Below are 56907 nucleotides of genomic sequence, written 5' to 3'. Positions count from 1 at the left end.
GAGAATGTGAAATTGGACGGTATGGCCGACATCAGTCGCTCACTTGAAGGACGTGCAGCCGGTGTTTCAGTACAAAATGTGTCCGGAACTTTCGGTACCGCACCGAAAATCCGCGTACGTGGTGCTACCTCCATTTATGGTAGTTCCAAACCCTTATGGGTGGTAGACGGTGTCATTATGGACGACGTAGTCGATGTCAGTGCCGACGAACTCTCTTCCGGTGACCCGAATACGCTGATTTCTTCGGCCATTGCCGGCTTAAACTCGGATGACATCGAAAGTTTCCAGATTTTGAAAGACGGCTCTGCCACTTCTATATATGGAGCACGTGCCATGGCAGGCGTAATTGTAGTTACGACCAAGAAAGGTAAAAGCGGACAAAGCCGCATTAGCTACACCGGTGAATATACGATGAGACTAAAGCCCAGTTACCGGCAGTTCAACATTATGAATTCACAAGACCAAATGTCCGTTTATCAAGAATTGCAGCAGAAAGGATACCTGAATTATGCTACGGTATCCAACTCTGCCGACAGCGGTATCTATGGGAAGATGTATGAACTTATCAGCACTTACGACCCCATAACAGGACAGTTCGGATTAGCCAATACCGATGAAGCCAGAGCGGCTTATCTACGTGCAGCCGAATATCGCAATACCGATTGGTTCGACTTGCTCTTTTCCAATTCCGTGCAACACAACCATTCCATCAGCATCTCTTCCGGTACAGACAAGGCACAATATTATGCCTCGCTCAGTGCCATGGTGGATCCCGGATGGACCAAGGCAAGCAAAGTGGAACGCTATACAGCCAACCTGAATTCCAATTATAATATTTCAAAGAAAATCACAGCATCTCTTATCAGTAGCGCCAGTTATCGTAAACAGAAGGCCCCTGGAACCCTGAGCAGCGACATAGATGCCGTAAGCGGCGAGGTGAAACGCGACTTTGACATCAACCCCTATTCGTATGCAATGAACACCTCCCGAGCATTGGATGCCAATACATTTTACACCCGCAATTACGCTCCGTTCAACATCTTCCACGAGTTGGATAATAATTACATGGATTATGACATTTTCGACTTGCGCGTACAAGGCGAATTGAAGTACAAGCCCATCAGCCAGTTGGAAGTCGGCATCCTGGGAGCGGTGAAATACTCTGCCACGTCACAGGAGCACTACATCTTAGACTCTTCCAACCAAGCACTTGCTTACCGTGAAATGGGTACTTCTACCATCCGCGACAGGAATCCGTTACTTTACACCGACCCTGACAACATCTATGCATTGCCCATCAGCATTCTGCCCGACGGAGGTATCTACGAACGCACCAACAACAGCATGATCGGCAAAGACTTCAGGGCCACACTAAGCTACAATGACGTATTCAATGAGGACCATATCTTCAACTTCTACTCCGGCATGGAAACCAATCTGATTGACCGTCATTCCAATTGGTTCCGTGGTTGGGGCATGCAATACAGCATGGGAGAAATTCCCAATTATGCCTACCAAGCATTCAAGAAAGGAGCAGAAGATAATGCCAACTATTATACGCTAACCAACAAGCATGAACGCAGCGTAGCCTTCTTCGGCAACGTCACCTACTCTTATCTGGGAAAATATACACTGAACGGAACCGTGAGATATGAGGGCACCAACAAGTTAGGAAAAAGCCGATCGGCACGCTGGTTGCCCACATGGAATATATCCGGAGCCTGGAATATCCACGAAGAAGAGTGGTTCAAGCCGGTAATGCCAACACTCAGCCATGCCGCGCTGAAGCTCTCTTACTCATTGACCGCCGACCGTGGTCCTTCCAACGTGACAAATTCCAACGTAGTGATTTCCAGTGCCAATCCTTGGCGTCCGTTCACCAGTGTCAAGGAGAGCGAACTTTATATTTCACAATTGGCCAACAACGACCTTACTTACGAGAAAAAACATGAGTTCAACTTAGGACTCAGCTTGGGATTTCTTGACAACCGCATCAACTTGGAAGGAGACTGGTATAAGCGTAACAACTTTGACCTGATAGGACTTGCCACCACACAAGGAATCGGTGGAGAGGTACAGAAATTCGGAAATATCGCTTCCATGAAGTCAAGCGGTATTGAGTTGACTTTATCTACTACCAACATCAAGACAAAGGATTTCACTTGGAGCACCAATATCATTTATTCTCATGTACATAACGAAGTAACCGAATTGGAAACCAACAAGCGTGTAATTGACTTGGTATCGGGAACGGGGTTTGCCATGGAAGGATATCCGGTACGTAGTATCTTCTCCATCCCGTTCCGCGGACTGAACGAGCAAGGCTTGCCCACATTCCTCGACCAAGACGGAAACGTCACCACCACAGGAATTTACTTTCAGACAAGTACTCCGGACAAGCTTTCTTTCCTTGAATACTCCGGTTGTGCCGACCCGACGGATGTGGGCAGTTTCGGTAACTTCTTCAAGTGGAAAGGAGTCTCGCTAAATGTATTCATTACCTATTCGTTTGGAAATGTAGTTCGTCTGGACCCGGTATTCAAGAACACCTATACCGACCTTACTTCCACACCGAAAGAGTTCAAAAACCGTTGGACGATTCCTGGTGACGAAAAGTACACCACAGTACCTGTCATTGCCAGCAAACGACAAAACAAAAACGATTCGAACTTGAGTTATGCTTATAATGCCTATAACTACTCAACCGAACGAATCGCGAAAGGCGACTTCATCCGCATGAAAGAAATCTCCGTAGCATACGATTTCCCGAAAAGCGTAGCCAATGCATTGAGGATTAGCAATTTGTCATTGAAACTTCAAGCCGCCAATCTTTTCTTGATTTATGCCGATAAAAAACTCAACGGCCAAGATCCGGAATTCTTCAATACCGGCGGTGTGGCAACTCCCTTACCACGTCAGTTTACGCTTACACTTAAATTAGGAATCTGATAAAAAGTAGGAATTATGAAAAAATACAATAGATACATCACAATTTTGGCTTGTAGCATCACCTTGGTTACTTTGGGTGCCTGCGATGATTTCCTCAGCACAATGCCGGACAATCGGGCCCAGATTGATACGGAAGACAAGATTACGAGCCTGCTCGTATCTGCCTATCCGAAAAACGGATACTACTTGCTTTCGGAATTTATGTCCGACAACGTAGATGACATGGGAGAAGCCAATCCCAACACTACACGTTTCATCGAGCAGGTATATTCTTGGCAAGACGTGACCGAAAGCGACAACGAATCGCCCGAACGTTTCTGGCAATCCTCTTACGAAGCAATATCCGCAGCCAACCATGCGTTACAAGCTATTGAAGAAATGGGCGGTGCCACTACTGAAAAACTTAAACAAGCCAAAGCGGAAGCGTTGATATGCCGTGCTTACAACCATTTCATGCTGGTAAATACGTTCTCGCTCCACTACAACAGCGCTACCGCCGACAAAGACCTCGGAATCACCTATATGACCAAACCGGAGACGACGGTACTTGTGAATTATGAACGCAACTCGGTGGCGGAAGTATACAAGATGGTGGAACAAGATTTGGAAGAGGCATTGCCCTATGTGGGAGACTCTTACATGTCTGTTCCCAAATACCATTTCAATCCTACAGCCGCCTACGCTTTTGCGTGCCGATTCTACCTCTACTATGAAAAATGGGAAAAGGCGATAGAATATGCCGACAAAGTGTTGGGAAGCTCACCGAAAAGCATGTTGCGCGACTATGCTTACATGGGAACCATGACTCAGCAAATACAAGCCGTGGCGCAACATTACATTGACGCTACATTGAATTGCAATCTACTGCTGACCACCGGCTACTCCAGAATGGGAATCGTCATGGGCAACTATTCCACTTGGAAACGTTTCGCCCACAGTCCTTATCTGGCATCGACCGAAGATGCCGGAGCGCCCAACATCTGGGGAAGTTCGGCAAAATATTATTCGGGACTGAAATCCTACAATGCCACCAACTCCTCGTATGTGATTTTCTGGAGACTTCCCTACCTTTTCGAATACACGGATGCCGTGGCAGGAGTGGGCTACACCCGCTGTGTATTCCCCACCCTGACAACGGATGAATGCTTATTGAACAGAGCAGAAGCCAAGGTGATGCTGAAACGGTATAACGAAGCTGCGGAAGACTTAGATTTGTGGATGCACAACATTATGGATACGAATGTAAAGGTGACTCCCGAATTAGTGACATCATTTTACAATAGCATTGAGTATGCCGAACCGCTGGAGTCCACACAGAAAAAGCACTTGCATCCGGCTTTCAGCATCGATGCCGAAGGAAGCACACAAGAGTGTATGTTGCAATGCGTGCTGGGATTCAAACGCATCGAGACGCTACAACTTGGTTTGCGCTGGTTTGACGTAAAGCGATATGGCATAGAGATTTGCCGTCGTATGATGAATGCCGCCGGAAAACCGGAGAAGCAGACAGACATACTGACTGTGGATGACCCGCGTCGTGCCATGCAGATTCCACAAAAGGTACGCGATGCAGGTTATGAGCCTAATCCGAGAAACTAGAACCTGAGTAAATGAATATTCAAAACAGACAGAAACCATGAAAAAACATTATACATTATACGCATTGTTGATATGCATGCTTGCAGGGGCTTTCACTTCTTGCTCGGAAGACGACTTAAATCCTGCAAGTGTCATTACTACAGGCGAGAAGGTGGAAAACGACTTCGACCGCTGGCTCGTGGCAAACTATGTGAATCCTTACAATATAGCTTTCAAATACCGCTATGAAGAGATGGAGTCCGACCTCAACTACTACACCGTACCGGCAGAGTATGAGCAAGCCGTGCAACTGGCGCATATCGTAAAGTACATCTGTGTAGAAGCATACGACGAAGTGGCCGGAATCAACTTTACGCGCGCATACTTCCCGAAGGAGTTTTTCTTAATCGGTGAGTGGGAGTACAAAAACAACGGAACCTTTATCCTTGGTACGGCCGAAGGAGGAAAAAAAGTCCTGTTGGCCGGAGTCAACTATTTGAACCAATATAAAAACAGCATTGCCTCGCTGAACCATTATTATCTGAAAACCATTCACCATGAGTTTACGCATATCATGAACCAGACCAAGGAGATGCCTACAGCCTACCAGTTCATTACCGGCAATAGCTACGTGGCAGACAAATGGAGCGAATCTCCTTATAATGCGGGATATCTGAAACGTGGATTCATCAGCTCTTACGCGCAGATGGAGCATGGCGAAGACTTTGCGGAGATGCTTTCCTTATACGTTTGTTATCCGGCATCGCAGTGGCAAGCGTGGATGGACGAGGCAGGAGAGGAAGGCGCTTCTCTGATAAACTCCAAACTGACTCTGGTGAAGCAATACATGGCCGACAGCTGGAATATAGATTTGGACAGATTGCGCAGCAGCATACAACGGCGCTCAGCAGATTTGGAAGCCGGGAGAATTGATTTGAACGATTTAACCCTTAAATAATGGAGGCAAGAAGCATGAAAACAAATAAATTATATGTGGCACTATGGGGAATGCTGCTTTGCGCACTGACATTCCAGTCTTGCTTGAAAGATGACGAAGAAGTGTTCGACAAGAATCCGTCCGAACGCTTGCAGCAATATATTTCAGAAGCAAAAAAGGTGCTGACGAGTGCCGAAAACGGTTGGCTGCTAGAGATGTATCCGCATCCGAGCCAAAGCTATGGCGGATATGCATTCGTTGTACGCTTTGACGAGGAGAAAGTGTATGCCAGCACAGAATTGGTCGATGACAGCAGTCTGGAAGTAGAAAGCCTCTACAAAATGACGGACGATGACGGGCCGGTGCTAAGTTTCGACACTTACAATCTGTTACTGCATTATCTTTCCACTCCCAATTCCAATGCCTATCAGGCTTTTCAAGGGGAATTTGAGTTTGTAATCTTGAAAATCACCCCCGACTTGGTGACTTTGCGAGGAAAGAAGACCAACAATGTCATGTATATGCGCAAAATGACGGAAAAATCGCAATCCTACCTCGACAAAATGAGACAACTTATCGAAAGCATGATTCTGAGCGGATTCAGTGGAACTGTGGGAGGGACACAAGTTGCCGGTACCATCGATGTCGATTCCCGGCAGATTTCTTTCGCACCGGCAGGCAGCGAGCCGGTAAAGGCGGCTTACGTAATAACCGACCAAGGGTTGCGTTTGTATCATCCTACAGAAGTGGCGGGAGTGACTTTCGAGGAGTTTATCATAGATCCGGAAACGAACTCGCTGACCGACAATAGCGGAACCGGCGTAGTATTCAACGCTGTCTTCCCAAAAGGATGGCGTGGCTATGCAGATTATGCCGGGAATTATACGCTCTCATTCAACGGCAAAGAACAAGTCAACGTTACTTTGACTCCTGCCGAAGACGGCGCTTCTTACATAATGAGTGGACTGAATGACAAATTTACAGTGACCTTAAACTACCAGCGTTCATCTGGAACTTTGACATGGCAATCGCAAAAGATTGGCAATAACGGCAAAAATGAAATATGGCTATGCGCCTGGGATGCAGGTCCCGGCCAGTTGACATGGAATACGGCAATAGGCATGCGCACCGAATGGAACGAGAATGAGCAATCTCCCGTGTACACTTGGAAAGATTATGGAACATGGGCCGGATACACAGTGAATTCGTACATCATGTGGCAATTGTCCGGAGGCAGCAGCGCAGGAGCATTCACCAACTCTTCATGGTACATTGCAGGTACTAAATCCTGCCGCATGCCACACGTAACAACAATGACTAAAATCAACTGATTATGAAAAGACACATATATTATTTATTGGCAGCCCTCGTGGTAGCAGGCTTCACGGCCTGCTCCGAAGATAAAGATTGGGGAATGGAAGGCCAAAGCTTGATACAGGTTATAAAGTCGGACGTATTGTTCCAGGCTGCCGCCGGAACCGGTACAGTGGTATTCAATGCCTCCGAAGCAGTCACCGTCGAGACCGATTGCAATTGGTGCACAGCCACCATAAACGGAAACACCGTGAATGTATCCGTAACCGAAAACGGCAACCTGGAAGGACGTACCGCGCAACTGATATTGCGTTGCGGCCCAGATTCCGTACATGTGATGGTACAACAAAACGGACTGGTCTTTCAGTTGAGTGCGGGCAGCGAAATCGCAACCAACTCTGACGAGGCACATTCGCTGACCTATGAGATGTCGGCCAACGTACCCCTGACTTTTGAACCGAACGAAGACTGGTTCAACGTAACTTCCGACGGAGAACATCTGAAAATAAACTTTAAAGAAAATACAACCGGACATGCCCGCATAGGAATTCTCAAATATTCATCAGAGACTTTCTCCGGCTCACTGAAAGTGACACAGTATGACTTTGACAAGGATATTGCAGGCCCTTGCTACCTGACATTCCGCACACAGGACGGGAAATTCCAGGCTATGAATGCCGTCCTTTCCGAAACCGAACTGGCACTTCCGGATTATGGCTGGACAATACCGGTTACGTTTGAACCGGAAAAGATAAGATTCGTGATGTACAACGCAAGCAAGATGGGTGAATTCGAAGGAAACGATGTATACAACATTGTAGAAGGAAGCGGCTATTACACATGGTCGACAACGGTATACATGCTGTTCCCCCTTGATTATGACGCAGAATCAGGTATTACGTTCTTCGACATGCAGGATACAGGAACGTGGAGCCGTCCGATTGATTTCATGTCTTTCCGCGTTTTCAGCGGAGCTCCGTCAAGCGCCACATCGGTCGGTTCTTTGCTCAAGCTCTATAATCCAAGCATCTGGCGTGAAACTCCACAATGACAGAAATAATGACAGGCAGTATCCGACCATTGGTTGAAATGCCCGGAACTGTCCATGTGTGTACCATAATAAGAACAATTCTCTCTTGACTTTTAACCGGAGGTACACAAACAGTGTTTAACTTTGTTACATCAGGAGGCTGTTTCTGCAAAGATTCAGCCTCTCCTGTTTATTTTATGAATATCCCCGACTGATGGGCGAGAACAGACGACAGCCCCCCCGACCAGCCCTCGTCACTGGTGCCGGAAACGGATTGATATGAGCGTATCGGCATCCGCATCTTTCTTCTGCAATCTGCAGAGGGGGGAGAGAAGGGCTCATTGCATTCATCCGTAACCACATGATAGACAGTGATTTCTCACTGCAAAGCAAGTGCATGCTTTTTGCAGTGCTACTGCAAGCCTTTTGCAGCGTCGCTGCACACCTATTTGCAGTGATACTGCAACTGCTTTGCAGCGCGACTGCAACAGGTTTGCAGTGACGCTGCAAAAGGTGTGCAGTGACTTTGCAGCCGGTCACCAAGCCACCGCATACTCGTATCGGTCGAACTTAGGCTTGGTGCTTATGCCTACTGCCTTGAATACCCGGGCTATCCGTTGCTGTTCTTCGGGAGAGATAGGCCGTTCGCCCTTGCGGCAATGATAGTAATAGCGTTCGCAAGAGAAGCATCCCATCACGCGATGGCGCACGGTGGAAAGCAGCTTGGCGGGCACTTCGTCGAAAATACGCGTCATGCCGCGGGCGTAGTGCAGCTGCTCGTTGGAGCGGTAACGGGCACAAGTGGAGGAACCGGACAAACTGCCCACGTAGAAAGGATTCACCGCACGAACGGACTGTGGTTGGGGATCTTCACTCTCGGATAACAGCTGTGCCGCTATCGCCCGCAGGCAGGAAGAGGCTTTGGGGCACTTTCCGTTACCCGCAAAGCAGTATTCGTACCCATCGGGCACATCTTGCAATAATATCATCTTATTAATGATTAGTGATTAATGGTAGTGATTAACGGGCGAAGTGCACGCAGGTATTTGCCGATGACCTCTGCCGACTCGCTTGTTTCTTTCTCGAATTCGGCGCGCAGTGCCGGGTATCCGTCAAGCAGTCGCATCATCTGTCTCCGCCCCACGAACTCGGACTTTCCGGTTTCCGGATTCAGTTCGTAATAGACGCGGGCATGCACCAGTCCCGAAGCATTGATGGCATCGCCCACTTCACCCCCCAATCGGGTGGCATCATCGGGAGCCATGGTGCTGGCGGCCGCTTGTCCCACGGGCTGTGCACAGAAGTAAACCTTTCCGCCGAGCCACATGGCAGGTGCATACCACTGCCCGAAGCGATAGCGCTTGTAGCGCATCTTACGGCAGTTGACATAAAGCGAGGTATCTACCCGTACGGCATAACAACGGGACTTCAGGTAGCGGCACAGACCGAGATTGCCGTCTGCCGTAATACGATAATCGGCACCGCCCATGAGGTAAATCCGGTTCTTTGTACGCTTCTCAATCTTCAGTGTGGTAACCGTATCGCCACGGTTCTCCGCCAACTCTTTCAGATTGGAATACATTACTTGTTGCGCCGCCGCCGGCAAAACCGCCAGCAACATCAGAACGCCTGACAACCAACTCTTCTTCATATCCCAACCTCCTCTTTTCTGAAACTTTGTTTTAGCGAGCGAAAGGTACATTTTTTATCGGAAGTAGACAAAAAATCGTGAAAAAAAACAATTAGAATGTATATCTTTGCCTTGAACTTAACATGTATGGAGTAAATGAATACGATAGACAAAATCAGCGCCGCCTACCGCAACACGGCCGAAGAGGCCAGACAAGAACTGAATAAAGTGCAACAGAAGATTTACCGCATCGGCACCCTGCGCCTGCTGCTGTTCGTGGCAGGAGCAGCAGGAATCATCTACTTCCGGAGCGAGAGCTGGGGCATACTGGCAGGCATCGCCCTCGTCACCCTGTTGCCGTTCCTGTCTTTAATGAAATACCACAACCGGCTGTTCCATCGCAAGGACTATCTGGAAAAGAAGATGGAAATCAACGAGCAGGAACTCGCCGCGCTGGATTACGACACGTCTTCCTTCGATGACGGCGAAGCATACGTCGACCCCGCCCATCTCTACACCTATGACTTGGATGTTTTCGGCCCGCATTCCCTTTTCCAGTACATCAACCGCACCTGCACGCAGCCCGGGAAACACCGCCTCGCCCTCTGGTTGGGGAAACATCTCGAGAGAAAGGAAGAAATCATCCGACGCCAGGAAGCCGTCGGCGAACTGGCTCCGGAACTGAAATTCCGCCAGCGCTTCCGCATCCTCGGCCTGCTGTACAAAGGAAAAGCCGCCGATGAAACGGAACTGTGCCACTGGGCGGAAAGTCCGTGCATCTTCCGGAGCCGGAAACTGCTGCGCCTCCTGCCGGTACTGGTGGCGGGAACCAACCTCATTTGCCTCGCACTTGCCATGACAGGAATGCTGCCCGCAAGTATCTGCGGCATCATCTGGACCTGCTTCGTCATCGCCGGCTTCGGCTTCACCGGCAAAGTCACCAAGATGCAGGCCATCTATGGCAAAAAACTGCAAATCCTCTCCGCCTACGCCGCCCTGCTCCACCTCATGGAAAAACAGCCTGCGCAAGCCGCCCTGCTCAAAGAGATAAAACAACAGATTGGCGGAGAAAAACGGAAAGCCTCCCACTCCATCAGCAGGCTGAACAAGCTCATGGATGAACTCGACCAACGCAACAATGTCTTCATGTACGTCATTCTGAACGGCCTCTTCTTCTGGGAGCTGCGTCAAATCATGCGCATTGAAGCCTGGAAAGAGCAGTATGCCGCTGAACTGCCCGGGTGGCTCGATGCCATCGGACAAATGGATGCGCTCAACTCGCTGGCAACATTTGCCTATAATCATCCGGACTATATTTATCCCTCCATCCTGCAAACAGAAGCCAATGCAGGAGTAGAAGGCGATGTAGAGACCCAGGCCGGCACAAAAGTCAATGCAAAAGCCGACTCTGCCACATGCCAAAGCAACCCTCTTCCCTCCCCCTTCCGTCTACGCGCCGAAGCCCTGGGACACCCGCTGATGAACCGCGACCGCTGTGTACACAATGACATCAATATGGCGAAACGGCCGTTCTTCATCATCATCACCGGCGCCAACATGGCAGGAAAAAGCACCTATCTGCGCACCGTAGGCATCAACTACCTCCTCGGCTGCATCGGCGCTCCCGTCTGTGCCCGCCAAATGGAAATATGCCCGGCCCGGCTCGTCACCAGCCTGCGCACCTCGGATTCGCTGAACGACAACGAGTCCTACTTCTTTGCCGAACTCAAACGTCTGAAACTCATCATAGACAAGCTGCAGGCCGGTGAGGAGCTTTTCATTATCCTCGACGAAATTCTGAAAGGCACCAACTCCATGGACAAGCAGAAAGGCTCCTTTGCCCTTATCAAGCAGTTCATGACTTTGCAGGCCAATGGTATCATTGCCACCCACGACCTGCTGCTGGGAACGCTCATCGACCTCTTCCCCGATGACATCCGCAACTATCGCTTCGAAGCAGACATTACAGACAATGAACTGACCTTCTCCTACCGCTTGCGCCCGGGCGTCGCCCAAAACATGAACGCCTGCTTCTTGATGAAAAAAATGGGGATTGCCGTTGCCGACTAATCCCCGCTGCAGTTGAAGTCAAGTCCAACTCTTTGACTGATTATGCAGTTTTACACTTCTCCAGGAAAGTAGACACCGCAACCGCATCGCTACCCGTAAAGTAGCGTACGGAAGTTACCGGAGTATACGCGTAAGGCACAAATTGATACAACTGTACAGCCGCAAATTTATTGTCCTGCGAAATCATCACATTCATGCGCACATTTCCGCTGCCGCTACTTCGTATTTCAGTCTCGCCATTCAGCTGTTCATTCTCAATCATATCCGTGAGTCTGCCCAAATATTTCAAATCAAAGAAAACACTGCGTTCCTTGGTCACACTGTCCGTCGGCAAATAAACCACTTCCTTCGATTTCCAGAACAGACGGAACACGCCAAGCAAGACGAATGCCGTAGCCAGCACCATCAAAGCCATACTGAGGGTGGAAGATCTGTCACTCATCTTAAAAATAGATGCAAAGATAAAAATACCGACCAGCAGCATAGCTACTGAAAAGACAAGTCCTGAAACACTGGTACGCTTTACAATATCGGGATGTGAAGACGCAAAAAGAGTTGCGTCAATAGTTTGAGTTGCCATAATTATAATATGCTTTAATGAATTTATCAGAAATGAAAATACAGTATCCCCCTGCAAAAACACATAGTCTGACCATACACAAGGGAAAAAGAGAGATTCGATAAAACACTAAATGAGAATACGCCTCAGTGTGAAAATGTAATATTCGCACACCGGCTGGCAACGATAATAGACAGCAGTTTCATAAAGCCTCTCACGACATCGGGACAAAGCAAGCTCTCTTAGAGCCAATCCGCCCACCCTATCTTTTAAGGAAAAGATATATTCTGCAGGAGAAAAACGCTTTATACGAGAATATGCCAGCAAACGTACCTGCCCACCGATACCCGCCAGCTCTGCATCCGGTAAATAAGGCAATGGAGGCACCGAAACACAAGAATCCGTCTCTTCATGTACCAGAATCACCTTCGCATCTACAACATTCCCTCTATTTGCTGCCTCGCCAGCAAATACATCGTCCGCTATTTGCCATACAGCCAATGCAAACACCATGAATCCTATGAGTCTTAAAAATCCGGTCATATCCATATGCAAATTAAAACAGTTCTTTCTCCGATTTTGTTCAATGCAGCACGCTCTTAAATGCTGTCATCCTTCAAATCAAGTTTCACCATAAACAACTCGCATACAGTCCATTATCATCTAAGGTGAAGGATATGAGGCTTGTAGGCAGAAGTATAACCGGCAAAACCGTCACACTGTAGATATCCGTAGCAATTGTGCCTGTCTGTGAGATTCTTTATAACTTTTCCGAATCTGGAGCCCTCCTCATAGAAGAAGGCTGCAAGTTTCTCTGTAACGGCACGTATCATCCAGACATATTCACGGTCTGTAGCATGCTTTTCAGAATTGATTACATTGGTGGTCGTCTCATCAGCCTGACAGTAGTCACTTTTCAGCATTTCCTTTACCAAAGCATTATACAGAGGCCGCAACACTTCCATCGAACGATTGAACCAGCCGGTAATGGTCGCTTCCTTCAGCCCGGCCATACCCAAATGTGCCAACTCTTTGATCCGGCAGTAGAACGGCATGTGGTATTCATATTTCTGCAAGAGAATTTCAGCCGGAAGGCTTGCTCCGGGAACATCTTTGTATAATAGGCAACAAAGGCATGGGAGCAATAAGCCCCTGCGCATATGTGTGCATCCGGGACACAGATGATAACGCATCGTATCATTCGGACGGAACATGGCTTACACTCTTATTTAGCAGTTCCATTAAAACATGGTCACCTCCACGACCGAAATGAACTCGGAATCCATTAGAAAAAAACAACACGACACCGGTTACATCTACATTCTCAAAAGTTGAATAACTTTCAGTAACTTCCGGTTCCTTTATAGACATAGGTGCTATGGGCAAATTCTCATCCTTGGATGTAAATTTATTGCGCCAGTAGTTATAAGTTGAATAAGGAACTCCAAACTCTGCTAAAATAAACTTTAACGGTTTCCCACCAGATAATACTTCGGATTGAATCTCTAAAAACTCTTGTTTTGTCATTACTGGGGATGTGTAAAAACACCAAAAATATGAAAATCACCCCTGTCACAGATATCTGCAGCAAGGGTGATCTTGTTAAAAAGAGGGTTTTGACACACTCCTTAAAATCATCAAATAAAGAGAGCATCTTGACATCTTGATTTGAATTGATTGCCGAGTCCTGCTTGGTCATAAGTAAATCAAATTCAAATCAAAAAATCAATATACCCTTGTATTTAATTAAGAGCCTGTTCAGATTTTGCTTAGAAAATTCTTTATTCAGCTTCTTTTGAGTTTATTTTCGTCCTGTTTTCCTGTGTCTATTCGGCACATAGCCCGTTATGTTCCTCACAAAAACTGAAAAATATCCTCGAAAACAAATCGCAAAACAGTGTCGGGCAAAATTTAAGCAGGCTCTAAATACTAATTGTTTAATAATTATGGTTAGATTTTTATCGCACCACTACTATTTTGTCATAAATAAAAAGGTTATAGTTGTTGCAATATTAGGCTGCAAAATTGCATCACACCTATAACCTTCAAAATATGTACTTCGGTTGATGCGTCCGTTGATGCTTACCAAAATGCGTTATGCCCCCGGAAAACAACTTCTGACTATCACTAAAAAAAGCCGCCCCAAACAAATTGGGACGGCTTCCATATATTAAAAAGAATAGTTGAATTATTCAGCTTTAGCTTCCTCAGTAGCAGGAGCCTCGGCAACCGGTGCAGCAGTTTCGGCAGCAGGAGCAGCTTCAGCAGCGGCAGACTTCTTTGAACGGCGAGTACGGGTAGCTTTCTTGGCAACCTTTTCCTTAGCCATGTTTTCGTTATAGTCAACGAGTTCAATGAAGCACATTTCAGCATTGTCACCCAAACGGTTACCAGTCTTGATAATACGAGTGTAACCACCCGGACGATCAGCAATCTTCACAGAGATTTCTTTAAACAGTTCAGTTACAGCATACTTGTCTTGCAAATTGCTAAATACAACACGACGAGAATTAGTCGTATCATCTTTAGCCTTTGTAATCAAAGGCTCAACAAACTTCTTCAAAGCCTTAGCCTTTGCAACGGTCGTAGTGATTCTTTTGTGCTTAATCAAAGAACACGCCATATTAGCCAACATAGCGTTTCTATGAGAGGCAGTACGACCCAAATGGTTGAATTTCTTATTATGTCTCATCTTTTATTCTTTATCTAATTTATATTTAGAAATATCAGTTCCAAACGACAGATTCAGACTTTCCAGCAAATCATCAAGCTCGGTAAGCGATTTCTTTCCGAAGTTTCTGAACTTCAGCAAATCCGTCTTGTTGAATTGCACCAAGTCACCGAGAGTCTCTACATCCGCAGCCTTCAAACAGTTGAGGGCACGTACAGAGAGATCCATATCAACAAGCTTGGTCTTCAGCAACTGACGCATGTGCAATACTTCTTCATCAAATTCTTCGTTACCGTCAACATCATTTGTTTCCAGCGTAATCTTCTCGTCAGAGAAGAGCATGAAGTGATAAATCAGAATTTTCGCAGCTTCTTTCAGAGCTTCCTTCGGATGGATGGAACCGTCGGTAGTAATTTCAAGTACCAGTTTCTCGTAGTCGGTCTTCTGCTCTACACGGAAGTTCTCTACCTGATACTTCACATTACGTATCGGAGTATAAATAGAATCGATAGGAATTACGTTCACATCAGTGCAATATTCGCGGTTTTCATCAGCAGGAACATAACCACGACCTTTGTTAATCGTAATATCTATCTGCATAGTCGACTTTGAATCTAAATGACAAATAACTAATTCAGGATTTAACACTTCAAATCCAGTCAAATACTTACCTATGTCACCTGCTTTAAATTCACTTGAATTCTCGACTGTAATACTTACTTTCTCACTCTCGAATTCTTCAACTACTTGCTTGAATCTCACCTGTTTCAGATTCAAGATAATGTTAGTAACATCCTCTTTTGCTCCCGGAACACTGGAAAATTCATGCTCAACACCGTCTATCTTGATAGTAGTGATAGCAAAACCTTCCAATGAAGAAAGCAGGATGCGGCGCAGTGCATTACCCACGGTAATACCGAAACCGGGTTCCAACGGACGAAATTCGAATTTTCCGAATCTAGAGTCCGCTTCCAACATTAATACTTTATCAGGTTTTTGAAATGCTAATATCGCCATGAAATTAATTATTATTTAGAATACAATTCTACGATCAAATGCTCTTTAATGTTTTCAGGAATGTCTGCTCTCTCAGGTACATGCAGCAATTTGCCAACCTTAGAGTTATCATCCCATTCCAACCAAGGATATTTGCTATGGTTAAAGCCAGCCAATGAGTTAGCGATAACTTCCAATGATTTGGATCTTTCACGAACACCAATCACCTGACCCGGTTTTACTGCATAAGAAGGAATATTCACAACTTCACCATCTACAGTAATGTGCTTGTGGCTCACCAACTGACGAGCAGCTGCACGAGTAGGAGCAATACCCAAACGGAAAACAATGTTGTCCAAACGGCCCTCTAACAATTGAAGAAGCACCTCACCGGTAATACCTTTAGCAGTAGCTGCTTTTTCGAACAAATTGCGGAATTGTTTTTCCAAAACGCCATAAGTATATTTGGCTTTCTGTTTCTCACGAAGTTGAACACCGTATTCAGAAGTCTTTCTCTTTCTGGAATTACCGTGCTGTCCGGGAGGATAGTTCTTCTTTGACAATACTTTATCTGCTCCAAAGATACCTTCACCGAATTTACGGGCTATTCTTGATTTTGGTCCAGTATATCTAGCCATTTCTTTTAAATATTTAATTGTTTATTCATGAACTCAATTTGTTGCAGCCGCGATTGCAGAGAGAAAGTTTACAATCCAATAACAAAATCAAGTCTCACTTCTATTAAAGGTAAATTTTAAACTCTACGTCTTTTCGGAGGACGACAACCGTTATGCGGAAGCGGAGTCACATCAATGATTTCAGTAACTTCAATACCTGCACCATGGATAGTTCTGATAGCAGACTCACGTCCGTTACCCGGACCCTTCACATATGCTTTTACCTTTCTCAAGCCAAGATCGTATGCTATCTTAGCACAATCTTGAGCAGCCATCTGTGCTGCGTAGGGAGTGTTCTTCTTTGAACCTCTAAAACCCATCTTTCCGGCAGAAGACCAAGAAATAATCTGACCTTCGCTATTTGCCAGAGAAACAATAATGTTGTTAAAAGATGAATGAACATGCAACTGTCCATTAGCATCAACCTTCACATTTCTCTTTTTTGCTGCAACTGTTTTTTTTGCCATATCAACAATTATTATTTAGTAGCTTTTTTCTTATTAGCAACGGTTTTCTTTCTACCCTTGCGAGTACGGGCATTGTTCTTCGTGCTCTGACCTCTTACAGGAAGACCAATACGATGACGAACGCCACGATAACAACCGATATCCATTAAACGCTTAATGTTCAATTGAACTTCAGAACGAAGATCACCTTCAACCTTATACTCTGCACCAATGATCTCACGAATCTTGGCAGCCTGATCATCCGTCCAGTCTTTTACTTTCAGGTCTCTGTCAACACCTGCTTTATCCAAAATTTTTGCTGAACTACTACGACCTATACCATATACATAGGTCAACGCAACTTCACCTCTCTTGTTTTGAGGCAAATCGACACCAACTATTCTTATAGCCATATACTAAATTATTTTTTTTGCAAAAATAATAATATTATCCTTGACGTTGTTTATACTTAGGATTTTTCTTGTTAATAACATACAAACGGCCATTACGTCTAACAATCTTACACTCTGGCGTACGTTTCTTTAAGGATGCTCTTACTTTCATATCTTAATTTTATTTATATCTAAATACAATTCTTCCTTTCGATAAATCGTAAGGAGACATTTCGACTCTAACCTTATCCCCTGGCAGAATTTTGATGTAATGCATCCGCATCTTACCGGAAATATGTGCAGTAATCTCATGTCCGTTTTCTAATTCAACACGAAACATTGCATTAGACAATGCTTCAACTATAACTCCATCTTGTTCTATTGCAGATTGCTTTGCCATATTAATTTTTTAAATTGCTTTATCTCCTAATACTTCTTCAATGAACTCGAATGACGACAATATATCAGCTTCACCAGCTCCGACTGCTATCGTATGTTCAAAATGAGCAGCACATTTGCGATCTTTTGTCCTCACCGTCCAGCCGTCACGCTCCATTACTATTTGTCGGCTACCCAAAGTTATCATCGGCTCAATAGCAATGCACAAACCTTTCTTCAACATTGTTCCATAACCACGTTTCCCGTAATTAGGAACTTGTGGGTCTTCATGCATCTCCTTACCTATCCCATGACCGACAAACTCACGCACTACACCATAAGAATTAGACTCACAGTGCTGTTGTATCGCATATCCGATATCGCCCAACCGCTTGCCTTGAACGGCACTCTGTATTCCTATGTACAATGCCTCTTTAGTAACCTTCAACAATTTGCGAATCTCATCATCAACTTCACCCACACAAAACGTATAGGCCGAATCACCGCAAAAGCCATTCATGTAAGTACCACAATCAACAGATACAACATCCCCTTCTTTCAGTACCACATCGTCTCCCGGAATTCCATGCACCACCTGATCATTTACAGATGTACAAATAGAAGCTGGAAAAGAATCGCCATATTGATTCGGAAAACCTTTAAAGGTTGGAACCGCACCATTGTCTCTGATGAACTCTTCTGCCACCCTATCCAGCTCTTTTGTTGTCACTCCGGGCTTTATAACCTTAGCTATCTCAGCCAGCGTCTTTCCAACAAGCAAATTACTCTTGCGGAGCAACTCTATTTCATCTTCTGTTTTAAGAAATATCATTCTTCAAAAAAGATTAATATGCAGCTACATTACCACTGCGCCCTTTAATACGTCCGGATTTCAGCAAACCGTCATAATGTCTCATCAACAAATGACTTTCTACTTGCTGGAGAGTATCAAGAACCACACCCACAAGGATTAACAAAGATGTACCGCCAAAGAATTGAGCAAACTCAGCTTTCACACCAAATATACCGGCAAACGCAGGCATAATGGCAACCAAGGCCAAGAAGAAAGAACCAGGCAGAGTAATGCGTGACATAATCACGTCAATATACTCGGCAGTTTGCTTTCCTGGCTTGATACCCGGAATAAAACCATTGTTTCTCTTCATATCTTCAGCCATCTGAGTCGGGTTAATAGTAATTGCAGTGTAGAAATACGTAAACAATATAATCAACACTGCAAAAATCAAATTATACCAAAAGCTTGTATGATCAGTCAATGCACGTACGAAACCGCTTGCATCATTTACATTCGAGAACCCAACAAGAGTGATAGGAATAAACATGATAGCCTGAGCAAAAATGATAGGCATCACGTTAGCAGCATTCACCTTCAAAGGAATATACTGTCTAGCACCGCCATATTGCTTGTTACCCACGATCTTCTTCGCATATTGAACAGGAATCTTTCTAGTTCCCTGCACTAAAAGAATAGCGAATGCAATGACAACCAGCAGAACAACAAGCTCAATCAGGAACATTACCAAACCACCAGTCTTGTCCGTCATACGGGAAATCAATTCCTGGAATAAAGACTGCGGCAGACGGGCGATGATACCAATCATGATAATCAGCGAAATACCATTACCGATACCCTTATCCGTAATTCTCTCACCAAGCCACAAAATAAACATACTTCCAGCCGCTAAAATAATGGTAGAAGTAAACATAAACAGAGTCCAATCTAATGAAGCATTTAAAGAAGGACCAGCCTGCATCTTAAGATTGAGCAAATAAGAAGGAGCCTGAACCAAAAGAATAAGAATCGTCAGATAACGAGTATATTGATTCATCTTTCTTCTACCGCTCTCACCTTCGCGCTGCAATTTCTGGAAATACGGAACCGCAATACCCAGCAACTGAATCACAATGGAGGCAGAGATGTACGGCATGATACCCAATGCAAAAATAGAGGCATTGGAAAATGCTCCTCCGGAAAACATGTTTAACAAGGCTAAAAGACCTTCGCTTGTCTGTTGATGCAATTGTGCCAGCATTGACGGATTGATACCCGGCAAAACGACATACGAACCGAAACGGTAAATTGCCACAAACAATATGGTAATGAGGATCCGTTGTCTCAGATCCTCAATTTTCCATATATTCTTTAATGTTTCAATAGCTTTTCTCATCGAATTAGAGTTTTACTACTTGTCCACCAGCAGCTTCGATGGCAGCAACAGCAGTTTTAGAAAACGCATGTGCTTGTACATCCAACTTAGCAGTCAAAGTTCCGTTACCTAATACTTTTACCAACTGGCTTGCAGAAATGAAACCAGCGGCAATGAAGTCACTGATACCTACAGTCTGCAAGTTCTTTGCTTCAGCCAATTTCTGAACTGTATCCAAGTTGATAGCCTTATACTCTACACGATTGATGTTTTTAAAGCCAAACTTAGGAAGACGACGTTGAAGAGGCATCTGACCACCTTCAAAACCGATTTTCTTAGAGTATCCAGATCTTGATTTAGCTCCTTTATGACCTCTAGTAGAAGTACCTCCCAAGCCAGAACCCGGACCACGTCCAATTCTCTTTCTTGTTTTAGTAGATCCCTCTGCAGGTTTTAAATTACTTAAGTTCATATTGTAATTCGTTTTATATTCAACAAATAATTACTTAACAATGGTAACCAAGTGTTTAACCTTATCCACCATTCCAAGAATTGAAGGAGTGCATTCGTGTTCAACCACACGATTCAACTTATGAAGTCCCAGTGCATCGAGAGTTCTCTTCTGATCAGCAGGAGCACCAATTCTACTTTTAACTTGTTTAATCTTTATAGTCGACATATTCTTCCTCCTTATCCTCTAAATACTTTTTCCATACTAACTCCTCTGTTCTGGGCAACCATACGGGCATCACGCATTTCGCTCAATGCCAAGATAGTAGCCTTTACCAAGTTGTGCGGGTTGGAAGAACCTTTTGACTTAGCCAAAACGTCTGTCACACCGACACTTTCCAATACAGCGCGCATTGCACCACCGGCAACGACACCGGTACCATGAGAAGCCGGTTTAATAAATACCTCAGCACCACCAAATTTAGCGGACTGTTCGTGAGGAACTGTACCCTTCAGTACAGGCACTCTTGTCAGGTTCTTCTTTGCTGATTCAACACCTTTGGCAATAGCAGCAGTTACTTCACCAGCTTTACCAAGGCCCCATCCGATGATACCTTCTTCGTTTCCTACTACCACAATAGCAGAGAAACTAAAAGTTCTACCACCTTTGGTTACTTTGGTTACACGATTAATAGCGACCAATCTGTCTTTCAGCTCTATATCGTTTGTAATCTTAACTCTATTATTAAGTCCTGCCATAATGATTAAAATTTAAGTCCACCGTTACGGGCAGCATCAGCCACCTCTTTTACTCTCCCATGATACAAGTAACCATTACGGTCGAAAACAACAGTAGTAATACCTGCTTCTTGAGCTTTTTTCGCAATCAGTTCACCCACTTTAGCAGCTTGTTCCTTCTTAGGCATTTTTTCAGTCATACCCAAAGAAGAAGCGGCAGCCAGCGTCTTACCGGACAAATCGTCGATAATCTGAACATAGATTTGCTTATTACTTCTAAATACACTCATACGCGGGCATTCAGTAGTACCTGAAATTTTGTTGCGTACTCTATATTTGATCTTTATACGTCTTTCTATTTTTGTTGTCATAATAATATCAATTTAAATGATTATTTAGCACCGGCTGATTTACCAGACTTTCTACGAATTTCTTCGCCAACAAACTTAATACCCTTACCCTTATACGGTTCAGGCTTACGGAAAGAACGTATTTTAGAGCAAACTTGACCAAGTAACTGCTTGTCGCAAGATTCCAATATAATCAAAGGATTCTTGTTTCTTTCAGACTTAGTCTCAACTTTAACTTCAGGAGGCAACTGTATAAAGATACTGTGAGTATAGCCTAAAGCCAGTTCAATGATATTTCCCTGGTTAGAGGCACGGTAACCTACACCGACAAGTTCCAATTCTTTCTTATATCCTTCTGATACACCAACAACCATATTGTGTACCAATGAACGGTATAATCCATGGAATGCATGCTTTTGCTTGGGATTATCCAGCATTGCATTTTCATTCTCAGCCAAAACAACATGACCGTCTTCGATGGTAACATTGATAGCAGGATTTACATATTGGCTCATTTCGCCTTTGGGTCCCTTAACGGTAACCACGTCATCTTTCAGAGTAACTGTTACTCCAGCGGGAATACTAATGGGTAATTTTCCTATTCTTGACATTGCTAATTCCTCCTATTAATATACATAACACAAAACTTCACCACCAATTTTCAGTTCAGCGGCTTCTTTGTTGGTCATTACACCCTTGGAAGTAGATATTATAGCAATACCCAAACCATTAATAACGCGCGGCATGTCTTTATAACCGGTATATTGACGCAAACCCGGAGAAGAGATTCTCTCCAGCTTCTTGATAGCGTTAACCTTGTTTACCGGATCATACTTCAAGGCAACCTTGATTGTACCTTGAGGACCATCTTCTACAAACTTATAATTAAGAATGTAGCCCTTTTCAAAAAGAATCTTAGTGATTTCTTTTTTCAAATTTGAAGCCGGAACTTCCACAACTCTGTGCTTCGCTTGAATAGCGTTCCGCAACCTCGTCAAATAATCTGCTATTGGATCAGTCATATAAAAAATAAATTAAATTAATCAGGCCTACCCTGACAATATTTAAAAAAACAAATTACCAGCTTGCTTTCTTTACACCGGGAATAAGACCGTTGGAAGCCATCTCACGGAATTGGATTCTTGAGATACCAAACTGACGGATATATCCTTTAGGACGACCAGTCAGCTTGCAACGGTTGTGCATACGAATCGGATTAGAATTCTTAGGCAAGTCCTGCAATTTCTGTGCAGCTTCAAAAGCTTCAGCAGGATCACCAGTTCTAACGATTTGCTTCAACGCAGCTCTTTTCTCGGCATATCTGGCTACTAATTTAGCACGCTTTACTTCACGTGCCTTCATTGATTCCTTTGCCATATTATCAATCTTTTTTAGCGTTTTTAAACGGTAAACCGAATTCTTTCAACAAGGCATACCCTTCTTCATCTGTTTGCGCAGAGGTTACAAAGGTAATATTCATTCCGAGAATTCTGGTAATACTATCAATATTAATTTCAGGGAAAATGATTTGTTCCTGAATACCAAGGGTATAATTACCTTTACCATCAAACTTACTTTCAATACCCTTGAAGTCGCGAATACGAGGCAGAGCTACACGAACCAGCTTTTCAAGGAATTCGTACATTCTCTCACGACGCAGAGTTACCATAACACCAATCGGCATTTTCTTACGTAACTTAAAGTTCGCAATATCCTTACGAGAAATGGTTGCCACGGCTTTCTGACCAGTAATAGCAGTCATTTCATTAATTGCCACTTCAATAATCTTCTTGTCGGCAACAGCCATACCCAGACCTTGATTGATAACAATCTTCTTAAGTACGGGTATCTGCATTGAAGAAGAATACTGGAACTGTGATTTCAATGCAGGCGCAATACGCTCTGCATATTCTTTCTTAAGGCTAGCAGTATTACTCATTACTTAATCTCCTCTCCTGATTTTTTAGAATAACGCACTAAAGTGCCATCAGCACTTACTTTTCTTCCAACACGCGTTGCTTTGCCAGTCTTTGGATCAACGGGGTTCAAGTTTGACAAGTGGACAGAAGCCTCCTGCTTCACGATGCCACCTTGCGGATTTTTAGCATTCGGTTTTGTACTCTTAGACACCATGTTGATACCTTCAACAATTGCACGGTTTTTATCAACAAGAACCTTCAATACACGACCAGTCTTACCCTTGTCTTCACCGGAGTTTACATAAACTGTATCGCCTTTTTTAATATGTAATTTACTCATTACTCAAATCTTTTACAATATTAAAGTACTTCAGGAGCGAGTGACACAACTTTCATGTTAGTAGCACGAAGTTCACGAGCTACCGGACCGAAAATACGACTACCTCTAATTTCACCTGCATTGTTCAACAACACGCAAGCATTATCATCAAAACGTATGTAAGAGCCATCAGCACGACGGATTTCTTTCTTAGTACGTACGATCAAAGCTTTAGACACTGCACCTTTTTTAATATCACTTGAAGGGATAACGCTCTTTACAGAAACGACAATCACGTCCCCTACTGAAGCATAGCGGCGACCTGTACCACCCAAAACGCGGATACAGAGAGCCTCTTTTGCCCCACTATTATCACATACTGTAAGTCTGGATTCTACTTGTATCATAATTACTTAGCTCTTTCAATTATTTCTACCAATCTCCATCTCTTAGTCTTGCTCAAAGGACGAGTTTCCATGATGTGTACAGTATCGCCGACATTGCACTCATTCTTTTCATCATGAGCATGGTACTTCTTCGTCTTGCTAACGAACTTACCATATATGGGGTGTTTCTCCTTAAACTTAGCTGCTACCGTAATGGTCTTATCCATCTTGTTGCTCAGCACAACCCCAGTTCTTTCTTTTCTTAAATTTCTTGCTTCCATCAAGCTCATCATTTATTGTTAAGTTCTCTTTGGCGTAATTCTGTTTTCATACGCGCAATAGTCCTGCGTAATTGTTTGATTTGAGCAGGATTATCCAAAGGAGAAATAGAATGATTTAAAACCATTTGGTTGTAATTAGCTACTTCTGCTTCTACTCTTTCTACCAAGTCGTTGGTAGGCATCTCTTTAATTTCTGCTATTTTCATACTCCTTACGCATTTTGATTTTGAATATCATAATCACGTCTAACCACAAACTTGGTTGTGATAGGAAGCTTCTGTGCAGCCAAGCGCAAAGCCTCTTTAGCGATTTCATAAGATACTCCTTCGGCTTCGATAATAATTCTACCCGGTGTAACAGGGGCTACGAATCCCTCCGGTGCACCCTTACCTTTACCCATACGTACATCAGCAGGCTTTCTGGTAATAGGTTTATCGGGGAAAATACGAATCCAAATCTGTCCTTGACGTTGCATATATCTTGTCACTGCAATACGCGCAGCTTCAATCTGACGGCCTGTAATCCATTTCGTTTCCAAGGCCTTAATACCAAAAGATCCGAAAGCCAACTGGTTTCCTCTTTGGGCATTACCCTTTTGACGGCCTTTTTGTTGTCTTCTGAATTTTGTTTTTTTCGGTTGTAACATAATTCCTAAAAATCAAATTCGTTAGCGATTATTTTTCTTTCTTTTGAAGTTCTTTCCGCCATTGTTTCCGCTATTGCTTCCACGACCACTTTCCTTGCTTTGCGTAAAGTTCGGAGCCAACTCCCTCTTACCATAAACTTCACCTCTACAAATCCAAACTTTAATACCGAGAAGACCAACCTTTGTCAATGCTTCTGCATGACAGTAGTCAATATCTGCTCTGAAAGTGTGCAACGGAGTTCTTCCTTCCTTATACATTTCAGAACGGGCCATTTCTGCACCATTCAAACGTCCTGAAATCTGAATCTTGATACCTTCCGCACCCATACGCATGGTATTGGCAATGCCCATCTTGATGGCACGACGGTAGGCAATTTTACCTTCAACCTGACGGGCGATGTTGTTAGCCACGATAACAGCGTCCAACTCAGGTCTTTTAACTTCGAAGATATTAATCTGCACATCCTTATCCGTAACCTTCTTCAACTCCTCCTTCAACTTGTCAACTTCTTGGCCACCTTTGCCGATAATGATACCCGGACGTGCAGTACAAACGGTAATAGTCACGAGTTTCAGTGTACGTTCAATTACAATTCTTGACACACTAGCCTTTGCCAGACGAGCGTTCAAATATTTACGAATCTTGCTATCTTCCAGCAGAGAGTCGCCGTAATTCTTTCCACCATACCAATTGGAATCCCATCCTCTGATAATTCCTAAACGGTTGCTTATTGGATTAACTTTTTGTCCCATTTACCTTAATTTTGATCTTCGTTATTACTTTTAGAACCAACGAACAACGTTACGTGGTTTGAACGTTTACGAATTCTGTAACCTCTACCCTGCGGAGCCGGTCTCATTCTTTTGAGCGTAGCACCACCATCAACAAAAATCTTGGTTACGAACAGCTCGCCACTTTCAGCTTTACGTTCGTTTTTCTGCTCCCAGTTAGCAATTGCAGAGCGCAGCAACTTTTCCACTCTTGCGGCAGCCTCTTTTGAAGAGAACTTCAGGACGCCGAGTGCTCTGTTCACCTCCATCCCGCGAATCATGTCAGCCACGAGACGCATTTTACGGGGGGAAGTAGGAACATTTTGCAATTTCGCAAAATACATGGTCTTAAGGGCTTCTTTTCTTTTTTCAGCCGATATTTTTTTTCTTGCTCCCATTATATTATTACTTTATTATTTCAGATAAATCCTGTTTTATTTTTTCTTGTTACCAGCGTGTCCTCTGAAAGTACGAGTTGGAGCAAATTCGCCCAACTTGTGTCCTACCATATTTTCGGTAACATAAACAGGAATAAATTTATTTCCGTTGTGAACTGCAACAGTATGGCCTACGAAATCAGGCGAAATCATTGAAGCTCTGGCCCAGGTCTTAACTACCACTTTCTTGCCCGATTCATTCATGGCAAGCACTTTCTTCTCAAGCTTAACGTTAATATACGGACCTTTTTTTAATGAACGACTCATAATTTACTCAATTAATCAGATTACTTCTTTCTTCTCTCAATAATATACTTAGACGATTGTTTCTTCGGAGCTCTTGTCTTAAGACCCTTAGCGTACAATCCCTTACGAGATCTCGGGTGTCCTCCTGAAGCACGTCCTTCACCACCACCCATCGGGTGATCAACCGGGTTCATAACAACACCACGGTTACGCGGACGACGTCCTAACCAACGAGAACGTCCAGCTTTACCTGAACTTTCCAATCCATGATCTGAGTTACCTACACTACCGATAGTAGCCTTACATGTGCTGAGAATCTGACGAACCTCACCTGAAGGCAACTTGATAACGCAGTATTTACCTTCTCTAGAAGTCAACTGAGCGAAGTTACCAGCCGAGCGAACCAAGGCAGCGCCTTGTCCCGGACGTAATTCGATATTATGAATTACAGTACCGACCGGAATATTCTGAAGCGGAAGTGCGTTTCCGATTTCCGGAGTAGCAGTTTCACCTGACATCAAAGTTGTACCAACTTGCAATCCATTGGGAGCAATAATATATCTTTTTTCTCCATCTGCATAAAACAACAGAGCGATACGAGCCGAACGGTTCGGATCGTATTCAATTGTTTTAACCACCGCAGGCACACCGTCTTTATTTCTCTTGAAATCTACGATACGAATAATCTTCTTACTACCGCCACCAATGTAACGCATGGTCATCTTACCTTCGTTATTACGACCACCTGAAGATTTCTTACCAAATACAAGAGACTTTTCTGGTACCCGTGCAGTAATCTCTTCGTAAGTACCAATAATTTTATGTCTTTGCCCCGGTGTTGTGGGCTTAAATTTACGTACTGCCATTTTTATTAAATATTGCTATAAAAATCAATAGTATCTCCTTCTTTCAACGTAACGATAGCCTTCTTGAACGCATTCGTACGTCCGTTGATGATACCGGCACGAGTATAGCGGCTCTTGTTCTTGCCAGCATACTTCATTGTATTCACATCAACTACTGTAACGTTGTAAAGGGCTTCAACTTCCTTCTTAATTTCCAGTTTATTAGCTTCAGGACGCACGATAAAGCCGAAACGATTGTTCGTCTTATCAGTAATTGCAGTCATCTTCTCTGTCACTAACGGTTTAATAATAATTCCCATTATTTAAGCCTCCTTTTTACATTAAGATATTGTCGATAGCAGAAAGTGCACTTTCAGCAAACACAACAACCCCAGCGTCCAATACTCTGTAAGTATTTAACCCTGAGACAGTCTGCACATTAGCGCCCTTCACATTACGAGCCGACAAATATACGTTTTTATTTGCTTCTGGTAAAATCATAAGCAGCTTTTTGTCAGATACTTTAAGATTTTTTGTCATTGCAACGAAATCTTTAGTCTTCGGAGCTTCAAAAGAGAAGTCTTCTACTACTACAACCGCGTTGTTCTGAGCCTTATATGACAAAGCCGACTTACGAGCCAGAGCCTTTACTTTTTTATTTAATTTGAAGTAGTAATCTCTCGGTTTCGGACCGAATACGCGTCCACCACCAACCAGTACCGGTGAATTCATGTCACCACGACGTGCACCACCACCACCTTTCTGGCGACCGATTTTACGAGTAGAACCACTGATTTCGCTTCTTTCCTTTGATTTGTGTGTACCCTGACGCTGGTTAGCCATAAACTGTTTAACATCCAAGTAGATAGCATGGTCGTTGGGCTCAATTCCGAAGATAGACTCGTTTAACGTAATCTTTCTCCCAGTGTCTTCACCTTTAATGTTATATACGTTAACTTCCATTATTTCTCAATTATTACGATTGAACCTTTGCAACCAGGAACAGAACCCTTAATCAAAAGAAGATTATGCTCCGCGATTACCTTTAATACCTGCAGGTTTTGAACAGTCACTCTGTCGCCACCAAGCTGTCCACCCATGCGCATTCCCTTGAATACCTTTGCGGGATAAGAACAAGCACCGATAGAACCCGGCTTGCGAGCACGGTTATGCTGACCGTGAGTAGTCTGACCTACACCACCGAAACCATGACGTTTTACTACACCTTGGAAACCTTTACCCTTAGAAGTACCTACAACATCAACAAAAGTTGCGCCATTGAACAATTCTACGGTAACAGTGTCACCCAGATTCAATTCTGTTTCAAATTCTTTGAACTCAGCCAAGTGTTTCTTGGGAGTTACTCCAGCTTTCTTAAAGTGCCCCATCAAAGGCTTTGTAGTGTGCTTCTCCTTCTTATCTTGGAAGCCCAACTGAACAGCTTCATAACCGTCCTTTTCTACAGTTTTCACTTGAGTAACAACACAAGGACCTGCTTCGATAACAGTGCATGGTACATTCTTACCCTCGGCACTGAAAACGGATGTCATTCCGATTTTTTTTCCTAATAATCCTGGCATTTCACTTATTTTTTTAATACTTACACTTTGATTTCTACTTCCACACCACTCGGCAACTCCAACTTCATCAGAGCATCTACTGTCTTAGCTGTTGAACTATAGATGTCAATCAGTCTCTTGTAAGAAGAGAGTTCGAATTGTTCACGCGACTTCTTGTTAACGAAAGTCGAACGATTCACGGTAAAGATACGCTTGTGCGTAGGGAGAGGAATCGGACCGCTAACGATGGCGCCCGTTGTCTTTACCGTTCTTACAATCTTCTCAGCTGACTTGTCAACCAAGTTGTGGTCGTAAGATTTCAGTTTGATTCTAATTTTTTGACTCATTACTGTCTTTAGTTATTAAATAGTTATATATAAGATGAAGTTCCGCAGGCTAAGAGTCATTCGCTAACCTACGGGACTTCAAGTTTTTTTAGATTAAGTCAGCACGACCTTTCACTTCCTCCAATACAGCCTTGGCAATAGAGTTGGAAACTTGGGCATGGTGAGAGTATACCATTGAAGAGGTTGCACGGCCAGAACTAATGGTACGCAAAGCTGTTACGTAACCGAACATTTCTGCCAACGGAACCATTGCCTTTACAATACGTGCACCAGAACGGCTGGATTCCATACCTTCTACCTGACCACGACGCTTGTTCAAGTCACCGATAACGTCACCCATGTTTTCTTCCGGAGTAACAACTTCCAGCTTCATAATAGGCTCCATCAATACCGGACCTGCCTTAGCACAAGCATTCTTGTATGCTTGGATAGCACAGATTTCGAAAGACAACTGATCAGAGTCAACCGGGTGGAAAGAACCATCAATCAAAGTTACCTTCAGTGAATCTAACGGATAACCTGCCAACACACCATTCTTCATGGCAGTAGTGAAGCCCTTCTGTACAGACGGGATAAATTCCTTAGGAATGTTACCACCCTTCACTTCGTCAACGAATTGCAATCCACCTTCCTTGAAGTCTTCATCAACCGGACCGATGTTCACGATAATATCTGCGAACTTACCACGACCACCAGACTGCTTCTTGTAAACTTCACGCAAGTTAACTGTCTTAGTAATGGCTTCCTTGTAGTTAACCTGAGGCTTACCTTGGTTACATTCAACCTTGAACTCACGCTTAAGACGATCGATAATAATATCCAAGTGAAGTTCACCCATACCAGAGATAACTGTCTGCCCAGTCTGTTCGTCAGTCTTAACTGTGAACGTCGGGTCTTCTTCAGCCAGCTTAGCCAGACCATTTGACAGTTTATCCATATCCTTCTGGGTCTTAGGCTCAACTGCGATACCAATTACCGGTTCCGGGAAATCCATAGACTCCAATACAATCGGTGCAGTTTCGTCACACAATGTATCACCAGTATGTATATCCTTGAAACCTACGCCAGCACCAATATCACCAGCACTAATAACTTCTACCGGGTTCTGCTTGTTTGAGTGCATCTGGAACAAACGAGATACACGCTCTTTCTTACCAGAACGAGAGTTATAGATATAAGAACCAGCCTCAATCTTACCGGAATAAACGCGGAAGAAAGTCAAACGGCCCACATACGGGTCAGTTGCGATTTTAAATGCCAAAGCAGAAGTCTTTTCATCTTCGCTCGGTTTACGATCTTCTTCAGCGCCAGTTTCAGGATTTGAACCCACAACGTTTTCTGTATCCAACGGAGAAGGCAAGAATGCACAAACGTAGTCGAGCAACGTCTGTACACCTTTATTCTTGAATGAAGAACCGCAAAGCATCGGGACTACAGCCATTTGCACTGTTGCGTTACGGAGAGCTCTCAAAACCTCTTCTTCCGTAATGGTAGAAGGATCATCGAAATATTTCTCCATCAAAGCATCGTCAAACTCAGCCACTTTTTCGAGCATCTTATCTCTCCATTCGTTAGCTTCGTCTGCCAAGTTTGCAGGGATTTCCTCTACAGTATAATCAGCACCCATTGTTTCATCATGCCAATAGATAGCTTTCATTTTGATAAGGTCCACCAGACCTTTGAAAGACTCCTCAGCACCGATAGGAATAACGATAGGACACGGATTAGCACCCAAAACGTCCTTCATTTGGCGAACTACTTCAAAGAAGTCAGCACCCGAACGGTCCATTTTATTAACGTAAGCAATACGCGGTACGTTATATTTGTCAGCCTGACGCCAAACTGTTTCAGATTGCGGTTCAACGCCACCGACTGCACAATAAGCAGCAACGGCACCATCAAGAATACGCAAAGAACGTTCTACCTCAGCGGTAAAGTCAACGTGTCCCGGAGTGTCAATCAAGTTAATTTTATAAGTATCACCTGCATATTTCCAACGAGTAGTGGTAGCCGCAGAAGTGATAGTAATACCACGTTCCTGCTCTTGTTCCATCCAGTCCATTGTAGCGGCACCGTCATGCACCTCACCGATTTTGTGGGTCAAACCCGTGTAAAACAAAATACGTTCAGAGGTTGTTGTCTTTCCGGCATCAATGTGAGCCATGATACCGATATTGCGTGTCAAATGTAAATCTTGCTTTGCCATTTCTTATTCTTTACTTTAAGTTAAAACATCAATCAGTTATTTCTTGCAGTATCAGAATCTGAAATGAGCGAATGCGCGGTTGGCTTCAGCCATTCTGTGCATATCTTCTTTACGTTTGTAAGCACCGCCCTGTTCATTGAAAGCATCCATGATTTCGGCAGCCAGTTTATCAGCCATTGATTTACCACCACGCTTACGTGCAAAGATTATCAAGTTCTTCATGGAAATTGATTCCTTACGATCAGCACGAATTTCTGTAGGAACCTGGAAAGTAGCACCACCCACACGGCGAGACTTAACTTCCACTTGAGGAGTCACATTATCCAGAGCTTTTTTCCAGATTTCAAGAGCGGACTTCTCTTCATTCTGCATTTTATTCTTCACTGTTTCCAAAGCAGCATAGAAGATTTCATAAGAAGTATTCTTCTTTCCATCATACATCAGATGATTCACAAACTTGGAAACTTTTACATCATTGAACACGGGATCCGGCAGGATAACGCGTTTTTTGGGTTTTGCTTTTCTCATTTTCTGAAAGAATAATGTTTTTCGTTCTTGGTTGTTTACTTCTGTCTTCTTCAACTCTCCCTCCGGAGGATTTACTCAACCGCCAGCATTTCCAACAAACTAAAACGTAAGTTATTACTTTTAATTTTTCTGTTTTAGGACATCAGGCTACCTGATTATTTCTTCTTAGCAGGAGCTTGACCCGGCTTCGGACGTTTTGCGCCATATTTGGAACGTCTTTGCGTACGTCCTGCAACACCTGCAGTATCCAAAGTACCACGTACGATGTGATAACGCACACCCGGAAGGTCTTTCACACGACCACCACGTACCAGCACAATAGAGTGTTCCTGCAAGTTGTGACCTTCTCCCGGAATATAAGAGTTCACCTCTTTACCATTGGTCAAACGCACACGAGCTACTTTACGCATAGCTGAATTCGGTTTCTTCGGAGTGGTTGTATACACTCTCACGCAAACGCCACGTCTTTGAGGACAAGAATCCAATGCGGGAGACTTTGATTTCTCCACCAGCACTTCGCGTCCTTTTCTTACTAATTGCTGAATTGTAGGCATTTTAATTGTTTTTAGTTATATATTATTGTTTATATTAATTCAAAACTATACACTTTTGGGCTGCAAAGATACTAATAAGTTTTGAATAATCAATGCACTACAAGTTTTTTTTATTCTACGCTTCACCCTTGATGTTGGGAAGTGGCGGGAATGTTTGTTCATCCGGCATGCGAATCAATCCGAATGAGCGTTCATATTTTCCGATATTTTCTTCGAGTGCACGCAACAACCGCTTGGCATGTTCGGGTGCCAAAACAATGCGCGATTGTACGCCAGCCTTTGGCATACCCGGCATCACGCGGATAAAGTCGAGAATAAATTCCGAACTGGAATGGGTTATAATAGCTAGATTGGCATACGTACCTTGCGCCACTTCTTCTTTCAATTCTATCTGAAGCTGTCCATTATTATTTTCTTGAGTCTCCATATTGCACAATTGTTTTAAAAATGTTCTTAAAAGATAGACCAAAAATACTCTTTTTTTTTGAATGATATACATTTAAATAGAAAAAGTACATAATAAGCCGTCCTCAAAAAGAAGACACAAGTAAATAAGCACATCTATAAAAGACATTACCAGCCATTTTACAACGATAGCAATAAAGGTTTAGAGAAGTACCGCACCATGTTTGCAGCATCATATACTCTGCTCATAAAAAGTACACATCAAGACAAAAAGGGAAAAAACCTAGAAAAACAGAGAGGGAATATTCTTCTTACAGAATATTCCCTCTCTCTATTCAAGAATTCTATTGACGTTGTATCGGCTATCCCTCTACTTTCTCGTCTACAGCATAATCAAGTACCGTCTTCTTGTTGGCAAGCATACGGTCGTATTCTTCTTTGGAGCCAACAATAATCTTCTCAAACTCGCGTTGTCCGGTACCGGCAGGAATCAAGTGACCGCAAATTACGTTCTCCTTCATACCTTCCAGACGGTCTACCTTTCCGTTGATAGCAGCCTCGTTCAGCACCTTCGTCGTTTCCTGGAAGGAAGCAGCCGACATGAAACTCGAAGTCTGCAATGCAGCACGGGTGATACCTTGAAGAATCTGTGTAGAAGTCGCAGGCACAGCATCACGCACTTCCACGGGTTTCAAGTCGCGACGTTTCAACATGGAGTTCTCGTCCCGCAGTTTGCGGGCTGTTACAATCTGACCCGCCTGCAGGCTCTGGGAATCTCCGGCATCCACTACCACCTTCTTTCCCCAGATACGGTCGTTCTCTTCCATGAATTCCATCTTGTCAACAACCTGCTGTTCCAGGAAACGGGTATCGCCCGGCTCGTCGATTTCCACCTTACGCATCATCTGACGAACGATGATTTCAAAGTGCTTGTCATTAATCTTCACACCCTGCAGACGATAAACGTCCTGAACCTCGTTCACGATATATTCCTGCACGGCCGTAGGACCTTTGATAGCCAGAATGTCCGCAGGCGTAATGGCACCGTCAGACAAGGGAGTACCGGCACGTACATAGTCGTTTTCCTGAACCAGAATCTGCTTAGACAGCGGGACGAGGTACTTCTTCACTTCACCGGTTTTGGAAGTAACGATAATTTCACGATTACCGCGTTTTACCTTACCCATAGTAACCTCACCGTCAATTTCTGAAACCACGGCAGGATTAGACGGGTTACGTGCCTCGAACAGCTCAGTGACACGGGGAAGACCACCCGTGATATCACCCGCCTTACCTACGGCACGCGGAATCTTCACGATAACTTCACCGGCCTTCACCTTCTGTCCGTCCTCAACCACCACATGGCCACCAACCGGGAGGTTGTATGTACGAATCAGTTCACCGTCTTCGGTCATGATATGTGCAGTAGGCACCTTCGTCTTGTCCTTAGACTCAATGATAATGATTTCACGCAAACCGGTAGATTCATCAGACTCTACCTTATAAGTCACGTTTTCAATAACGCCTTCAAATTCAATCTTACCGGTAGCTTCGGTAATGATAACCGCGTTGAACGGGTCCCAACGGGCAATCATCTTTCCTTTCTCTACCATTTCGCCATCAGCTGCATAGAGCGTAGAGCCGTAGGGCACGTTGTGGGTGGAGAGCACGATACCCGTATTGACATCCACGAAACGTACTTCGGCCAGACGTCCTACCACAACCTTTGCCGGTTCGCCTGCTTCATCGATAACGTCTACCGTACGGAGTTCTTCGAATTCCAGACGAGCAGGGTTCTTGGCCACAATACTTGCGTTGGCAGCAATATTGGCTGCCGTACCACCAGCATGGAATGTACGCAGTGTCAACTGTGTACCCGGCTCACCGATAGACTGTGCAGCGATTACACCGACTGCCTCACCCTTCTGAACCATACGACTGGAAGCCAGATTACGTCCGTAGCACTTAGCACAAACCCCCTTCTTGGATTCGCAAGTCAATACTGAACGGATTTCAACACTCTCGATTGGAGAATCTTCAATACGCTGTGCAATGTCCTCGGTAATTTCCTCACCGCCGGCCACAATCAGTTCACCGGTTGTAGGATGAACAATATCATGTACGGACACACGACCCAAGATACGTTCGTACAGAGTAGCAATGATTTCATCATTGTTCTTCAATGCCGTACAAACCAATCCGCGGAGTGTGCCGCAGTCTTCTTCATTAATAATCACATCATGCGATACATCAACCAGACGACGAGTCAGGTATCCGGCGTCGGCCGTCTTCAAAGCAGTATCGGCAAGACCCTTACGAGCACCGTGAGTAGAAATAAAGTACTCCAACACCGACAAACCCTCCTTAAAGTTAGAAAGAATCGGGTTTTCGATAATCTGACCACCTTCGGCACCTGCTTTCTGGGGCTTTGCCATCAAACCACGCATACCGGAGAGCTGACGAATCTGTTCCTTAGAACCACGGGCACCGGAATCCAACATCATGTATACGGAGTTGAAGCCCTGGTCGTCGCTTGAAATGGTTTTCATCAGGATGTTTGACAATTCTGAGTTCACGTGTGTCCAGATATCGATTACCTGATTGTAACGCTCGTTGTTGGTGATGAAACCCATGTTATAGTTATTGATTACCTGCTCTACTTCATCGTAACCCTTCTGTACCAATGCTTCCTTTTCTTCCGGGATGATGATATCGCCCAAGTTGAACGACAGACCACCCTTGAAGGCCATATAGTAACCGAGGTTCTTGATTCCGTCAAGGAAGTCGGCTGCCTTGGCAACACCACACACCTTAATTACGTGACTGATGATGTCGCGGAGTGACTTCTTGGAGATAATCGTATTGATGTATCCTGCTTCTGTCGGAACAATTTCGTTAACAATGACACGACCTACAGAAGTATCGTGCATCATCTTGTCCACAATGTTGCCATTCCCGTCAACGTCTTTCACTACGACGCTTACCGGAGCATGGATGTCACACTTGCCTTCATTGTAGGCAATCAGCGCTTCCTCGGGACCGTAGAATGTCAGGCCCTCACCCTTGGCACCTTTGCGCAACTTAGTAATGTAGTACAAACCGAGTACCATATCCTGGGCAGGCACAGTGATAGGAGCACCGTTGGCAGGGTTCAATATATTGTGCGACTGTAGCATCAGCATCTGTGCTTCCAGAATCGCTTCATTGCTCAGTGGCAAGTGCACAGCCATCTGGTCACCGTCGAAGTCGGCATTGAATGCCGTACATGCCAACGGATGCAGCTGGATTGCCTTACCTTCAATCATCTTGGGCTGGAATGCCTGGATACCGAGACGGTGAAGTGTCGGGGCACGATTCAACAACACCGGATGACCCTTCATCACGTGTTCCAGAATATCCCAGATAACTGGTTCCTTGCGGTCTACAATCTTCTTGGCGCTCTTTACTGTCTTCACTATACCGCGCTCAATAAGCTTACGGATAATGAACGGCTTGTAAAGCTCGGCTGCCATCAGTTTCGGGATACCACATTCGCCCATCTTCAACTCCGGACCTACAACGATTACAGAACGTGCGGAATAGTCGACACGCTTACCCAACAAATTCTGACGGAAACGTCCCTGCTTACCCTTCAAACTATCGGAAAGAGACTTCAACGGACGGTTAGCATCGGTCTTCACTGCGCTCGATTTACGGGAGTTGTCGAACAGAGAGTCTACAGCTTCCTGCAACATACGCTTTTCATTACGCAAAATCACCTCAGGAGCTTTGATTTCAATCAATCTCTTTAGACGGTTGTTGCGGATAATGACACGACGATAAAGGTCATTCAAGTCGGAAGTTGCGAAACGGCCACCATCCAACGGAACCAACGGACGAAGTTCGGGTGGAATAACCGGTACAATGCGTACAATCATCCACTCGGGCTTGTTACGTCCGCGTGATGCACGGAACGACTCAACGACCTGAAGACGCTTTAAGGCTTCGGTCTTGCGTTGCTGTGATGCATCGCTTCCGGCACGGTTACGCAGTTCGTAAGACAAAGAGTCGAGATTAAGGCGTGACAGCAAATCGTAGATAGCTTCCGCACCCATCTTGGCAATAAACTTATTGGGGTCTGAATCTTCGAGGAACTGGTTGTCTTTCGGCAGTTTTTCCAGCAAGTCCAGGTATTCTCCTTCTTCAAGCAAGTCGTACTGTGCCACTTCATCAGACAGTACACCCGGTTGAATGACAACATAACGCTCGTAATAGATAATGGCATCCAGCTTCTTGGTAGGCAGCCCCAACAAGTAGCCGATTTTGTTGGGAAGTGAACGGAAGTACCAGATGTGAGCCACGGGTACAACGAGCTGAATGTGCCCCATACGCTCACGGCGCACTTTCTTTTCAGTCACTTCCACACCGCAACGGTCGCAGACGATACCTTTGTAACGGATACGCTTGTACTTACCGCAATGGCACTCGTAATCCTTGATAGGACCAAAGATGCGCTCGCAGAATAATCCGTCACGTTCAGGCTTATACGTACGATAGTTGATGGTTTCAGGCTTTAAAACTTCACCACTCGAATTCTCTAGGATTTCCTCAGGAGAAGCCAAACCGATAGAGATTTTCGAGAAATTACTCTTTATCTTGTTATCTTTTCTAAAAGCCATAAATTTATTTAATTGATAATTGACAATGGAAAATTGAAAATGAAAAACTGAAAACCGATAATTGAGAATGGGAACTTACATTACCCATTCTCAATTATCAATTATCCATTATTCTAAGTTGATGCTCAAGCCCAAACCTCTCAACTCGTGTAGCAATACGTTCAGTGACTCGGGGATACCCGGAGCAGGCATCGGCTCACCCTTCACAATTGCTTCATAAGCCTTGGAACGCCCAACAACGTCATCAGACTTGATAGTCAAGATTTCCTGCAGAATGTGTGCGGCACCGAAAGCTTCAAGTGCCCAAACCTCCATTTCTCCAAAACGCTGACCACCGAACTGTGCCTTACCACCCAACGGCTGTTGCGTAATAAGTGAGTATGGGCCGATGGAACGTGCGTGCATCTTGTCTTCAACCATGTGACCGAGCTTCAGCATGTAGGTCACACCTACCGTAGCCTGCTGCTCGAATGCTTCACCGGTACCACCATCATACAGCGTTGTCTTGCCGTAGCGAGGCAGGCCGGCCTTGTCGGTCCATTCGTTCAAATCGTCCAAAGATGCACCGTCAAAGATAGGAGTTGCAAACTTCACGCCCAAGTTCTTTCCTGCACGACCGAGAACAGCCTCGAATATCTGACCAATGTTCATACGTGAAGGCACACCCAACGGATTCAGTACAATGTCTACCGGAGTACCGTCAGCAAGGAACGGCATGTCTTCCTGACGTACCACACGGGAAACGATACCCTTGTTACCGTGACGACCGGCCATCTTGTCACCAACACCAATCTTACGTTTCTTTGCAATGTATACCTTGGCCATCTGGATGATACCTGCCGGCAACTCGTCACCGATAGTGATGGCAAACTTCTTGCGTTTCAATTCAGCATCGAGTTCCTTGTACTTCTTGATGAAGTTCATCACCAATGCACGAATCAGTTCGTTGGTATGTTCATCCTTCGTCCAACTGCTCAACTGAACAGCAGTGAAGTCCAAATCACTGAAATCGGAGGCAGAGAATCTGGCGCCTTTGGAAATAATGTCGGCACCCATATAATCTTTCACACCTTCCGATGTATAGTTTTCTGTAAGCTTCAACAGCTTGTTTATCAATACTTTTTTAAGGTCATTAATCTTAGCGTCGAACTCATCATCAATCTTCGGCAACAAAGCCTTATCAGCCAGTTTGGAGCTGCGTGTCTTGACAACACGAGAGAACAGGCGCTTACCGATAACGACACCCTTTAAAGAAGGAGAAGCCTTCAGGGAGGCATCCTTCACATCACCGGCCTTATCACCAAAAATAGCACGGAGCAACTTCTCTTCCGGAGAAGGATCCGACTCACCTTTCGGAGTAATCTTACCGATAAGAATATCGCCCGGCTCGATACGGGCACCCACACGAACAATACCGTTTTCGTCAAGATCCTTGGTAGCTTCCTCACTTACGTTGGGGATGTCAGAGGTCAGCTCTTCCATACCACGCTTCGTTTCGCGAACTTCCAAAGAATATTCTTCCACGTGCACGGAAGTCAGAAGGTCCTCACGAACCACACGTTCGTTCAATACGATAGCATCCTCATAGTTATAACCTTTCCACGGCATGTAAGCAACCAGCAGGTTCTTACCCAGTGCAAGCTCTCCGTCTTCTGTTGAATAACCTTCGGTCAAGATTTGACCTGCAGTAACACGCTGCCCCTTCTCGCAAATTGGGCGGAGGTCAATCGTCATGTTCTGGTTAGTGCGGCGCCACTTCGGGATATTATATTCTTTCAAAGCAGGCTCGAAGCTTACGAACTCTTCCTCCTCCGTACGGTCGTACAGAATACGAATAGTCGTTGCATCCACGAATTCAACCACACCGTCACCTTCAGCAGTAATCTGCGTACGAGAGTCGCATGCCAGCTGACGCTCGATACCGGTACCTACAATCGGAGCTTCGCTCTTCAACAAAGGAACAGCCTGGCGCATCATGTTTGATCCCATCAATGCACGGTTGGCATCATCATGTTCCAAGAACGGAATCAAAGAAGCCGCAATAGAAGCAATCTGCTGGGGAGATACGTCCATCAATTCCACCTCGGCAGGAGAAACCACCGGATAGTCAGCATCCTGACGGGATTTTACCTTATCACGTACAAAAGTACCATCATCATTCAAAGGAGCATTGCCCTGAGCAATAATCTTGGCTTCCTCTTCTTCAGCAGTGAGGTAAACCAGACCTTCGTCAGAAAGATCAACCTTACCCTCTGTCACTTTACGGTATGGAGTTTCAATGAAGCCGAGCTCGTTGATTTTCGCAAACACACAGAGTGAAGAAATCAAACCGATGTTCGGGCCTTCAGGGGTCTCGATAGGACAAAGACGTCCGTAGTGAGTATAGTGTACGTCACGAACCTCGAAACCAGCACGCTCACGTGACAGACCGCCAGGTCCTAAGGCAGACATACGGCGCTTATGGGTAATCTCGGCCAGCGGATTGGTCTGGTCCATGAACTGTGACAAAGCATTCGTTCCGAAGAATGAATTGATAACAGAAGAGATTGTTTTGGCGTTAATCAAGTCAATCGGAGTAAAGACTTCATTGTCACGGACGTTCATACGCTCGCGGATAGTACGCGACATACGTGCCAGACCGATAGCAAACTGATTGGACAACTGCTCGCCCACTGTACGCACACGACGGTTGCTCAAGTGGTCGATATCGTCCACGTCTGCTTTCGAGTTAATCAACTCGATGAGATATTTGATGATTTCGATAATATCTTCCTTGGTAAGGACACGCACGTCCATATCTGTCGTCAAGTTCAACTTTCTGTTGATACGATAACGACCTACATCACCCAGGTCATATCTCTTTTCTGAGAAGAACAAGTTATTGATAACCTCGCGTGCACTGGCATCATCAGCAGGGTCTGCATTACGCAACTGGCGATAGATGTAGAGTACAGCTTCTTTTTCCGAGTTACTCGGGTCCTTCTGCAGAGTATTATATATAATAGAATAGTCAGACTGGTTCGGCTCTTCCTTGTGTACGAGGATATTCTGAACTCCCGACTCTAATATAATGTCAACATGCTCCGGCTCGATTACTGTTTCACGGTCGATAACGACTTCGTTACGCTCGATGGAAACAACCTCACCGGTATCTTCGTCTACAAAATCCTCAATCCATGTTTTCAACACACGTGCGGCCAACTTACGTCCCACCATCTTCTTGAGACTCGTCTTGTTCACCTTCACGTCTTCCGCCAAATTAAAAATCTCGAGAATGTCCTTGTCATTCTCAAAACCGATGGCTCTCAGCAAAGTGGTAACCGGCAATTTCTTCTTACGGTCAATGTACGCATACATGACATTGTTAATGTCGGTGGCAAACTCAATCCACGAACCCTTGAACGGGATGATACGGGCTGAGTACAACTTGGTACCGTTGGCATGTACGCTCTGTCCGAAGAATACGCCCGGTGAACGGTGAAGCTGGGATACAACCACACGTTCCGCACCGTTGATGACGAATGTGGCTTTATCCGTCATGTAAGGAATAGGGCCGAGGAACACGTCTTGAATGACCGTGTCAAAATCCTCATGGTCAGGGTCGGTACAATATAATTTCAATTTTGCCTTCAAAGGCACGCTATATGTAAGCCCTCGCTCTATACATTCATCAATGGTATAGCGCGGCGGATCAATATAGTAGTCCAAAAACTCAAGAACAAAATTATTTCTTGTATCGGCAATGGGGAAGTTTTCAGCAAATACTTTATACAGTCCCTCGTTCTTACGCTTCTCGGGTGGAGTGTCCAGTTGTAGAAAGTCTTTGAATGACTTCAATTGTACTTCCAGAAAATCCGGATATTCAAGCGGATTCTTAGTCGAAGCAAAATTAACTCTTTGATTTACAGTATTTGAAGACATCTGTTAATGGATTTGTAGAACTTAATTTTAAATATATACACAAAAAGGTTAAGAACCCTTTTCACTAAGGGTTCCTAACCGAATTACCTGATTTACAGGCTAATGTTATTTAAGTTCAACTTCAGCTCCAGCTTCTTCCAATGTTTTCTTCAATGATTCTGCTTCGTCCTTAGCCAAACCTTCTTTTACTACGCTAGGAGCACCGTCTACCATGTCCTTAGCTTCCTTCAAGCCAAGACCGCAAGCTTCCTTAACGGCTTTAACTACCTGAAGTTTAGCTGAGCCAGCGCTCTTCAATACTACGTCGAAAGAAGTCTTTTCTTCTGCGGCAGCAGCACCACCGGCTGCAGGACCAGCAGCAACAGCTACAGCTGCAGCAGCAGGTTCAATACCATATTCTTCTTTCAGGATTGTTGCAAGTTCATTAACTTCTTTTACTGTCAAGTTAACTAATTGTTCTGCAAAAGCTTTCAAATCTGCCATTTTTGTATGATTTTTAATTGTTTAAATACTAAATAAATTGATATAATTCTTTTTCCGAAATTTACGCTTCGGGACGTTCACCAAGAGTCTTAAGAACTCCGTGGAGGGTGTTACCACCTGATTGCAGAGCAGAAATAACATTCTTGGCCGGTGACTGCAGCAATGCAACAATATCGGCAATAACTTCATTCTTGCTCTTGATACTTACGAGAGCATCCAACTGGTCAGCACCAACATAGAAGCTTTCTTCCGCATACGCAGCCTTCAGTCCGGGAATACCGTTCTTAGCCTTATCTTTAATCAACTTGGCCGGAGCGTTAGCAACGTTGCTGAACATTACGGCAGTTGTACCTTTCAGAGAACCATAAAGCGGAGAAAAGTCTTCTTCCAGGCTCTCCAATGCCTTGTGAAGCAATGTATTCTTAACTACCATCAATTTGATGTCAGCCTTGAAACATTCTCTTCTCAACATGCTGGTTGTAGCAGCATTCATGGCAGTGGTATCCACCAAATAGAAGTGACCGTATTCCTTCACTGTAGCAGCAATCTGCTCAATAATCGTACTTTTATCTTCCTTTCTCATTATTACTCCGTTTTATTAGATTTCTTCTACTGTTTTCGGGTCAATCTTGATGCCCGCACTCATCGTGCTAGAAAGATAAATACTCTTAATATATGTACCCTTGGCTGCAGTCGGTTTCAATTTATTCAAAGTAGAGATGAATTCTTTCGCATTGTCACGAATTTGCTCAGCACTAAATGAAACTTTACCGATAGAAGTATGAACAATACCACTCTTGTCAACCTTGAAGTCGATTTTGCCTTGTTTTACTTCTCTTACAGCTTTAGCAACATCCATAGTTACAGTGCCACTCTTTGGGTTAGGCATCAATCCACGAGGACCGAGCACACGACCGAGTGCACCAATTTTACCCATGATAGACGGCATAGTGATAATCACATCAATATCAGTCCATCCACCTTTGATCTTTTCAATATATTCGTCAAGACCAACATAGTCAGCTCCGGCTTCTTTTGCAGCAACTTCAGCATCTGGTGTACAAAGCACCAAAACGCGTACAACCTTACCAGTACCGTGAGGAAGTGATACAACACCTCTCACCATCTGGTTGGCCTTACGCGGGTCAACGCCCAAACGTACGTCAATATCCAGAGAAGCGTCAAACTTGGTATAAGTGATTTCTTTTACCAACTGAGCAGCTTCCTTGAGAGAGTATGCTTTCCCTGCTTCAATTTTTTCTGCAGCCAACTTTTGATTTTTTGTCAGTTTACCCATTCTAATTGAAGTTTATTAATTATTAACCGGGAACTCCCCTTTTACAGCGATACCCATACTTCTAGCTGTACCGGCAACCATTTTCATGGCAGCTTCCACAGTGAAACAGTTCAAGTCAACCATTTTGTCCTGAGCAATCGTACGAACTTGTTCCCAAGTAATCTCGGCAACTTTCTTACGGTTAGGCTCAGCAGAACCACTCTTTTGCTTCGTCACTTCCAACAACTGGATAGCCACGGGAGGAGTCTTGATTACAAAATCGAAAGACTTGTCTGCGTAGTAAGTGATAATCACAGGAAGAATCTTTCCTGCTTTGTCTTGGGTTCTGGCGTTGAATTGCTTGCAAAACTCCATGATATTGATACCCTTGGAACCCAATGCAGGTCCTACTGGGGGTGATGGATTTGCCGCGCCTCCTTTAATCTGTAATTTGATTAATCCAGCAACTTCTTTAGCCATTTTCTAATTGATTTATATGTATAAATATTAATGAAGAATACTACAGCGTAACACCTGCACTATTCTTTTTCAACTTGCATAAAGCCCAATTCGAGCGGAGTCTTCCGTCCGAATATCTTGACCATGACCTTCAGTTTCTTCTTCTCGGTGTTCACTTCTTCAATGATTCCACTGAATCCACTGAACGGACCGTAATTCACTTTTACAGTCTCGCCGACCACATACGGGATATTCAAGTCTTCACCTGATTCCTGCAATTCGTCGACCGTACCAAGTATACGATTCACTTCCGACTGTCTCAGAGGTACGGGTTTGTCCGAACCACCCAAGAACCCTATCACATTAGGAGTATTTCTCAGATGGTGAGCAACCTCACCCACCAGAGCAGCCTCCACCAAAACGTAACCAGGAAGATAACTTCTCTCTTTCACAATTTTCTTACCATTGCGAACCTGATATACCTTTTCGGTAGGAATCAATACCTGAGATACGTAATCACCAAGGTCGCTGTTTTTGATATCAGCTTCAAGGTATTCCTTTACCTTAGCTTCTTTTCCGCTAATAGCACGCAGAACGTACCATTTCTTTTCAATCTCAGACATTTCTTCTTACGTTTAATGTGGATAAACAAATTCCATCAGATGCTGAAAACAGAAGTCCATCGCGAATACTACCACTGCAATTAGTAGGGAAGCATATAAAACAACTACTGCACTGTTAGTAAGTTCAGAATACGTAGGCCACGACACTTTATGAACAAGTTCGTCGTAAGTTTCTTTTAAATAAGCTACAATCTTCTTCATTTCAAAAATATTAGCACGGGAGGAGAGGCTCGAACTCCCGACACCCGGTTTTGGAGACCGGTGCTCTACCAACTGAGCTACTCCCGTTTGAACATAATCAGTTCCCGATAAACACCGGGAACTGATTAAGATTATATTGGTGATTAGTCAAGAATTTCAGTAATCTGACCAGATCCTACCGTACGACCACCTTCGCGGATAGCGAAACGCAGACCTACGTTCAATGCTACCGGGTAAATCAGTTCTACAGTAATTTCTACGTTATCACCAGGCATTACCATTTCAGTTCCTTCCGGAAGAGAGATTTCACCTGTACAGTCCATAGTACGCAGATAGAACTGAGGACGATATTTGTTATGGAACGGAGTGTGACGACCACCTTCTTCTTTCTTCAAAACGTAGATAGAAGCTTTGAACTTAGAGTGAGGCTTAATCTGACCCGGCTTACAAAGAACCATACCACGTCTGATTTCGTTCTTGTCGATACCGCGGAGCAGCAAACCTACGTTATCACCGGCTTCACCCTGATCCAGCAATTTGCGGAACATTTCAACGCCTGTTACAACAGACTTCTTGTCTTCACCCAAACCGAGGATTTCAACTTCGTCACCTACATGAATAACACCAGCTTCGATACGACCAGTAGCTACAGTACCACGACCAGTGATTGAGAATACATCTTCAACCGGCATCAAGAACGGTTTATCAACGTCACGCGGAGGCAGAGGAATCCAAGTATCGCAAGCTTCCATCAGCTCCATAACTTTTTCTTCCCACTTCTCAACACCATTCAATGCACCAAGAGCAGAACCTTGGATGAACGGAGTGTTGTCACCGTCGAATTCGTAAGCTGAAAGCAGTTCGCGCATTTCCATTTCAACGAGCTCCAACATTTCAGCATCGTCTACCATGTCGCACTTGTTCATGAATACAACCAATCTCGGAACGTTTACCTGACGAGCCAGCAAGATGTGTTCACGAGTCTGAGGCATCGGACCATCAGTAGCAGCAACTACGATGATAGCACCGTCCATCTGAGCAGCACCAGTTACCATGTTCTTTACGTAGTCAGCGTGACCCGGACAGTCTACGTGAGCGTAGTGACGGTTAGCTGTTTCATACTCTACGTGAGAAGTATTGATAGTGATACCTCTTTCCTTTTCTTCAGGAGCGTTATCGATTGAATCGAAAGAGCGCAACTCAGAAAGACCTTTTTTTGCCAACACTGTAGTGATAGCAGCTGTCAACGTGGTTTTACCGTGGTCAACGTGACCAATTGTACCAATGTTTACGTGCGGTTTGGTACGTTCGAATTTCTCTTTAGCCATAGCTTTACTTGTTATTTATTTGATTAATAATCAGCTTTTACATCATTGTGAGCTGTTACCGGGACTTGAACCCGGGACCTCTTCCTTACCAAGGAAGTGCTCTACCGCTGAGCTATAACAGCAAGAAGAATAAGAGTTGTGGGCAAAGATGGATTCGAACCACCGAAGGCGTAAGCCAGCAGATTTACAGTCTGCCCCATTTGGCCACTCTGGTATTTGCCCCTAGATTATAAAAGAACTCTTTTTTCCTTAACTGAATCATCACAGAGCGACTTTGTCCGGACAATCTTCCGTTTTCATATCGCCTTCACTCCATGAAGAGAAGAAATCATTCAACTCCATCTCCGAAGCGAGCCTCTTGTCGGATTCGAACCAACGACCCCGAGATTACAAATCACGTGCTCTGGCCAACTGAGCTAAAGAGGCAAGCTCAAAAAAATGCAACCGTAACATTCATTACGTGAGCGAAACGGCTGCAAATTTAGGCATTTATTTTTTACCCGCAAAATTTTAGCGGAAAATTATTTGTTTCGTTGTTTTTCCTTGTACTTAACCAGCTGTTTTTCCAAAGCTTCCAGACATAAATCCACGGCTTCTTCAAACGTATCACAGACCTTGTTTGCATAAAACTCGCCATTGGGAACCATTACTTTCACTCCGGCTTCTTTATTTTCGGCTGCTTCCGGTTTCACCACCTTTAATGACACCTCTACTTTCTTTATATCGTCGTAAAATTTCTCCAACTTAGCAACTTTCTTTTGAATGAAAGATTGCAATTGCTCTGACGCATCAAAGTGAATCGATTGAATTCTTACTTCCATACTTACCTCCTTTTTACTTTAGGCCCGGGGATGAGCCTGATTATACACTTTTTTAAGTTCCTCGAAAGTAGTATGCGTATATATTTCCGTCGTCGCCAGACTCTCGTGCCCGAGGAGTTCTTTTATCGAGCCCAAATCAGCACCATTGTTCAGCATAGCCGTTGCAAAGGTGTGCCTCAGCACGTGGGGACTTCGTTTTTTTACGGTCACTACCTTCGAAAGGTTTCGTTTCACAAGGCATGCTACGATACTGCGGTAAAGCCTCTTTCCGTTCTTCCGGACAAAAAAAGCATCCGAGCGAACCGGAACAGCTTCATTCCGCACATTGACATATTCCCGCATCGAGCACCCCAGCTCCTCATCGAAAGGTATAAGACGTTGCTTATTCCGCTTTCCCGTCACTTTAACGAGAGAAGCCGAAAAATCGATATCCTTGTCATCCAGCCCTATCAATTCTGAAAGTCGCATGCCGGTGGCATAAAACATTTCAATAATCATACGGTCGCGACACCCTTCAAAACCTTCACCAAAGTCCATATCGTCCAGCAACCTATCCATCTCGCCTTCTCTCAGGAATACCGGAAGCGGCTTTTTCTTCTTGGGTCCCGTCACTTTCCGCAACGGGTCTACCGCAATCTCGCCTTTCCTCAGAAGGAACTTATAGTATGCCCGGACAGAACTCAGCTTCCGGTTTATCGTATTAGAGGCAAGTCCCTTGTCCATCAAGGAAGCAATCCATTCACGAACAAGTCCCGCATCTACATCCGACGGAGCAAAGTTCCCCAACATTTCTTCTCCAAACTTCTGCAGTTCAAGAATATCTGCCCGATAGTACTCGACCGTACCTCTGGAATAATTCCGTTCGTACAGAAGGTAGTCAAGAAAAGAATCTGTCAACAACATATCGCTACATATCTAAATCATGCAACGAATTTATGAAAAAGAATTCAATAATTCAAAGGAATTTACGAATTATTAATCTTCTACTTGCTGAAGTTGTTGAACGTAAACTGCGCGTTCTTTTTTAAGTCTTTTAGTTACAGACGGTTTATCAAACTGTTGTCTGCGTCTCAACTCCTTAACTGTGCCAGTTTTTTCAAACTTTCTTTTGAATTTCTTCAGCGCTTTTTCAATGTTTTCGCCTTCTTTTACAGGTACTACAATCATTTTGTTTTAATTAAATGTTATTGGTTAAAAAATCTCACGATTAAATTGAACGGCAAAATTACACATACTTTCTTTATTTACAAAACTTTCTGCCAAAAAAACCACAATTCAGGCCAGGCTTCTTTCATTTTAGGGAGTTATCGGGAGTTTGTGGCGATAGTATCGCTCAGCATTAACAGAGCTATCGGATTCAGACTCCTGAGCCCGAAGGGGGATAATTCTTTCCGGATTCTGACAACTTCCTTCAATGGAAGAGCCGTCCGATCAGGCCGAAAAGCCACAAGTCCTCCAGACTGCGGTTTGAACATATCGCCCTCAGGCCCCACACTCCCTTCATCGGAGGCTCTCTCTCTGCTCGCAAGACGGCCTGCCACAGGGAATGAGTCTGTTTCAGCCTATGAGGAAAGGTTATCTTCAGGTTGAAGATGTATGTATTCAAGGTGAAGATGTAAATCTTCACGGTAAAGATTTATATCTTCAGGCTGAAGATAAATCTTTACCATAGACTGAAGCAGGCTGTCTGACGGACTGTATACGGCCTGCTTCCAGACTGAAACCGCTTCTTTACAAGCGTGTGGCAAGAAGAAGAGTAAAGTATAAGAAAACCGGGCGAGGCCACCCATTTATTGGAAGAAAAGCTGTAACTTTGGGGAAGATATGACATAACAAATACCTATCGGGTACTCTAAATCAAGAATCAAGATATGGACAAGAAGATTATCAAAGAAAGAATCAACGCCTTACGGGCTACATTCGGCAAAGAAGGCATAGCCGCCTTCATCATTCCCAGCACAGATGCCCACATGAGCGAATACGTCGCCCCCCATTGGAAAGCGAGAGAGTGGATTTCGGGCTTCACTGGTTCGGCCGGAACCGTAGTCGTCACCTGCAATAAAGCCGGACTATGGACCGATTCCCGTTACTTTCTGCAAGCCGCCCGGCAGTTGGAGGGAACCGGCATAGAACTCTACAAAGAAATGCTGCCGGAAACTCCCTGCATCCCCACTTTTCTGAGCGACACACTGAAACCGGGAGATACGGTAGGCATAGACGGCCAGGTATTCTCCGTGGAAGAAGTGCTGCAACTGGAAAAGCAACTTCATAAGAACGGCATATCCGTGAAGAATATCTCCGACCCGATGAGCCCGATATGGCCGGAAAGGCCGGAAAGGCCGGAAAGGCCCGCCTTTATTCATGACCTGAAATATGCCGGAAAGACTTGTCGGGAGAAACTGGACTCTCTCCGGCTGAGAATGAAGGAGACGAATGCCGAAGCCTTGCTGATTTCCTCGCTGGACGAAATAGCCTGGACGCTGAACATCCGTGGCAACGACGTACATTGCAATCCGGTAGTGGTGAGCTACCTGATAGTCGGAGAGCATGACGCCTGCTTCTTCGTCGAACCTCGGAAAGTCACGAAAGAACTCGCCGACCATCTGACAGAAGCCGGAGTATCTATACATAATTATGGGGAGATAAAGCCATTCCTCCACAACATAAAGGCGCAAAGCATCTTGCTGAATCCGGCCAAAACAAATTATGCCACCTACTCGGCCATCTGCCCCGACTGCCGGATTATCGAAGGCGCCTCTCCCGTCGCCCTGTCGAAAGCAATCCGCAACGAACGGGAAATAGACGGCATCCATGCGGCCATGCAACGCGACGGGGTGGCACTGGTGAAGTTCCTGAAATGGCTGGAGGAGGCTGTTCCCGCAGGCAACGAAACGGAAATCAGCGTAGACAGGAAACTTCACGAATTCCGTGCCGCGCAACCACTCTATATGGGAGAAAGCTTCGATACCATTGCCGGATACAAGGAGCACGGAGCCATCGTTCACTACGAGGCCACTCCGGAAACGGACGTACCGTTGAAACCCAAGGGATTCCTACTGCTGGACTCGGGTGCGCAATACCTGGATGGCACCACCGACATCACCCGTACCATCGCGCTGGGAGAACTGACCGAAGAAGAGAAGACGGACTACACCCTGATACTGAAAGGACATATCGATCTCGCCATGGCCGTCTTTCCGGAAGGTACGCGAGGAGCGCAACTGGATGTGCTGGCCCGCATGCCGATATGGCAGCACCACATGAACTTCCTGCATGGTACGGGACACGGCGTAGGCCATTTCCTCAATGTGCACGAAGGACCGCAAAGCATCCGCATGAACGAGAATCCGATAACCTTACAGCCCGGAATGGTTACTTCCAACGAGCCGGGCGTCTATAAAGCCGGAAGCCATGGAATACGCACGGAAAACCTGGTGCTGACCGTAAAGGATGGTGAAGGCATGTTCGGCAATTACCTGAAATTCGAGACCATCACCCTCTGCCCCATCTGCAAGAAAGGTATCATCAAAGAGATGCTGACGGCAGAAGAAACGGCATGGCTGGACAACTATCACCGGCATGTATACGAGAAACTTTCGCCAAGCCTGAACGAAGAAGAACGGGAATGGCTGAAGGAAGCATGCAGCAAGCTAACCACTAATCACTAAAAAATGGCATTAATAAAATCAGTAAGAGGATTTACTCCTGAAATCGGTGAGAATTGTTTTTTGGCAGATAATGCGGTTGTCATTGGCGACGTCAGAATGGGACGGGACTGCAGCATCTGGTTCAGCACCGTAGTGCGGGGTGACGTAAACTCAATCCGCATAGGGAACGGAGTAAACATCCAGGATGGAAGCGTGCTCCACACCTTGTACGAGAAATCGACCATAGAGATAGGCGACCATGTGTCCGTGGGGCACAATGTGACCATCCACGGAGCTACCATCAAGGACTATGCTTTGATAGGGATGGGCTCCACCATCCTTGACCACGCAGTAGTGGGCGAAGGAGCCATTGTCGCTGCAGGTTCCCTAGTATTGAGCAATACAATCATCGAACCGGGAAGCATTTGGGGAGGAGTCCCCGCCAAGTTCATCAAGAAAGTGGCTCCGGAACAGGCCAAGGAGCTGAACCTGAAGATTGCACACAACTATCTGATGTATTCCGACTGGTACAAATAAAGGGAGGCAAGGCGCCTCCCAAAAGCAGGGCGATAGAGGGATGCCATTCCATCACCTCTATCGCCCTATCACTTTTATCACTCTTTACTTTTCTAAAAGTTTATCATACTCATTATCTTATCCGTTGCACCGGCATTACTGGTCACATAATTGCTCGCATTCATGCCTGATTCGCGCAAGAAGACTTCATCTGCCAACATACGGTCGAGCAACGTTTTCAGTTCCTCATAATCCTTCACCGAGAAAGCGCCTTTTGCCTCCAGCAACTGGATGGCCTCCTGAAATTTCTGATACTTCGGTCCGAAAATCACCGGAATGCCATAAACCGCAGCCTCAAGGGTATTGTGGATTCCCACCCCGAAACCACCTCCGATATAGGCAATCTCACCATAGCGGTAGATGGAGGAGAGCAGCCCGAAGCAGTCGATAATCAGGCAGTCGGCCTTACGGACATTCTTCTCGTCGGCACGGGTATAGCGCACGTAGGGGCGTTTCAGTTTACAGATAATCTCTACCAGATGGTTCTCGTCGATGACGTGCGGAGCTATAATCAACTTCACCTCCGGATGCTGGTTGAAGTATTCAATAAACAAATCCTCGTCCGGCTGCCAGGAGCTTCCTGCCACGAAAGTCATCGTGTTGTTCTTGAAAAGCTCCACCAAAGGCAGATGTTTAGCTTCCTCACGAATCTGCAGCACACGGTCAAAACGGGTATCGCCCACCACCGTGACACGACCGATGCCTATTTTCGCCAGATAGCGTTTGGAGCGTTCATTCTGCACAAACAAGTGGTCGAAGTCACGCAGCACATGTCTGTAGGTACCGCCATACCACTTGAAGAATACTTGTCCGCGGCGGAAAATGGAGGAAATGCTGTACACCGGAATACGGCGCTTGTGCAGTTCGTCCAGATAGTTCTTCCAGAACTCGTACTTGATGAAGAATGCCATACAGGGATTCACGATATCCAGAAACTTCTTCACATTGCGGGGCTTGTCGAAAGGCAGATAACAGACGACGTCTGCCCCCCTGTAATTCTTGCGGACCTCATAGCCCGACGGTGAGAAGAAAGTCAGCAGAATACCGTAATCCGGATATTTGGCACGGATTTTCTCAATCAACGGCCGTCCCTGCTCGAACTCCCCCAAAGAAGCGGCATGGAACCAGATATAGCGCACGTCCTTCTCCAACTGCTGCCTGAGAAGTTCATAGACCACCCAGTGTCCCTTCATCATCTTTCGGGGCTTACGGCTAAATGGAGCTGCCAGATGCACCAGAATATCGTAGATGGCTATTGCCAAGTCATATAGCATACTATATGGATTAAGGATGAAGAAGATTTATTCACTTTAAAGCATCAACAGCACGCTGTATGCGGGCCAACGTTTCTTCCTTGCCAATCAGCTCGGTAATGTCGAACATGTGCGGGCCTTTACATTCGCCCACCACTGACAAGCGGAAGGCATTCATCACATTTCCCATGTGATAGCCACGCTCGGTAATCCAACCAATCACAATATCTTCGGAAGCCTTGGTGGAGAAATCCCCGATGCCGCGCAACACATCCATCAATTCAGTCATGATGCGCGGAGTATCTTCCGACCAACGTTTCTTCACATCCTTTGCCGCATATTCCGTGGGGGCTACGAAGAAGAAACGGGTCTGGTCCCACAGTTCCTTTACGAAGTTGACGCGTCCCTTCACCAATGAAACCACTTTCGTTAGGAACTCGTCACTATAGTTGGAGGCGTCTATGCCGTTGGATTCCAGCACCGGTCTGAAAAGACAAGCTATCTCCGCATCCGGTTTCATCATGATATACTCATGGTTGAACCAGATACCTTTCTTATAGTCGAATTTGGCACCCGACTTGCTGCAATGGCTCAAGTCGAACAATTTCACCAATTCATCCATAGACATCAGCTCCTGGTCATTACCCGGATTCCAGCCCAGCAGAGCCAGGAAATTAATGACTGCTTCGGGCAGATAACCAGATTCGCGGTAGCCTGAGGAGACATCTCCCGACTTGGGGTCATGCCACTCCAACGGGAAAACCGGGAAGCCCAGGCGATCTCCGTCACGCTTACTCAATTTGCCGTTGCCCTCGGGCTTCAGCAACAAGGGCAGATGGGCAAAGGCTGGCATGGTATCCTCCCACCCAAAGGCACGGTAGAGCAATACATGCAGCGGTGCCGAAGGCAACCATTCCTCACCGCGTATCACATGGGACACCTCCATCAAATGGTCGTCCACAATATTGGCCAGATGGTAAGTAGGAAGTTCATCTGCCGATTTATAAAGAACCTTGTCATCAAGAATGGAAGAGTTTATCACTACTTCCCCACGAATCAGGTCGTTCACATGCACATCCTCGTTCGGCTCTATCTTGAAACGCACCACGTACTGCTTGCCGGCAGCAATCAGCGCGTCCACCTCTTCTTTGGGAAGGGTCAGCGAATTGCGCATCTGCATGCGGGTAGAAGCATCGTACTGGAAGTTCGCAATCTCCGCACGCTTTGCTTCCAGTTCTTCAGGAGTATCGAAAGCGATATAGGCTTTTCCGGCCTCCAGCAGAACCTGAACATACTTCTTGTATATTTCCCGACGTTCCGACTGACGGTATGGACCATGGTCTCCACCGAAACTCACGCCCTCGTCAAACGGAATGCCCAACCACTTGAAAGACTCCAGGATATATTCTTCTGCACCCGGCACAAATCGGTTGGAATCAGTATCTTCAATACGAAATATCAAATCTCCTCCATGCTGACGCGCAAAGAGATAATTGTATAAAGCTGTACGCACACCGCCGATGTGCAACGCCCCCGTAGGACTCGGGGCAAAACGGACCCTGACCTTTCTTTCTGTCATAATCTACCTTACTTATAAATATTTTAGATGGCAAAATTAAACCTTTTTTTCCACACTAATGTTTTTTTTTGTACTTTTCGCAAAAATTTCAGTTGATATGGGCTATTCCAATACCAAAAGAGAGTTCTCGCTCAGAGATTTGTTATACAGAGCACTGATATTCATCGGCACTGTGGGAGTCATTGTTTATTTCCTGCCGCGCGACGGTAAGTTCAATTACCAGTTCGACCTGGATAAACCGTGGAAGTACGGCCAGCTCATGGCCACATTCGACTTTCCCATCTACAAGGCCGACGAAGTGGTGAAGCATGAGCAAGACAGTATCCTTGCCTCCTTCCAACCATATTTCCAGCTGGACAAAAGCATCGAAAAGAGTGTGATTGGCAAACTGAGAAGTAATTATCAGGCTCATCTGCACAGCCTGCTTCCATCTACCGATTACGTCCGCTTCCTGGAAAGGAAACTGTCCGAAGTATATCACACCGGCATCGTTTCTACCGAGAGGCTGGCGCAACTGCATAAAGACAGCACTTCAGCTATCATGATTATCAATGATAAAATGGCAAGCCAGCAAAATATGGACAAAATCTATTCCGTAAAAGATGCCTACAACTATATACTTACAGCCGATACCGCGCACTACCGTCCGGACATTCTGCGGCAATGTTCACTGAACGAGTATCTGTTTCCCAACCTGACCTACGATGAGGAGCGAACTGAAACGGCCAAGAAAGAGATGCTCGACAATTACTCATGGGCCAACGGTATCGTACTTAGCGGCCAAAAAATAATCGACCGCGGCGAAATCATCAACCAAGAAACATACAACATACTTGAGAGTCTGAGAAAAGAATCCATCAAGCGTAGCGAATCCATCGGACAGAAACGGCTGATGTTGGCAGGACAAGTCTTATATGTCAGTATCTTCATTCTGTGTTTCATGCACTATCTCGACTTGTTCCGTAAGGATTATTATAAGCGCAGAGGAAACCTTGCCCTGCTCTTCGCCTCCATCATGTTCTATTGTATAGTAACAGCCGTAATGGTTGCCAACAATATATATAATGTATATATCATTCCGTATGCCATGCTGCCGGTCATTATCCGGGTGTTCCTCGACTCGCGCACAGCTTTCATCGCACAAGTCACTACCATCCTGATATGCTCCATCTGCCTGCGCTATCCGCATGAATTCATTCTTCTACAACTCTCGGCGGGGCTGGTTGCCATCTTCAGTCTGAGAGAACTCTCGCAACGTTCACAACTCTTCCGGACAGCCATTCTTGTCATACTGACCTATGCCGCTGTTTATTTTGCCTTCGAACTGATTACAGAAAACGACTTGACAAAAATCAACGGAAGCATGTACACCTATTTCGTCATCAACGGAGTACTGCTGCTGTTCACTTATCCCTTGCTCTTCCTAGTGGAAAAAACGTTCGGCTTTACCTCCAATGTCACCCTGGTGGAATTGTCCAACATCAACAACAGCCTGTTGCGCCGCATGTCCGAGACCGTTCCCGGTACCTTCCAGCATTCCATGCAGGTTGCCAACCTTGCGGCGGAAGCAGCCAACCGTATCGGAGCCAAAAGCCAGCTGGTACGTACAGGAGCACTGTATCATGACATCGGCAAGATGGAGAACCCGGTGTTCTTCACCGAGAACCAGTCAGGCAGAGTCAACCCGCACAAGAATCTGGGCTATGAGCAAAGTGCCCTGGTCGTCATCAGCCATGTGACGGACGGACTGAAACTGGCCGAGAAGAACAATCTCCCCAAAGTAATCAAGGATTTCATCACCACTCACCATGGCCGTGGGAAAACGAAGTATTTCTATATCTCCTGGAAAAACGAACACCCCGGTGAAGACCCTAACGAGGAGGCATTCACCTACCCCGGTCCCAACCCGTTCACCAAAGAGCAGGCTATCCTGATGATGGCCGACTCGGTGGAAGCCGCTTCACGCAGTCTGCCCGAATATACGGAAGAGAGCATCAGCAACCTGGTAGACAAGATTATCGATTCGCAAGTGGCAGAAGGCTATTTCAAGGAATGTCCCATCACCTTCAAGGATATTGCCACCGTGAAAAACGTATTCAAGGAGAAGCTGAAGACCATATACCATACCCGCATCAGTTATCCCGAACTTAAAAAATAAGAACTATGGAAGTGACCAGTAAAGAACAGAAAAGAGCCGAACTACTGCTGCAAAGCCAGCACATCGGACTGCACCAAATCAAGAGTTTCAGTTTCATGAGGCGTTACCACCAGATTCCCCGCAAAAGCAACCTGGTTGCAAAAGACAAATACGGTCCGGGCATACTGACTTTACATCTAAAGGATGGGAAAGAAAAAGCAATCTATCTGCCTCCTTTCCGTCACCCTTCCTCGGTCATCCGCTATCTGGTCTCTCAAGAAATCCCCTTCGACAACTATTTACCGAGGGAACGGGCAGTCGCAGAGATTCCCACAGAAACATACCGGCGTCCGTCACTCTATATGTTCTGGTTCTTTGTCTTATTCCTTGTATTCCTTATATTGGGATATTATTCCATCAGTGGCAACGTATGGTGGGGGTTCATCCCGGCTATCATTTCATTTGCATTAAGTCTTTTTTTCATCAGCATGCTGATGACCCGCTTCTGCTACCTGACGCTGGACAATGATGACCTCATCATACACAGCGTAGGCAGGACCATCCGCTATCCGTATCAGAACCTGAGAAAAGTAAACTTCGACTTTGCCCGCGAACAGAATTTCACGCACGTCATGGAATTGTTGGATAACGATTACCGTTACCGTCTGTTCTATATCGGAAGGGTTTCGAGGAAGAAGCTGAATGAGATTGCCGGACACCTGCAACAAGCCGGAGTAGACGCCACCTGCAGCTTGAATGATAACAAGCGGTTCTTCCAGGATACTCATATCAGCCACTAAACAGACATTAGCCAACAAATAAGCTGCCGGATACGACATCATTCCCGTTTCGCAGATTTCAGAATAATGCCTTTGCACTTACTCTCAATTTATTTATATTGCAGGATAAACCCTTTATAAATAAATTGGAAATGAGCAGAAATGAAATTACCTTACAGGAGATGTTCTCCTTGGTCATCGGTGAACTCCGGGAAGGCGGCAGATGGGGGACGGCACACATCTACCAATCGGCGGTGAATGCATTCTCGGCATTCAACAAGGGACAACCCATGCCCATGCGCAGGCTGAGCCCCACCGTGCTGAAGAGATTCGAAAACTTCCTCAGGCAGAGGAACTGCAGCTGGAACACCGTGTCAACCTACA

The 56907-nt window shown here is 45.1% G+C and carries 66 protein-coding genes and 4 tRNA genes (1 of these 70 only partly in view); 11 read left to right on the top strand and 59 right to left on the bottom strand.

Going from position 1 to position 56907, the window contains the following annotated elements:
- The 5 genes in view from HU824_RS09985 to HU824_RS09965 are tightly spaced (at most 37 nt apart) and all read left to right on the top strand, a layout consistent with a single transcriptional unit that may run on beyond the window.
- On the top strand, nt 1-2949 hold the 3' portion of the coding sequence (locus HU824_RS09985; RefSeq protein WP_176468742.1) for a SusC/RagA family TonB-linked outer membrane protein. It extends 384 nt beyond the left edge of the window; the window shows 2949 of its 3333 coding nt (coding positions 385-3333); the start codon falls outside the window, past its left edge; it ends in the stop codon at nt 2947-2949.
- A gap of 15 nt (nt 2950-2964) precedes the next feature.
- Nucleotides 2965-4548 carry a RagB/SusD family nutrient uptake outer membrane protein gene (locus tag HU824_RS09980; protein WP_136010263.1) on the top strand — a complete coding sequence of 528 codons (1584 nt, stop codon included), beginning with the start codon at nt 2965-2967 and terminating at the stop codon, nt 4546-4548.
- A 37-nt stretch (nt 4549-4585) separates the two neighbouring features.
- Nucleotides 4586-5485 carry a putative zinc-binding metallopeptidase gene (locus tag HU824_RS09975; protein WP_136010262.1) on the top strand — a complete coding sequence of 300 codons (900 nt, stop codon included), beginning with the start codon at nt 4586-4588 and terminating at the stop codon, nt 5483-5485.
- Nucleotides 5486-5499: 14 nt separating this feature from the next.
- Nucleotides 5500-6795 carry a DUF4302 domain-containing protein gene (locus HU824_RS09970; protein ID WP_168354318.1) on the top strand — a complete coding sequence of 432 codons (1296 nt, stop codon included), beginning with the start codon at nt 5500-5502 and terminating at the stop codon, nt 6793-6795.
- 2 nt (nt 6796-6797) lie between these two features.
- Nucleotides 6798-7829 (top strand): BACON domain-containing protein, encoded by a 1032-nt coding sequence (locus HU824_RS09965; protein WP_148356394.1) that lies wholly within the window; start codon nt 6798-6800, stop codon nt 7827-7829.
- A gap of 515 nt (nt 7830-8344) precedes the next feature.
- Here the strand turns inward: HU824_RS09965 and HU824_RS09960 are convergent.
- On the bottom strand, nt 8345-8797 hold the full coding sequence (locus tag HU824_RS09960; RefSeq protein ID WP_136010259.1) for a DUF6078 family protein: 453 nt from the start codon (nt 8795-8797) through the stop codon (nt 8345-8347).
- 11 nt (nt 8798-8808) lie between these two features.
- Nucleotides 8809-9459 carry a DUF6563 family protein gene (locus HU824_RS09955; RefSeq protein WP_369692699.1) on the bottom strand — a complete coding sequence of 217 codons (651 nt, stop codon included), beginning with the start codon at nt 9457-9459 and terminating at the stop codon, nt 8809-8811.
- 135 nt (nt 9460-9594) lie between these two features.
- Between HU824_RS09955 and HU824_RS09950 the strand changes: the two genes are divergently transcribed.
- On the top strand, nt 9595-11508 hold the full coding sequence (locus tag HU824_RS09950; protein WP_176468740.1) for a MutS family DNA mismatch repair protein: 1914 nt from the start codon (nt 9595-9597) through the stop codon (nt 11506-11508).
- Nucleotides 11509-11548: 40 nt separating this feature from the next.
- Here HU824_RS09950 and HU824_RS09945 read toward each other — a convergent pair whose 3' ends face one another.
- The 55 genes from HU824_RS09945 to HU824_RS09675 all read right to left on the bottom strand — a co-directional run bounded on the left by HU824_RS09945 (nt 11549) and on the right by HU824_RS09675 (nt 48179).
- A complete protein-coding gene (locus HU824_RS09945) occupies nt 11549-12088 on the bottom strand; it encodes a hypothetical protein (RefSeq protein WP_176468739.1) in 540 nt (179 codons plus the stop codon).
- A 108-nt stretch (nt 12089-12196) separates the two neighbouring features.
- On the bottom strand, nt 12197-12610 hold the full coding sequence (locus tag HU824_RS09940) for a hypothetical protein (protein ID WP_176468738.1): 414 nt from the start codon (nt 12608-12610) through the stop codon (nt 12197-12199).
- 116 nt (nt 12611-12726) lie between these two features.
- Complete coding sequence (locus tag HU824_RS09935) at nt 12727-13281, bottom strand: transposase (RefSeq protein WP_176468737.1); 555 nt, start codon at nt 13279-13281, stop codon at nt 12727-12729.
- Complete coding sequence (locus HU824_RS09930) at nt 13265-13594, bottom strand: hypothetical protein (protein ID WP_176468736.1); 330 nt, start codon at nt 13592-13594, stop codon at nt 13265-13267. Before HU824_RS09930 ends, HU824_RS09935 begins: the two co-directional genes overlap by 17 nt.
- A gap of 661 nt (nt 13595-14255) precedes the next feature.
- Nucleotides 14256-14759, bottom strand: a complete 504-nt coding sequence (gene rplQ / locus HU824_RS09925) for a 50S ribosomal protein L17 (RefSeq protein ID WP_136010253.1) — start codon at nt 14757-14759, stop codon at nt 14256-14258.
- Nucleotides 14760-14762: 3 nt separating this feature from the next.
- Entirely contained in the window at nt 14763-15755 is a 993-nt protein-coding gene (locus HU824_RS09920; RefSeq protein ID WP_005825683.1) for a DNA-directed RNA polymerase subunit alpha, read from the bottom strand.
- 11 nt (nt 15756-15766) lie between these two features.
- Complete coding sequence (gene rpsD, locus HU824_RS09915; RefSeq protein ID WP_136010252.1) at nt 15767-16372, bottom strand: 30S ribosomal protein S4; 606 nt, start codon at nt 16370-16372, stop codon at nt 15767-15769.
- Nucleotides 16373-16488: 116 nt separating this feature from the next.
- Nucleotides 16489-16878 (bottom strand): 30S ribosomal protein S11, encoded by a 390-nt coding sequence (gene rpsK / locus HU824_RS09910; RefSeq protein ID WP_002558049.1) that lies wholly within the window; start codon nt 16876-16878, stop codon nt 16489-16491.
- An 11-nt stretch (nt 16879-16889) separates the two neighbouring features.
- On the bottom strand, nt 16890-17270 hold the full coding sequence (gene rpsM, locus HU824_RS09905; protein WP_004291218.1) for a 30S ribosomal protein S13: 381 nt from the start codon (nt 17268-17270) through the stop codon (nt 16890-16892).
- Nucleotides 17271-17304: 34 nt separating this feature from the next.
- Complete coding sequence (ykgO, locus tag HU824_RS09900; RefSeq protein ID WP_002558051.1) at nt 17305-17421, bottom strand: type B 50S ribosomal protein L36; 117 nt, start codon at nt 17419-17421, stop codon at nt 17305-17307.
- A 9-nt stretch (nt 17422-17430) separates the two neighbouring features.
- Nucleotides 17431-17649, bottom strand: coding sequence for a translation initiation factor IF-1 (gene infA, locus HU824_RS09895; protein WP_002558052.1), 219 nt, complete (start codon nt 17647-17649; stop codon nt 17431-17433).
- Between the two features lie 9 nt (nt 17650-17658).
- Complete coding sequence (map, locus tag HU824_RS09890; RefSeq protein WP_176468735.1) at nt 17659-18459, bottom strand: type I methionyl aminopeptidase; 801 nt, start codon at nt 18457-18459, stop codon at nt 17659-17661.
- A gap of 13 nt (nt 18460-18472) precedes the next feature.
- Nucleotides 18473-19816, bottom strand: coding sequence for a preprotein translocase subunit SecY (secY, locus tag HU824_RS09885; RefSeq protein ID WP_136010250.1), 1344 nt, complete (start codon nt 19814-19816; stop codon nt 18473-18475).
- Nucleotides 19817-19820: 4 nt separating this feature from the next.
- On the bottom strand, nt 19821-20267 hold the full coding sequence (gene rplO / locus HU824_RS09880; RefSeq protein ID WP_136010249.1) for a 50S ribosomal protein L15: 447 nt from the start codon (nt 20265-20267) through the stop codon (nt 19821-19823).
- Between the two features lie 30 nt (nt 20268-20297).
- Nucleotides 20298-20474: a 50S ribosomal protein L30 gene (rpmD, locus tag HU824_RS09875; RefSeq protein ID WP_004291222.1), complete on the bottom strand. Its 177-nt coding sequence runs from the start codon at nt 20472-20474 to the stop codon at nt 20298-20300.
- An 11-nt stretch (nt 20475-20485) separates the two neighbouring features.
- A complete protein-coding gene (rpsE, locus tag HU824_RS09870) occupies nt 20486-21004 on the bottom strand; it encodes a 30S ribosomal protein S5 (protein WP_005825693.1) in 519 nt (172 codons plus the stop codon).
- 5 nt (nt 21005-21009) lie between these two features.
- On the bottom strand, nt 21010-21354 hold the full coding sequence (gene rplR / locus HU824_RS09865; RefSeq protein WP_005656518.1) for a 50S ribosomal protein L18: 345 nt from the start codon (nt 21352-21354) through the stop codon (nt 21010-21012).
- Between the two features lie 20 nt (nt 21355-21374).
- A complete protein-coding gene (gene rplF / locus HU824_RS09860) occupies nt 21375-21944 on the bottom strand; it encodes a 50S ribosomal protein L6 (protein WP_005825696.1) in 570 nt (189 codons plus the stop codon).
- Between the two features lie 15 nt (nt 21945-21959).
- Nucleotides 21960-22355: a 30S ribosomal protein S8 gene (rpsH, locus tag HU824_RS09855; protein WP_004291226.1), complete on the bottom strand. Its 396-nt coding sequence runs from the start codon at nt 22353-22355 to the stop codon at nt 21960-21962.
- Nucleotides 22356-22410: 55 nt separating this feature from the next.
- Nucleotides 22411-22710, bottom strand: coding sequence for a 30S ribosomal protein S14 (rpsN, locus tag HU824_RS09850; protein ID WP_005825697.1), 300 nt, complete (start codon nt 22708-22710; stop codon nt 22411-22413).
- 4 nt (nt 22711-22714) lie between these two features.
- Nucleotides 22715-23272 (bottom strand): 50S ribosomal protein L5, encoded by a 558-nt coding sequence (rplE, locus tag HU824_RS09845; protein ID WP_013546680.1) that lies wholly within the window; start codon nt 23270-23272, stop codon nt 22715-22717.
- The gene (gene rplX, locus HU824_RS09840) at nt 23272-23592 is read right to left on the bottom strand and encodes a 50S ribosomal protein L24 (RefSeq protein WP_136010248.1); all 321 of its coding nucleotides are present in this window, start codon (nt 23590-23592) and stop codon (nt 23272-23274) included. The genes rplE and rplX overlap by 1 nt, the downstream gene beginning before the upstream one ends.
- Nucleotides 23593-23612: 20 nt before the next feature.
- Nucleotides 23613-23978, bottom strand: a complete 366-nt coding sequence (gene rplN, locus HU824_RS09835) for a 50S ribosomal protein L14 (RefSeq protein ID WP_005825700.1) — start codon at nt 23976-23978, stop codon at nt 23613-23615.
- A 2-nt stretch (nt 23979-23980) separates the two neighbouring features.
- Nucleotides 23981-24250: a 30S ribosomal protein S17 gene (rpsQ, locus tag HU824_RS09830; RefSeq protein WP_176468734.1), complete on the bottom strand. Its 270-nt coding sequence runs from the start codon at nt 24248-24250 to the stop codon at nt 23981-23983.
- Nucleotides 24247-24444: a 50S ribosomal protein L29 gene (gene rpmC / locus HU824_RS09825; protein WP_025835822.1), complete on the bottom strand. Its 198-nt coding sequence runs from the start codon at nt 24442-24444 to the stop codon at nt 24247-24249. Before rpmC ends, rpsQ begins: the two co-directional genes overlap by 4 nt.
- A 5-nt stretch (nt 24445-24449) precedes the next feature.
- A complete protein-coding gene (gene rplP, locus HU824_RS09820; RefSeq protein WP_004291234.1) occupies nt 24450-24884 on the bottom strand; it encodes a 50S ribosomal protein L16 in 435 nt (144 codons plus the stop codon).
- 21 nt (nt 24885-24905) lie between these two features.
- On the bottom strand, nt 24906-25637 hold the full coding sequence (gene rpsC, locus HU824_RS09815) for a 30S ribosomal protein S3 (RefSeq protein WP_176468733.1): 732 nt from the start codon (nt 25635-25637) through the stop codon (nt 24906-24908).
- Between the two features lie 5 nt (nt 25638-25642).
- Nucleotides 25643-26053 (bottom strand): 50S ribosomal protein L22, encoded by a 411-nt coding sequence (rplV, locus tag HU824_RS09810; RefSeq protein WP_004291236.1) that lies wholly within the window; start codon nt 26051-26053, stop codon nt 25643-25645.
- A 36-nt stretch (nt 26054-26089) separates the two neighbouring features.
- Complete coding sequence (gene rpsS, locus HU824_RS09805) at nt 26090-26359, bottom strand: 30S ribosomal protein S19 (protein WP_002558070.1); 270 nt, start codon at nt 26357-26359, stop codon at nt 26090-26092.
- 20 nt (nt 26360-26379) lie between these two features.
- A complete protein-coding gene (gene rplB / locus HU824_RS09800) occupies nt 26380-27204 on the bottom strand; it encodes a 50S ribosomal protein L2 (RefSeq protein WP_136010246.1) in 825 nt (274 codons plus the stop codon).
- A 5-nt stretch (nt 27205-27209) separates the two neighbouring features.
- On the bottom strand, nt 27210-27503 hold the full coding sequence (gene rplW / locus HU824_RS09795; RefSeq protein WP_005825706.1) for a 50S ribosomal protein L23: 294 nt from the start codon (nt 27501-27503) through the stop codon (nt 27210-27212).
- A 16-nt stretch (nt 27504-27519) separates the two neighbouring features.
- Nucleotides 27520-28146 carry a 50S ribosomal protein L4 gene (rplD, locus tag HU824_RS09790; RefSeq protein WP_136010245.1) on the bottom strand — a complete coding sequence of 209 codons (627 nt, stop codon included), beginning with the start codon at nt 28144-28146 and terminating at the stop codon, nt 27520-27522.
- Nucleotides 28146-28763: a 50S ribosomal protein L3 gene (gene rplC, locus HU824_RS09785; RefSeq protein WP_136010244.1), complete on the bottom strand. Its 618-nt coding sequence runs from the start codon at nt 28761-28763 to the stop codon at nt 28146-28148. Before rplC ends, rplD begins: the two co-directional genes overlap by 1 nt.
- 20 nt (nt 28764-28783) lie before the next feature.
- Nucleotides 28784-29089 carry a 30S ribosomal protein S10 gene (gene rpsJ / locus HU824_RS09780; RefSeq protein ID WP_004291244.1) on the bottom strand — a complete coding sequence of 102 codons (306 nt, stop codon included), beginning with the start codon at nt 29087-29089 and terminating at the stop codon, nt 28784-28786.
- 88 nt (nt 29090-29177) lie between these two features.
- A complete protein-coding gene (gene fusA / locus HU824_RS09775; protein ID WP_176468732.1) occupies nt 29178-31295 on the bottom strand; it encodes an elongation factor G in 2118 nt (705 codons plus the stop codon).
- 51 nt (nt 31296-31346) lie between these two features.
- On the bottom strand, nt 31347-31823 hold the full coding sequence (gene rpsG / locus HU824_RS09770) for a 30S ribosomal protein S7 (RefSeq protein WP_005825710.1): 477 nt from the start codon (nt 31821-31823) through the stop codon (nt 31347-31349).
- Between the two features lie 155 nt (nt 31824-31978).
- The gene (rpsL, locus tag HU824_RS09765; RefSeq protein ID WP_136010242.1) at nt 31979-32377 is read right to left on the bottom strand and encodes a 30S ribosomal protein S12; all 399 of its coding nucleotides are present in this window, start codon (nt 32375-32377) and stop codon (nt 31979-31981) included.
- Between the two features lie 115 nt (nt 32378-32492).
- Entirely contained in the window at nt 32493-32804 is a 312-nt protein-coding gene (locus HU824_RS09760) for a DUF3467 domain-containing protein (protein ID WP_136010241.1), read from the bottom strand.
- A gap of 340 nt (nt 32805-33144) precedes the next feature.
- On the bottom strand, nt 33145-37440 hold the full coding sequence (gene rpoC, locus HU824_RS09755; RefSeq protein ID WP_148356387.1) for a DNA-directed RNA polymerase subunit beta': 4296 nt from the start codon (nt 37438-37440) through the stop codon (nt 33145-33147).
- 108 nt (nt 37441-37548) lie between these two features.
- Nucleotides 37549-41361, bottom strand: a complete 3813-nt coding sequence (gene rpoB / locus HU824_RS09750) for a DNA-directed RNA polymerase subunit beta (RefSeq protein WP_136010239.1) — start codon at nt 41359-41361, stop codon at nt 37549-37551.
- A gap of 105 nt (nt 41362-41466) precedes the next feature.
- Nucleotides 41467-41844 carry a 50S ribosomal protein L7/L12 gene (gene rplL, locus HU824_RS09745; protein WP_004291279.1) on the bottom strand — a complete coding sequence of 126 codons (378 nt, stop codon included), beginning with the start codon at nt 41842-41844 and terminating at the stop codon, nt 41467-41469.
- Nucleotides 41845-41905: 61 nt separating this feature from the next.
- On the bottom strand, nt 41906-42427 hold the full coding sequence (rplJ, locus tag HU824_RS09740) for a 50S ribosomal protein L10 (protein WP_005825719.1): 522 nt from the start codon (nt 42425-42427) through the stop codon (nt 41906-41908).
- Between the two features lie 15 nt (nt 42428-42442).
- Entirely contained in the window at nt 42443-43141 is a 699-nt protein-coding gene (gene rplA / locus HU824_RS09735; RefSeq protein WP_136010238.1) for a 50S ribosomal protein L1, read from the bottom strand.
- A 15-nt stretch (nt 43142-43156) separates the two neighbouring features.
- Complete coding sequence (gene rplK / locus HU824_RS09730; RefSeq protein ID WP_005825722.1) at nt 43157-43600, bottom strand: 50S ribosomal protein L11; 444 nt, start codon at nt 43598-43600, stop codon at nt 43157-43159.
- A 59-nt stretch (nt 43601-43659) separates the two neighbouring features.
- Nucleotides 43660-44202: a transcription termination/antitermination protein NusG gene (nusG, locus tag HU824_RS09725; protein WP_013546665.1), complete on the bottom strand. Its 543-nt coding sequence runs from the start codon at nt 44200-44202 to the stop codon at nt 43660-43662.
- Between the two features lie 12 nt (nt 44203-44214).
- The gene (gene secE, locus HU824_RS20040) at nt 44215-44403 is read right to left on the bottom strand and encodes a preprotein translocase subunit SecE (RefSeq protein WP_136010236.1); all 189 of its coding nucleotides are present in this window, start codon (nt 44401-44403) and stop codon (nt 44215-44217) included.
- A gap of 14 nt (nt 44404-44417) precedes the next feature.
- A tRNA-Trp gene (locus HU824_RS09715) sits at nt 44418-44490 on the bottom strand.
- A 56-nt stretch (nt 44491-44546) separates the two neighbouring features.
- Nucleotides 44547-45731 (bottom strand): elongation factor Tu, encoded by a 1185-nt coding sequence (gene tuf / locus HU824_RS09710; protein WP_176468731.1) that lies wholly within the window; start codon nt 45729-45731, stop codon nt 44547-44549.
- Nucleotides 45732-45781: 50 nt separating this feature from the next.
- Nucleotides 45782-45853, bottom strand: a tRNA-Thr gene (locus tag HU824_RS09705).
- Nucleotides 45854-45870: 17 nt separating this feature from the next.
- A tRNA-Tyr gene (locus tag HU824_RS09700) sits at nt 45871-45953 on the bottom strand.
- A gap of 130 nt (nt 45954-46083) precedes the next feature.
- Nucleotides 46084-46157, bottom strand: a tRNA-Thr gene (locus HU824_RS09695).
- A gap of 95 nt (nt 46158-46252) precedes the next feature.
- On the bottom strand, nt 46253-46552 hold the full coding sequence (raiA, locus tag HU824_RS09690; protein ID WP_148356385.1) for a ribosome hibernation-promoting factor, HPF/YfiA family: 300 nt from the start codon (nt 46550-46552) through the stop codon (nt 46253-46255).
- Nucleotides 46553-46570: 18 nt separating this feature from the next.
- Nucleotides 46571-47455, bottom strand: a complete 885-nt coding sequence (gene xerC / locus HU824_RS09685; RefSeq protein ID WP_176468730.1) for a tyrosine recombinase XerC — start codon at nt 47453-47455, stop codon at nt 46571-46573.
- Nucleotides 47456-47527: 72 nt separating this feature from the next.
- Nucleotides 47528-47719: a 30S ribosomal protein S21 gene (rpsU, locus tag HU824_RS09680; protein ID WP_005825735.1), complete on the bottom strand. Its 192-nt coding sequence runs from the start codon at nt 47717-47719 to the stop codon at nt 47528-47530.
- 244 nt (nt 47720-47963) lie between these two features.
- Nucleotides 47964-48179: a hypothetical protein gene (locus tag HU824_RS09675; protein ID WP_136010232.1), complete on the bottom strand. Its 216-nt coding sequence runs from the start codon at nt 48177-48179 to the stop codon at nt 47964-47966.
- Nucleotides 48180-48423: 244 nt separating this feature from the next.
- Here HU824_RS09675 and HU824_RS09670 point away from each other — a divergent pair, with 244 nt between their 5' ends.
- Together HU824_RS09670 and HU824_RS09665 are read left to right on the top strand one after the other, a co-directional pair.
- Complete coding sequence (locus HU824_RS09670; protein ID WP_176468729.1) at nt 48424-50220, top strand: aminopeptidase P family protein; 1797 nt, start codon at nt 48424-48426, stop codon at nt 50218-50220.
- Nucleotides 50221-50223: 3 nt separating this feature from the next.
- A complete protein-coding gene (locus HU824_RS09665) occupies nt 50224-50736 on the top strand; it encodes a gamma carbonic anhydrase family protein (protein WP_148356381.1) in 513 nt (170 codons plus the stop codon).
- 92 nt (nt 50737-50828) lie between these two features.
- Here the strand turns inward: HU824_RS09665 and HU824_RS09660 are convergent, their stop codons facing one another.
- Both HU824_RS09660 and gltX read right to left on the bottom strand, forming a co-directional pair.
- Nucleotides 50829-52049: a 3-deoxy-D-manno-octulosonic acid transferase gene (locus HU824_RS09660; RefSeq protein WP_176468728.1), complete on the bottom strand. Its 1221-nt coding sequence runs from the start codon at nt 52047-52049 to the stop codon at nt 50829-50831.
- 31 nt (nt 52050-52080) lie between these two features.
- Nucleotides 52081-53607: a glutamate--tRNA ligase gene (gltX, locus tag HU824_RS09655; RefSeq protein WP_148356380.1), complete on the bottom strand. Its 1527-nt coding sequence runs from the start codon at nt 53605-53607 to the stop codon at nt 52081-52083.
- A gap of 97 nt (nt 53608-53704) precedes the next feature.
- Here gltX and HU824_RS09650 point away from each other — a divergent pair, with 97 nt between their 5' ends.
- The 3 genes from HU824_RS09650 to HU824_RS09640 all read left to right on the top strand — a co-directional run.
- Complete coding sequence (locus HU824_RS09650) at nt 53705-55765, top strand: HD family phosphohydrolase (protein ID WP_136010227.1); 2061 nt, start codon at nt 53705-53707, stop codon at nt 55763-55765.
- Nucleotides 55766-55770: 5 nt separating this feature from the next.
- Nucleotides 55771-56544: a hypothetical protein gene (locus tag HU824_RS09645; protein ID WP_148356379.1), complete on the top strand. Its 774-nt coding sequence runs from the start codon at nt 55771-55773 to the stop codon at nt 56542-56544.
- Between the two features lie 131 nt (nt 56545-56675).
- Nucleotides 56676-56907 (top strand): phage integrase SAM-like domain-containing protein (locus tag HU824_RS09640; protein WP_176468727.1); only part of this gene is annotated, 232 nt, incomplete at its 3' end.

Source organism: Bacteroides sp. L10-4 (genome assembly GCF_013373675.1).
GTDB classification, from domain to species: domain Bacteria; phylum Bacteroidota; class Bacteroidia; order Bacteroidales; family Bacteroidaceae; genus Bacteroides; species Bacteroides muris.
Note: the sequence above shows the minus strand (reverse complement) of the source record. Positions and strands in the feature narration are given on the sequence as shown.

Coding starts and splice junctions, on each gene's coding strand:
- rplR (WP_005656518.1), bottom strand. CDS start 21,354: ATGACAACAAAAATAGAAAGACGTATAAAGATCAAATATAGAGTACGC.
- secE (WP_136010236.1), bottom strand. CDS start 44,403: ATGAAGAAGATTGTAGCTTATTTAAAAGAAACTTACGACGAACTTGTT.
- HU824_RS09760 (WP_136010241.1), bottom strand. CDS start 32,804: ATGGAGACTCAAGAAAATAATAATGGACAGCTTCAGATAGAATTGAAA.
- secY (WP_136010250.1), bottom strand. CDS start 19,816: ATGAGAAAAGCTATTGAAACATTAAAGAATATATGGAAAATTGAGGAT.
- gltX (WP_148356380.1), bottom strand. CDS start 53,607: ATGACAGAAAGAAAGGTCAGGGTCCGTTTTGCCCCGAGTCCTACGGGG.
- rplX (WP_136010248.1), bottom strand. CDS start 23,592: ATGAGTAAATTACATATTAAAAAAGGCGATACAGTTTATGTAAACTCC.
- HU824_RS09670 (WP_176468729.1), top strand. CDS start 48,424: ATGGACAAGAAGATTATCAAAGAAAGAATCAACGCCTTACGGGCTACA.
- rpsK (WP_002558049.1), bottom strand. CDS start 16,878: ATGGCAAAAAAAACAGTTGCAGCAAAAAAGAGAAATGTGAAGGTTGAT.
- rpsD (WP_136010252.1), bottom strand. CDS start 16,372: ATGGCTAGATATACTGGACCAAAATCAAGAATAGCCCGTAAATTCGGT.
- rplE (WP_013546680.1), bottom strand. CDS start 23,272: ATGAGTAATACTGCTAGCCTTAAGAAAGAATATGCAGAGCGTATTGCG.
- HU824_RS09930 (WP_176468736.1), bottom strand. CDS start 13,594: ATGACAAAACAAGAGTTTTTAGAGATTCAATCCGAAGTATTATCTGGT.
- HU824_RS09965 (WP_148356394.1), top strand. CDS start 6,798: ATGAAAAGACACATATATTATTTATTGGCAGCCCTCGTGGTAGCAGGC.
- rplL (WP_004291279.1), bottom strand. CDS start 41,844: ATGGCAGATTTGAAAGCTTTTGCAGAACAATTAGTTAACTTGACAGTA.
- rplA (WP_136010238.1), bottom strand. CDS start 43,141: ATGGGTAAACTGACAAAAAATCAAAAGTTGGCTGCAGAAAAAATTGAA.
- rplK (WP_005825722.1), bottom strand. CDS start 43,600: ATGGCTAAAGAAGTTGCTGGATTAATCAAATTACAGATTAAAGGAGGC.
- HU824_RS09935 (WP_176468737.1), bottom strand. CDS start 13,281: ATGTTCCGTCCGAATGATACGATGCGTTATCATCTGTGTCCCGGATGC.
- rplV (WP_004291236.1), bottom strand. CDS start 26,053: ATGGGAGCAAGAAAAAAAATATCGGCTGAAAAAAGAAAAGAAGCCCTT.
- HU824_RS09940 (WP_176468738.1), bottom strand. CDS start 12,610: ATGACCGGATTTTTAAGACTCATAGGATTCATGGTGTTTGCATTGGCT.
- rpsJ (WP_004291244.1), bottom strand. CDS start 29,089: ATGAGTCAAAAAATTAGAATCAAACTGAAATCTTACGACCACAACTTG.
- rplW (WP_005825706.1), bottom strand. CDS start 27,503: ATGGGAATTATTATTAAACCGTTAGTGACAGAGAAGATGACTGCAATT.
- rpoC (WP_148356387.1), bottom strand. CDS start 37,440: ATGGCTTTTAGAAAAGATAACAAGATAAAGAGTAATTTCTCGAAAATC.
- rplO (WP_136010249.1), bottom strand. CDS start 20,267: ATGAACTTAAGTAATTTAAAACCTGCAGAGGGATCTACTAAAACAAGA.
- raiA (WP_148356385.1), bottom strand. CDS start 46,552: ATGGAAGTAAGAATTCAATCGATTCACTTTGATGCGTCAGAGCAATTG.
- HU824_RS09980 (WP_136010263.1), top strand. CDS start 2,965: ATGAAAAAATACAATAGATACATCACAATTTTGGCTTGTAGCATCACC.
- rplP (WP_004291234.1), bottom strand. CDS start 24,884: ATGTTACAACCGAAAAAAACAAAATTCAGAAGACAACAAAAAGGCCGT.
- rpsQ (WP_176468734.1), bottom strand. CDS start 24,250: ATGATGAGCTTGATGGAAGCAAGAAATTTAAGAAAAGAAAGAACTGGG.
- rpsE (WP_005825693.1), bottom strand. CDS start 21,004: ATGGCAGGACTTAATAATAGAGTTAAGATTACAAACGATATAGAGCTG.
- rpsN (WP_005825697.1), bottom strand. CDS start 22,710: ATGGCAAAGGAATCAATGAAGGCACGTGAAGTAAAGCGTGCTAAATTA.
- HU824_RS09650 (WP_136010227.1), top strand. CDS start 53,705: ATGGGCTATTCCAATACCAAAAGAGAGTTCTCGCTCAGAGATTTGTTA.
- map (WP_176468735.1), bottom strand. CDS start 18,459: ATGATATTTCTTAAAACAGAAGATGAAATAGAGTTGCTCCGCAAGAGT.
- rplC (WP_136010244.1), bottom strand. CDS start 28,763: ATGCCAGGATTATTAGGAAAAAAAATCGGAATGACATCCGTTTTCAGT.
- rpsU (WP_005825735.1), bottom strand. CDS start 47,719: ATGATTGTAGTACCTGTAAAAGAAGGCGAAAACATTGAAAAAGCGCTG.
- nusG (WP_013546665.1), bottom strand. CDS start 44,202: ATGTCTGAGATTGAAAAGAAATGGTACGTTCTGCGTGCTATTAGCGGA.
- rpsL (WP_136010242.1), bottom strand. CDS start 32,377: ATGCCTACAATTCAGCAATTAGTAAGAAAAGGACGCGAAGTGCTGGTG.
- rplF (WP_005825696.1), bottom strand. CDS start 21,944: ATGTCAAGAATAGGAAAATTACCCATTAGTATTCCCGCTGGAGTAACA.
- HU824_RS09975 (WP_136010262.1), top strand. CDS start 4,586: ATGAAAAAACATTATACATTATACGCATTGTTGATATGCATGCTTGCA.
- HU824_RS09960 (WP_136010259.1), bottom strand. CDS start 8,797: ATGATATTATTGCAAGATGTGCCCGATGGGTACGAATACTGCTTTGCG.
- rplJ (WP_005825719.1), bottom strand. CDS start 42,427: ATGAGAAAGGAAGATAAAAGTACGATTATTGAGCAGATTGCTGCTACA.
- HU824_RS09920 (WP_005825683.1), bottom strand. CDS start 15,755: ATGGCGATATTAGCATTTCAAAAACCTGATAAAGTATTAATGTTGGAA.
- HU824_RS09645 (WP_148356379.1), top strand. CDS start 55,771: ATGGAAGTGACCAGTAAAGAACAGAAAAGAGCCGAACTACTGCTGCAA.
- HU824_RS09955 (WP_369692699.1), bottom strand. CDS start 9,459: ATGAAGAAGAGTTGGTTGTCAGGCGTTCTGATGTTGCTGGCGGTTTTG.
- rpsM (WP_004291218.1), bottom strand. CDS start 17,270: ATGGCTATAAGAATAGTTGGTGTCGATTTGCCTCAAAACAAGAGAGGT.
- HU824_RS09950 (WP_176468740.1), top strand. CDS start 9,595: ATGAATACGATAGACAAAATCAGCGCCGCCTACCGCAACACGGCCGAA.
- rpsC (WP_176468733.1), bottom strand. CDS start 25,637: ATGGGACAAAAAGTTAATCCAATAAGCAACCGTTTAGGAATTATCAGA.
- rplQ (WP_136010253.1), bottom strand. CDS start 14,759: ATGAGACATAATAAGAAATTCAACCATTTGGGTCGTACTGCCTCTCAT.
- rpsG (WP_005825710.1), bottom strand. CDS start 31,823: ATGAGAAAAGCAAAACCCAAAAAACGCGTTATCCTGCCGGATCCCGTG.
- rpmC (WP_025835822.1), bottom strand. CDS start 24,444: ATGAAAATAGCAGAAATTAAAGAGATGCCTACCAACGACTTGGTAGAA.
- rpoB (WP_136010239.1), bottom strand. CDS start 41,361: ATGTCTTCAAATACTGTAAATCAAAGAGTTAATTTTGCTTCGACTAAG.
- tuf (WP_176468731.1), bottom strand. CDS start 45,731: ATGGCTAAAGAGAAATTCGAACGTACCAAACCGCACGTAAACATTGGT.
- HU824_RS09945 (WP_176468739.1), bottom strand. CDS start 12,088: ATGGCAACTCAAACTATTGACGCAACTCTTTTTGCGTCTTCACATCCC.
- rplD (WP_136010245.1), bottom strand. CDS start 28,146: ATGGAAGTTAACGTATATAACATTAAAGGTGAAGACACTGGGAGAAAG.
- HU824_RS09970 (WP_168354318.1), top strand. CDS start 5,500: ATGAAAACAAATAAATTATATGTGGCACTATGGGGAATGCTGCTTTGC.
- HU824_RS09660 (WP_176468728.1), bottom strand. CDS start 52,049: ATGCTATATGACTTGGCAATAGCCATCTACGATATTCTGGTGCATCTG.
- HU824_RS09665 (WP_148356381.1), top strand. CDS start 50,224: ATGGCATTAATAAAATCAGTAAGAGGATTTACTCCTGAAATCGGTGAG.
- rpsS (WP_002558070.1), bottom strand. CDS start 26,359: ATGAGTCGTTCATTAAAAAAAGGTCCGTATATTAACGTTAAGCTTGAG.
- rplB (WP_136010246.1), bottom strand. CDS start 27,204: ATGGCAGTACGTAAATTTAAGCCCACAACACCGGGGCAAAGACATAAA.
- rpmD (WP_004291222.1), bottom strand. CDS start 20,474: ATGTCGACTATAAAGATTAAACAAGTTAAAAGTAGAATTGGTGCTCCT.
- infA (WP_002558052.1), bottom strand. CDS start 17,649: ATGGCAAAGCAATCTGCAATAGAACAAGATGGAGTTATAGTTGAAGCA.
- ykgO (WP_002558051.1), bottom strand. CDS start 17,421: ATGAAAGTAAGAGCATCCTTAAAGAAACGTACGCCAGAGTGTAAGATT.
- rplN (WP_005825700.1), bottom strand. CDS start 23,978: ATGATACAAGTAGAATCCAGACTTACAGTATGTGATAATAGTGGGGCA.
- fusA (WP_176468732.1), bottom strand. CDS start 31,295: ATGGCAAAGCAAGATTTACATTTGACACGCAATATCGGTATCATGGCT.
- xerC (WP_176468730.1), bottom strand. CDS start 47,455: ATGTTGTTGACAGATTCTTTTCTTGACTACCTTCTGTACGAACGGAAT.
- rpsH (WP_004291226.1), bottom strand. CDS start 22,355: ATGACTGATCCAATAGCAGATTATTTGACGAGGTTGCGGAACGCTATT.